Source organism: Aerococcus viridans, assembly GCF_002083135.2.
Classification (GTDB): Bacteria; Bacillota; Bacilli; order Lactobacillales; family Aerococcaceae; genus Aerococcus; species Aerococcus viridans_C.
Genome location: NZ_NBTM02000001.1, coordinates 461370 through 519040, shown reverse-complemented (window position 1 = coordinate 519040; position 57671 = coordinate 461370). Strand labels below are relative to the sequence as shown.

The 57671-nt window shown below is 40.5% G+C and carries 56 protein-coding genes, 1 pseudogene and 2 riboswitches (2 of these 59 cut by a window edge); of the genes and pseudogenes, 42 read left to right on the top strand and 15 right to left on the bottom strand.

The window, feature by feature from the left end:
• Positions 1-823 carry the final stretch of an AAA family ATPase gene (locus A6J77_RS02620; RefSeq protein ID WP_083068018.1) on the top strand. It extends 1712 nt beyond the left edge of the window, so only the last 823 of its 2535 coding nucleotides appear in the window; its start codon lies beyond the left edge, outside the window; the stop codon is at positions 821-823.
• Between the two features lie 499 nt (positions 824-1322).
• Here the strand turns inward: A6J77_RS02620 and A6J77_RS02615 are convergent, their stop codons facing one another.
• Positions 1323-1637, bottom strand: a complete 315-nt coding sequence (locus tag A6J77_RS02615; RefSeq protein ID WP_225968887.1) for a DUF4298 domain-containing protein — start codon at positions 1635-1637, stop codon at positions 1323-1325.
• Positions 1638-2058: 421 nt separating this feature from the next.
• On the opposite strand from A6J77_RS02615, the gene A6J77_RS02605 reads away from it, so the two are divergent.
• From A6J77_RS02605 to A6J77_RS02560, 10 genes are all read left to right on the top strand, one after another.
• Positions 2059-2493 carry a cupin domain-containing protein gene (locus A6J77_RS02605; protein WP_083068014.1) on the top strand — a complete coding sequence of 145 codons (435 nt, stop codon included), beginning with the start codon at positions 2059-2061 and terminating at the stop codon, positions 2491-2493.
• Between the two features lie 238 nt (positions 2494-2731).
• Positions 2732-3115, top strand: a complete 384-nt coding sequence (locus A6J77_RS02600; RefSeq protein ID WP_083068012.1) for a tautomerase family protein — start codon at positions 2732-2734, stop codon at positions 3113-3115.
• A 99-nt stretch (positions 3116-3214) separates the two neighbouring features.
• A complete protein-coding gene (locus A6J77_RS02595) occupies positions 3215-3736 on the top strand; it encodes a methylated-DNA--[protein]-cysteine S-methyltransferase (protein WP_083068011.1) in 522 nt (173 codons plus the stop codon).
• 92 nt (positions 3737-3828) lie between these two features.
• Entirely contained in the window at positions 3829-4464 is a 636-nt protein-coding gene (locus A6J77_RS02590) for an endonuclease III domain-containing protein (protein ID WP_083068009.1), read from the top strand.
• Positions 4465-4558: 94 nt separating this feature from the next.
• Positions 4559-4680, top strand: a riboswitch (FMN riboswitch).
• 121 nt (positions 4681-4801) lie between these two features.
• A complete protein-coding gene (gene ribD, locus A6J77_RS02585; RefSeq protein WP_083068008.1) occupies positions 4802-5896 on the top strand; it encodes a bifunctional diaminohydroxyphosphoribosylaminopyrimidine deaminase/5-amino-6-(5-phosphoribosylamino)uracil reductase RibD in 1095 nt (364 codons plus the stop codon).
• Complete coding sequence (locus A6J77_RS02580; protein ID WP_083068006.1) at positions 5897-6499, top strand: riboflavin synthase; 603 nt, start codon at positions 5897-5899, stop codon at positions 6497-6499.
• A complete protein-coding gene (locus A6J77_RS02575; RefSeq protein ID WP_083068004.1) occupies positions 6500-7696 on the top strand; it encodes a bifunctional 3,4-dihydroxy-2-butanone-4-phosphate synthase/GTP cyclohydrolase II in 1197 nt (398 codons plus the stop codon).
• A 19-nt stretch (positions 7697-7715) separates the two neighbouring features.
• The gene (gene ribE, locus A6J77_RS02570) at positions 7716-8189 is read left to right on the top strand and encodes a 6,7-dimethyl-8-ribityllumazine synthase (protein ID WP_083068003.1); all 474 of its coding nucleotides are present in this window, start codon (positions 7716-7718) and stop codon (positions 8187-8189) included.
• Positions 8190-8334: 145 nt separating this feature from the next.
• Complete coding sequence (locus A6J77_RS02565) at positions 8335-9714, top strand: M24 family metallopeptidase (protein WP_083067998.1); 1380 nt, start codon at positions 8335-8337, stop codon at positions 9712-9714.
• 138 nt (positions 9715-9852) lie between these two features.
• Positions 9853-10695, top strand: coding sequence for a glycosyltransferase family 8 protein (locus A6J77_RS02560; RefSeq protein WP_083067996.1), 843 nt, complete (start codon positions 9853-9855; stop codon positions 10693-10695).
• A gap of 157 nt (positions 10696-10852) precedes the next feature.
• On the opposite strand, the gene A6J77_RS02555 is transcribed toward A6J77_RS02560, so the two are convergent.
• Together A6J77_RS02555 and A6J77_RS02550 are read right to left on the bottom strand one after the other, a co-directional pair.
• Positions 10853-14806, bottom strand: a complete 3954-nt coding sequence (locus tag A6J77_RS02555) for an FtsX-like permease family protein (RefSeq protein ID WP_083067994.1) — start codon at positions 14804-14806, stop codon at positions 10853-10855.
• Between the two features lie 13 nt (positions 14807-14819).
• Complete coding sequence (locus A6J77_RS02550; protein ID WP_083067993.1) at positions 14820-15521, bottom strand: ABC transporter ATP-binding protein; 702 nt, start codon at positions 15519-15521, stop codon at positions 14820-14822.
• Between the two features lie 179 nt (positions 15522-15700).
• On the opposite strand from A6J77_RS02550, the gene A6J77_RS02545 reads away from it, so the two are divergent.
• Positions 15701-16285: a TetR/AcrR family transcriptional regulator gene (locus tag A6J77_RS02545; protein ID WP_083067991.1), complete on the top strand. Its 585-nt coding sequence runs from the start codon at positions 15701-15703 to the stop codon at positions 16283-16285.
• Positions 16286-16405: 120 nt separating this feature from the next.
• Here the strand turns inward: A6J77_RS02545 and A6J77_RS02540 are convergent, their stop codons facing one another.
• The 4 genes from A6J77_RS02540 to A6J77_RS02525 all read right to left on the bottom strand — a co-directional run bounded on the left by A6J77_RS02540 (position 16406) and on the right by A6J77_RS02525 (position 19843).
• The gene (locus tag A6J77_RS02540; protein WP_083067989.1) at positions 16406-16927 is read right to left on the bottom strand and encodes an alpha/beta hydrolase; all 522 of its coding nucleotides are present in this window, start codon (positions 16925-16927) and stop codon (positions 16406-16408) included.
• Positions 16928-17130: 203 nt separating this feature from the next.
• Complete coding sequence (locus tag A6J77_RS02535; RefSeq protein WP_083067988.1) at positions 17131-18486, bottom strand: DNA/RNA non-specific endonuclease; 1356 nt, start codon at positions 18484-18486, stop codon at positions 17131-17133.
• Between the two features lie 497 nt (positions 18487-18983).
• Positions 18984-19271 carry a YkvA family protein gene (locus A6J77_RS02530; protein ID WP_225968889.1) on the bottom strand — a complete coding sequence of 96 codons (288 nt, stop codon included), beginning with the start codon at positions 19269-19271 and terminating at the stop codon, positions 18984-18986.
• 74 nt (positions 19272-19345) lie between these two features.
• Positions 19346-19843 (bottom strand): GNAT family N-acetyltransferase, encoded by a 498-nt coding sequence (locus A6J77_RS02525; protein WP_083067986.1) that lies wholly within the window; start codon positions 19841-19843, stop codon positions 19346-19348.
• A 233-nt stretch (positions 19844-20076) separates the two neighbouring features.
• Positions 20077-20167, top strand: a riboswitch (TPP riboswitch).
• A 181-nt stretch (positions 20168-20348) separates the two neighbouring features.
• Here A6J77_RS02525 and A6J77_RS02520 point away from each other — a divergent pair.
• From A6J77_RS02520 to thiD, 3 genes are read left to right on the top strand one after another with little or no spacing between them, the layout of a single operon-like run.
• Positions 20349-21188: a hydroxyethylthiazole kinase gene (locus tag A6J77_RS02520; protein ID WP_083067985.1), complete on the top strand. Its 840-nt coding sequence runs from the start codon at positions 20349-20351 to the stop codon at positions 21186-21188.
• Positions 21188-21814, top strand: coding sequence for a thiamine phosphate synthase (gene thiE / locus A6J77_RS02515; RefSeq protein ID WP_083067983.1), 627 nt, complete (start codon positions 21188-21190; stop codon positions 21812-21814). Before A6J77_RS02520 ends, thiE begins: the two co-directional genes overlap by 1 nt.
• A complete protein-coding gene (gene thiD / locus A6J77_RS02510; protein ID WP_083067981.1) occupies positions 21815-22639 on the top strand; it encodes a bifunctional hydroxymethylpyrimidine kinase/phosphomethylpyrimidine kinase in 825 nt (274 codons plus the stop codon).
• Between the two features lie 93 nt (positions 22640-22732).
• Here thiD and relB read toward each other — a convergent pair whose 3' ends face one another.
• Complete coding sequence (relB, locus tag A6J77_RS02505; protein ID WP_083067979.1) at positions 22733-22954, bottom strand: type II toxin-antitoxin system RelB family antitoxin; 222 nt, start codon at positions 22952-22954, stop codon at positions 22733-22735.
• Between the two features lie 426 nt (positions 22955-23380).
• On the opposite strand from relB, the gene A6J77_RS02500 reads away from it, so the two are divergent.
• The 15 genes from A6J77_RS02500 to A6J77_RS02430 all read left to right on the top strand — a co-directional run bounded on the left by A6J77_RS02500 (position 23381) and on the right by A6J77_RS02430 (position 39695).
• Positions 23381-24517 carry a glycerate kinase gene (locus tag A6J77_RS02500; protein ID WP_083067977.1) on the top strand — a complete coding sequence of 379 codons (1137 nt, stop codon included), beginning with the start codon at positions 23381-23383 and terminating at the stop codon, positions 24515-24517.
• 193 nt (positions 24518-24710) lie between these two features.
• Complete coding sequence (locus A6J77_RS02495; RefSeq protein WP_193756630.1) at positions 24711-25766, top strand: SLC13 family permease; 1056 nt, start codon at positions 24711-24713, stop codon at positions 25764-25766.
• Between the two features lie 338 nt (positions 25767-26104).
• Positions 26105-27283, top strand: coding sequence for an ABC transporter substrate-binding protein (locus tag A6J77_RS02490; RefSeq protein ID WP_083067975.1), 1179 nt, complete (start codon positions 26105-26107; stop codon positions 27281-27283).
• Between the two features lie 269 nt (positions 27284-27552).
• Positions 27553-28710 carry an N-acetylglucosamine-6-phosphate deacetylase gene (nagA, locus tag A6J77_RS02485; RefSeq protein ID WP_083067973.1) on the top strand — a complete coding sequence of 386 codons (1158 nt, stop codon included), beginning with the start codon at positions 27553-27555 and terminating at the stop codon, positions 28708-28710.
• A 1079-nt stretch (positions 28711-29789) separates the two neighbouring features.
• Complete coding sequence (locus A6J77_RS02480; RefSeq protein WP_083067969.1) at positions 29790-30596, top strand: ATP phosphoribosyltransferase regulatory subunit; 807 nt, start codon at positions 29790-29792, stop codon at positions 30594-30596.
• The gene (gene hisG, locus A6J77_RS02475; protein ID WP_083067967.1) at positions 30593-31201 is read left to right on the top strand and encodes an ATP phosphoribosyltransferase; all 609 of its coding nucleotides are present in this window, start codon (positions 30593-30595) and stop codon (positions 31199-31201) included. Before A6J77_RS02480 ends, hisG begins: the two co-directional genes overlap by 4 nt.
• The gene (gene hisD, locus A6J77_RS02470) at positions 31202-32452 is read left to right on the top strand and encodes a histidinol dehydrogenase (protein ID WP_083067965.1); all 1251 of its coding nucleotides are present in this window, start codon (positions 31202-31204) and stop codon (positions 32450-32452) included.
• Positions 32453-32455: 3 nt separating this feature from the next.
• On the top strand, positions 32456-33496 hold the full coding sequence (locus A6J77_RS02465; protein WP_083067964.1) for a pyridoxal phosphate-dependent aminotransferase: 1041 nt from the start codon (positions 32456-32458) through the stop codon (positions 33494-33496).
• Positions 33486-34064, top strand: coding sequence for an imidazoleglycerol-phosphate dehydratase HisB (gene hisB, locus A6J77_RS02460; protein ID WP_083067962.1), 579 nt, complete (start codon positions 33486-33488; stop codon positions 34062-34064). Before A6J77_RS02465 ends, hisB begins: the two co-directional genes overlap by 11 nt.
• A 65-nt stretch (positions 34065-34129) precedes the next feature.
• Positions 34130-34828 carry a HisA/HisF-related TIM barrel protein gene (locus A6J77_RS02455; protein ID WP_083067961.1) on the top strand — a complete coding sequence of 233 codons (699 nt, stop codon included), beginning with the start codon at positions 34130-34132 and terminating at the stop codon, positions 34826-34828.
• Between the two features lie 3 nt (positions 34829-34831).
• The gene (hisF, locus tag A6J77_RS02450; protein ID WP_083067959.1) at positions 34832-35578 is read left to right on the top strand and encodes an imidazole glycerol phosphate synthase subunit HisF; all 747 of its coding nucleotides are present in this window, start codon (positions 34832-34834) and stop codon (positions 35576-35578) included.
• Positions 35579-35581: 3 nt separating this feature from the next.
• Positions 35582-36220 carry a bifunctional phosphoribosyl-AMP cyclohydrolase/phosphoribosyl-ATP diphosphatase HisIE gene (gene hisIE / locus A6J77_RS02445; RefSeq protein ID WP_083067954.1) on the top strand — a complete coding sequence of 213 codons (639 nt, stop codon included), beginning with the start codon at positions 35582-35584 and terminating at the stop codon, positions 36218-36220.
• Positions 36221-36710: 490 nt separating this feature from the next.
• A complete protein-coding gene (locus tag A6J77_RS02440) occupies positions 36711-37436 on the top strand; it encodes an isocitrate lyase/phosphoenolpyruvate mutase family protein (RefSeq protein WP_083067952.1) in 726 nt (241 codons plus the stop codon).
• 12 nt (positions 37437-37448) lie between these two features.
• Complete coding sequence (locus tag A6J77_RS02435) at positions 37449-38351, top strand: isocitrate lyase/PEP mutase family protein (protein ID WP_059349171.1); 903 nt, start codon at positions 37449-37451, stop codon at positions 38349-38351.
• A 39-nt stretch (positions 38352-38390) separates the two neighbouring features.
• Complete coding sequence (locus tag A6J77_RS02430; RefSeq protein WP_083067951.1) at positions 38391-39695, top strand: SLC13 family permease; 1305 nt, start codon at positions 38391-38393, stop codon at positions 39693-39695.
• A gap of 54 nt (positions 39696-39749) precedes the next feature.
• On the opposite strand, the gene A6J77_RS02425 is transcribed toward A6J77_RS02430, so the two are convergent.
• Positions 39750-40472 (bottom strand): GntR family transcriptional regulator, encoded by a 723-nt coding sequence (locus A6J77_RS02425; protein ID WP_083067949.1) that lies wholly within the window; start codon positions 40470-40472, stop codon positions 39750-39752.
• A gap of 592 nt (positions 40473-41064) precedes the next feature.
• Here A6J77_RS02425 and A6J77_RS02420 point away from each other — a divergent pair.
• Positions 41065-41529 (top strand): glutathione peroxidase, encoded by a 465-nt coding sequence (locus A6J77_RS02420; protein ID WP_083067947.1) that lies wholly within the window; start codon positions 41065-41067, stop codon positions 41527-41529.
• Between the two features lie 338 nt (positions 41530-41867).
• Here A6J77_RS02420 and A6J77_RS02415 read toward each other — a convergent pair.
• Positions 41868-42488 (bottom strand): annotated as a pseudogene (locus A6J77_RS02415) (metal-binding protein ZinT); the annotation flags it as partial.
• Between the two features lie 150 nt (positions 42489-42638).
• On the opposite strand from A6J77_RS02415, the gene A6J77_RS02410 reads away from it, so the two are divergent.
• Positions 42639-43874, top strand: a complete 1236-nt coding sequence (locus A6J77_RS02410) for an RNA-guided endonuclease TnpB family protein (protein ID WP_083067946.1) — start codon at positions 42639-42641, stop codon at positions 43872-43874.
• Positions 43875-43991: 117 nt separating this feature from the next.
• On the opposite strand, the gene A6J77_RS02405 is transcribed toward A6J77_RS02410, so the two are convergent.
• Positions 43992-44306, bottom strand: coding sequence for a metal ABC transporter solute-binding protein, Zn/Mn family (locus A6J77_RS02405; RefSeq protein WP_048726040.1), 315 nt, complete (start codon positions 44304-44306; stop codon positions 43992-43994).
• 275 nt (positions 44307-44581) lie between these two features.
• Here A6J77_RS02405 and A6J77_RS02400 point away from each other — a divergent pair, with 275 nt between their 5' ends.
• Both A6J77_RS02400 and A6J77_RS02395 read left to right on the top strand, forming a co-directional pair.
• The gene (locus tag A6J77_RS02400) at positions 44582-45373 is read left to right on the top strand and encodes a carbon-nitrogen family hydrolase (protein ID WP_193756629.1); all 792 of its coding nucleotides are present in this window, start codon (positions 44582-44584) and stop codon (positions 45371-45373) included.
• 107 nt (positions 45374-45480) lie between these two features.
• Positions 45481-45963: a PepSY domain-containing protein gene (locus A6J77_RS02395; RefSeq protein ID WP_083067943.1), complete on the top strand. Its 483-nt coding sequence runs from the start codon at positions 45481-45483 to the stop codon at positions 45961-45963.
• 243 nt (positions 45964-46206) lie between these two features.
• Here A6J77_RS02395 and A6J77_RS02390 read toward each other — a convergent pair whose 3' ends face one another.
• On the bottom strand, positions 46207-47349 hold the full coding sequence (locus A6J77_RS02390) for an RNA-guided endonuclease TnpB family protein (protein ID WP_083067941.1): 1143 nt from the start codon (positions 47347-47349) through the stop codon (positions 46207-46209).
• A 101-nt stretch (positions 47350-47450) separates the two neighbouring features.
• Here A6J77_RS02390 and tnpA point away from each other — a divergent pair, with 101 nt between their 5' ends.
• The 6 genes from tnpA (at position 47451) to A6J77_RS02360 (ending at position 51629) form a co-directional block, all read left to right on the top strand.
• Positions 47451-47873 (top strand): IS200/IS605 family transposase, encoded by a 423-nt coding sequence (gene tnpA, locus A6J77_RS02385; RefSeq protein WP_060779321.1) that lies wholly within the window; start codon positions 47451-47453, stop codon positions 47871-47873.
• A 111-nt stretch (positions 47874-47984) separates the two neighbouring features.
• The gene (locus A6J77_RS02380; RefSeq protein ID WP_048728438.1) at positions 47985-48368 is read left to right on the top strand and encodes an OsmC family protein; all 384 of its coding nucleotides are present in this window, start codon (positions 47985-47987) and stop codon (positions 48366-48368) included.
• A gap of 24 nt (positions 48369-48392) precedes the next feature.
• Complete coding sequence (locus A6J77_RS02375) at positions 48393-49202, top strand: aldo/keto reductase (RefSeq protein ID WP_048728435.1); 810 nt, start codon at positions 48393-48395, stop codon at positions 49200-49202.
• A gap of 248 nt (positions 49203-49450) precedes the next feature.
• Positions 49451-50161 (top strand): MBL fold metallo-hydrolase, encoded by a 711-nt coding sequence (locus tag A6J77_RS02370; RefSeq protein ID WP_083067939.1) that lies wholly within the window; start codon positions 49451-49453, stop codon positions 50159-50161.
• 54 nt (positions 50162-50215) lie between these two features.
• A complete protein-coding gene (locus A6J77_RS02365; protein ID WP_083067938.1) occupies positions 50216-50863 on the top strand; it encodes a YczE/YyaS/YitT family protein in 648 nt (215 codons plus the stop codon).
• 58 nt (positions 50864-50921) lie between these two features.
• The gene (locus A6J77_RS02360) at positions 50922-51629 is read left to right on the top strand and encodes a DNA alkylation repair protein (protein WP_083067932.1); all 708 of its coding nucleotides are present in this window, start codon (positions 50922-50924) and stop codon (positions 51627-51629) included.
• A 79-nt stretch (positions 51630-51708) separates the two neighbouring features.
• Here A6J77_RS02360 and A6J77_RS02355 read toward each other — a convergent pair whose 3' ends face one another.
• Positions 51709-52362, bottom strand: coding sequence for an SDR family oxidoreductase (locus A6J77_RS02355; protein ID WP_083067931.1), 654 nt, complete (start codon positions 52360-52362; stop codon positions 51709-51711).
• A gap of 112 nt (positions 52363-52474) precedes the next feature.
• Positions 52475-52864, bottom strand: a complete 390-nt coding sequence (locus A6J77_RS02350) for a QueT transporter family protein (RefSeq protein ID WP_227645180.1) — start codon at positions 52862-52864, stop codon at positions 52475-52477.
• Positions 52865-53270: 406 nt separating this feature from the next.
• Between A6J77_RS02350 and A6J77_RS02345 the strand changes: the two genes are divergently transcribed.
• The gene (locus A6J77_RS02345) at positions 53271-55271 is read left to right on the top strand and encodes a heavy metal translocating P-type ATPase (protein ID WP_083067929.1); all 2001 of its coding nucleotides are present in this window, start codon (positions 53271-53273) and stop codon (positions 55269-55271) included.
• A 159-nt stretch (positions 55272-55430) separates the two neighbouring features.
• Here A6J77_RS02345 and A6J77_RS02340 read toward each other — a convergent pair whose 3' ends face one another.
• The gene (locus tag A6J77_RS02340; protein ID WP_083067928.1) at positions 55431-56474 is read right to left on the bottom strand and encodes an ornithine cyclodeaminase family protein; all 1044 of its coding nucleotides are present in this window, start codon (positions 56472-56474) and stop codon (positions 55431-55433) included.
• Positions 56475-56688: 214 nt separating this feature from the next.
• Between A6J77_RS02340 and A6J77_RS02335 the strand changes: the two genes are divergently transcribed.
• Positions 56689-57671, top strand: the 5' portion of a protein-coding gene (locus A6J77_RS02335) for an FAD-dependent oxidoreductase (protein ID WP_083067926.1). Its footprint extends 400 nt past the window's final position; 983 of the gene's 1383 nt are visible here — the first part of the coding sequence; it begins with the start codon at positions 56689-56691; its stop codon lies off the right edge, out of view.

Below are 57671 nucleotides of genomic sequence, written 5' to 3'. Positions count from 1 at the left end.
GGAATGCAAAAATTTACAGACGAATTTTTCTGCGCAAATTGTACAACGAGGACGAAAAGGAACTACGCTGAGCAAATTGACTGTTCAAGGTAAAAGACCCATTGAAATATTGAGCGAAGGTGAGCAAAGATCAATTGCTCTTGCCAACTTTTTGGCTGAAACGAAATTGAACCCCAATAATAATTGCCTAGTTTTTGATGATCCAGTTAGTTCTTTGGATCACAAAAGGCGAGAAGCGATTTCAAGGCGACTTGTCGAAGAAGCTAAATGCAAACAAATCGTTATATTTACACACGATATTACTTTTCTATTAAGTATTCAGCAATATTGTGATAAGGAAAACATTTCTTATCAAACTACAACGCTCAGAAAGCTCCAGAATGAAGCAGGATTTGTACAGAATAATGTGCCGTGGATTGGAATGACTGTGAAGAACAGGATTTCGTATCTTAGAAATGAGTTGCAAAGTGTAGAAAAAACGTATAAGTTATTGCAATCTGGAGATGTCAATAAACAAGACGAGTACGAAAAAAGTGCAAAATTATGGTGTGAGCAGCTTAGAGAAACTTGGGAACGGATGATTGAGGAGATTCTATTTAATAATTCTGTACAAAGATTTAGCCCTGCAATTCAAACACAAAGGTTAAAAAGTGCTTTATTTACAAAAGATTTATATCAAGAAGTTGAAAATGGAATGAGTAATTGCTCCAATTGGGTTCATGATAGGGCTGCGGGATTAGGGGAAGCTATCCCTACTCCGGAGGAGCTGATAGCTTATCTGGAGGCGTGTGATTCTTTTCAAAAATCAAATAAACCTAAATAATAGGTGTTGCGTTAAATGCTCAATTTCGGCTCGCGATTTTTTATGGAAAATTGACACCAGTGCTTTCAAATTATCTGAAAGCAAGTAAAATCTTTGTTGATTATACAGACGAAATCAGTTGACATTAAAGCTTTTCCAAGCAAATTAAAAAAACAGGGAGTCGAACCAGGTCTTAAAAAGGCGCGTAAAGCACCTCAATTCTCAAAACGTTAATTTCGGCGCTATTACGAATTTATTCGTGTATGGATACAATATGTTACGGAGATTTCCAAAGAAGTCGAGTACCAATCCATATTCAAATCAAAAAGCCATTTCTCACTTATGTGGGAAATGGCTTTTTTTTGTTATAAATAAGTCTAATACTATTAAAATAGCTTATACTAAAATTTTCTTCTTAATAGAGGCACCCAATGAAGCTAAATAGAAAAAAAGATAGCTATTTACCACTTAAAATTCGATTTAATTAGCAGTAAATAACTAAATTTTTGTTATTGACGGATTAGGAATTTGAGCTATCTTCCAATAAGCTTTCACCAACACTTTTTAGTTTATTGGCTAAATCCATAATATCTATAACAAGGTCATAGCTGTAGTCTTCTCCAAGTACAGCTGTTGTACTAGCATCTTCAAATAAGCCTTGTTCTTCCATCTTTAAATGTTTAAACCAAGTCTCACTGCCATAGTAGTTAAGGAATAGTTTGATATTTGGTAGGTATCTTTCAAAATTTTCCAAGGAATCAGACATGGCCTCAATTTCTTTAGAAATATTCAAAAAATTTTCTTCCATCTCATAAAAATTATCAGTGTTCTTCACGTTACCCCCACCTTTCTTAAATGATATAAATTTGATGATTATCTTATTGCGCTAATGATAGTGGTAATTGTTGGTACGATTGAAATAATCGTATAAACTTGGACAAAATAAGCAATAGGTTCCTCCCATGAAGGAGGTGCAATTAAAGCAATAAAGAAGAGTATAATAATAAAAATAAGATTCGTTAAAATCCTAGATAATGCTTGGCGCCAGCTTATTTTCTGTTTAAAATTAAATGCATGTTGCCAAAATTGGATAAGTGATTTCATGATAAAACGCCTTTCTAAGGTTGAATGAATAACTAAAAAAAGCATAAACTAAAAATAAACAGCAAGCAACCAAATTATTTTTGCTCATTAATTCACAATATATTTGCATTTAAATATATAAGGAGTAAAATTATAGATAAGGAGGGATTATGATGACTGATAATAAATTTCTAACTGGTAATGTAGATAACGACAAAAAGCCGTATATTATAGATGTTGAAAAAGAAACATTAGAGAATACAAATTTTCGTACGACGATTTGGACAGGTGACAAGTTGCAGTTGACTGTTATGGAAATTCCTGTAGGCGGTGATATTGGTTTAGAAGTACATCATGAAAGTGATCAATTTATCCGTATCGAGCAAGGTGAGGGTCTTTGCCAGATGGGCCCTGCTAAGGATGATTTATCCTTTGAACAAAAAATTGGAGAAGATGAAGCAGTCTTTGTGCCACTAGGTTTATGGCATAATATCACCAATCGGGGGAGTGTACCGTTAAAACTGTATACCATTTATGCTAGCCCTGATCACGTACCTGGTACTGTTCATGGCACTCAAGAAGATGCTGAAAGCGATCCAAATGAATAAAACAAACATGAAATGCATAAAAAGTGCAAACAATAGTTAAACCAAGAAAACCGATGACCTTAAAAGCGTTATCGGTTTTTTTAAGCTAGAAATCAACAAGTCTCTATAAAAAGATATTCCTTTACATATATCAAACAATGTATAGTACGGTACTTCTAAAAATTGTTGTAGGGTGAAACTAGCATTTTAATTCACTTTATATATAATGAGGATATCAAAGATATAAGGAGTGTGCTACATGCCATTAGTTAGAATCGATCTATTAGAAGGTAAGTCAGCAGAATTTAAATCACAACTAGGTGAGTTAGTTTACGAATCTATGCTTGAAACAATTGGCATCCCAGAAGAAGATAAGTTTGTGGTTGTGAATGATTTAAAAGCTGAAGAACTGATATTTTCTACCAATTACCTAGGTGTTGACCGTACAGATGGTATCGTGATCATTCAAATCACGATGAATGAAGGGCGTACAACTGAGGTGAAAAAAGCTTTATACAAGACAGTTGCTGATAAATTAAATAGCCAATTAGATATTCGCAAAGAAGATGTCTTTATCAACTTAGTAGAAGTAAATAAAGAGAACTGGTCCTTTGGTAATGGTATTGCACAGTACGCAGAATAAATAGCATTACTACAAGTACATAAAAGCCATACCCTAGCTATCCCCATCTTTTATTGAGATAGCTAGGGTATCTGTCATCTTAGCCCAGGAGGGATTACCATGTATTACAAATCATCTTACACCTCACCACTTGGTCAAATGACTATCGTGAATGATGAACATGCGATTAAAGGATTGTGGTTTAGTGATCAAAGATACTTTGGTGGTAAATACGACTTACAGACTATGATAGAAGGAGAAACGCCAGTGACAAAGCAAGTAAAAAATTGGTTAGATGCTTATTTTGCTGGTGAGAACCCAACTCTTGACCCTAACATTTTGGATCCAGAAGTAACGCCTTACCGTAAGCAAATCCTGAACGCACTGATTAATGTTCCTTACGGCCAAACGACTAGCTATAAGGAATTAGCTGATAAAGTTGCTTTAACCACTCCTGGGAAAAAGGGTTCAGCTCGTGCAGCTGGCGGTGCTGTTGGCCACAATCCCATCTCGATTCTAATTCCATGTCACCGAGTTGTAGCCACTAATGGTGCATTGACTGGTTATGCAGGTGGTATCGACCGCAAAATTGCCTTGCTGGCTTTGGAAGGATTTGACCAATCCAAGCTAGACAACCACTAAGTATAGGTGTGAGGCTAATAGGAATCCATTAATTTTTACATGAAGGTGCAAAGAAAATACCACATAACGGCAAAATAATTTAGGGTGAGATGATGAATAAATTAGCTATTAGAAAGTTATACGATACCTTATTAAATGAAATGGGCCCACAAGGTTGGTGGCCTGCTGAAACTAAGGTAGAAATTATCTTGGGGGCTATCCTTGTTCAAAATACCAATTGGCGTAACGTTGAAAAGTCCCTAAATAACTTGAACGCAGCTACTGGTTTTTTGCCAGAAGAAATTTTAAAGCTCACGTTAGAAGAATTAGAAACGTTGATTCGACCAAGTGGATTCTACCGCAACAAGGCACGAGCAATTCAAGCCAGTTTCCAATGGTTTGATAACCACAAATGGGATTATCAAGCCATGCAGCATGAATACGGAAAACAGTTACGAAGTGAAATCTTGAAATTACGCGGGGTAGGGTTTGAAACAGCTGATGTATTTCGCGTTTTTATATTTGATCAACCAGCGTTTATCGCTGATGCCTACGCTAGGCGATTATTTAGTTGGTTGACAGGAAATTCATACAAAACCTACCAAAGCCTTTACCAAGAGATTAACTTACCGGATGACTTCACTTATGAAGAAGCCCAAGAATTCCATGGCTTAATTGATGAGTTTGGCAAACTATACTTGGGTAAAAATGGCCAAGTAAAGGAAAATTTCCTATCCAATCACCAGTAATAAATACCCTATAGTATATATTTTTTATTTAAAAAATACATTTGGGTTTACATTTTCTTTTTAATACCGTATGATATCACCATAAACATTCAAATAAAATCTTCAGGGCAGGGTGTGATTCCCGACCGGCGGTAAAGTCCGCGACCTCCTTTAATTAGGGGCTGACTCGGTGTAATTCCGAGACCGACAGTAAAGTCTGGATGGAAGAAGAGTAGAATCAAAATAAACGAATACTATAAGTCTATAGTTTATTTGTGTGCCCTAGGAATCTTATTTCTAGGGCTTTTTTTTCGTCACTCTGACTGGATTATTTGTTGTTTAGAGAAAGGATGAGTGAATGAAAGACTATATGCAAGAAGCACTTGACCTAGCCAATTTAGGACAGGGTTGGACAAGGTCTAATCCTATGGTTGGTGCAGTTATCGTAAAGAATAGCCAAATTATCGGTCGAGGCTATCATCAGCAGTATGGTGGTTTGCATGCGGAAAGAGAAGCCTTAAAGGATGCCAACGAACAAGGGCATGATGTAAAAGGGGCAACTATGTACGTCACGCTGGAACCCTGCTGTCATTTTGGTAAAACGCCGCCTTGTACGCAAGCTATTATCGAAGCGGGTATTGAAAAAGTGGTGGTTGCTGCAACCGATCCAAATCCATTGGTTGCTGGAAAAGGGATCCAGGAGTTAAGAAGCCACCATATTGAAGTGGAAACGGGTCTTTTGGCTGAAGAAAGTGAAGACCTTAACCGTAAATTCAATTACTTTATGCCCCATCAAAAACCTTATGTCACCATGAAGTATGCCATGACTCTTGACGGTCGAACAGCTGCTTACACTGGGGATTCCCAGTGGATAACGAACAACATTGCACGAGAGCATGTGCACTACCAACGCCACAGTAACCAAGCCATTATGGTTGGCATAGGGACTGCGCTTGCTGATAATCCATCGTTAACTGTTCGAATTGACGATTTTGAGGGGATTAATCCTATCCGTATTGTTTGTGATAGTAGCTTGAAGCTCCCCTTAAACAGCCAATTAGTCAAAACTGCGAAGGAAACGCCCACAATTATTGCGACAATTAATCAGAATCCACAAGATCACCAAGCCTATCAAGCAGCTGGCTGTCAGCTATTGGTTGTGAATGCGAAGAATGACAAGGTAGATTTAGTGGATTTAATCACACAACTAGGTCAACAAGGTATTCAAAGTATTTATGTTGAAGGTGGATCAAGACTAAATGCTTCGCTACTTGAAGCTGGGTTAATCCAAGAAATCCACACTTATATTGGACCCAAAGTCATTGGTGGTTTTGACCAGTATAGTCCTATCAGTGGTTTCGGTTTTCCACATATGGACCAAGCGCTCACAAGTTATATCCAAGCAATCACGCCATTAGGTCAGGACCTTTTGATAGAAAGTAGGGTGGATTAAATGTTTACAGGAATTATTGAAGATATTGGCCGTATTGAAAGTATCGAGGCCATCAACAATGATGCAGGATTTCTTTTAACCATTGCCTCGGAAAAAATAGTATCCGATGTCAATCTAGGGGACTCTATTAGTGTCAACGGTATTTGTCTTACCGTGACGAATTTCACTGATACGAATTTCCAAGTTGAAGTGATGCCAGAAACGATTGCGAAAACGTCTTTAGAAGGAATTGCTAACAATAGCCGCGTAAATCTGGAACGGGCGATGAAGGCAAATGCAAGATTCGGTGGTCATATTGTAAGTGGTCATATTGATGGTATTGGTAAAATCACCGCAATAGAGGCGGATGGTATCGCTAATTGGTACACGATTCAAACAAGTAAACCATTAATGCGCTATATCATCATGAAGGGGTCTATAGCTATTGATGGCACAAGTTTAACGGTTGCTGGCGTTGAAGGAGATACATTTAAAGTGTCAATCATTCCTCATACGAGTGAACAAACAATCTTTTCAACCTATCAAGTAGGCACTATCGTGAATTTAGAAAATGATATTGTTGGTAAGTATATTGAGCAATTTACAGTGAAGGAGCAGGTATAGATGGATTTTTCAACAATCGAAGACGCATTAGCAGCTTTACAAGCAGGCCAAATCATTATGGTTTTGGATGATGAGAATCGAGAAAATGAAGGAGACTTAATTTGTGCAGCTGAGTTTGCAACAACTGAAAACATCAACTTTATGGCCACTCACGCTAAAGGGTTGATTTGTCAGCCAATGAGTCAGGAAGTAGCTAGTCGGTTGAATTTGTCGCCAATGGTGGATGATAATACAGACCCACATACAACCGCATTTACGGTATCTATTGACCATAAAGAGACAAGCACAGGTGTATCTGCAGTTGAACGCGGGTTAACCATGCGTGAAGCAGCAAATCCGGCTAGTCAACCCAGTGATTTTAACCGTCCGGGCCACGTTTTCCCATTGGTGGCGAAAGAAAATGGTGTCTTGGAGCGAAACGGTCATACAGAAGCAACGGTTGATTTGATGAAATTAGCTGGACTGAACCCAGTGGGTGTTTGTGTAGAAATTATGCGCAAAGACGGTACAATGATGCGCCAAGCCGAATTGCTTGAGCAAGCAGAGAAATGGCAGATGCCAGTCATCACCATTAAAGACCTGCAAGACTACCGTAGAGCCACCGAAACCCATACCCACCACGAATCGACAGCCAAGATGCCGACCAAATTCGGCGAATTTACCATCCATACTTTCGTTAATGACATCGATAATCAAGAACATGTAGCCCTAGTGAAAGGCGATATTTCCGGCAAAAAGAATGTCCTCACCAGACTCCACTCGGAATGTTTAACAGGGGATGTGCTAGGATCTAACCGGTGTGACTGCGGAGAACAATTACATGAAGCCCTGCGGAAAATCAACGAAGCTGGCCAAGGTGTTTTATTATATTTAAGACAAGAGGGCCGCGGGATTGGCTTAATCAATAAAATCAAAGCCTACCAATTACAAGAAGAAGGACTGGATACAGTCGAAGCCAACCATGCTTTAGGTTTTCCGGACGATTTAAGAGAATACCATACGGCTGCACAAATGCTGGCTGAACTTGAGGTAGCCTCCATTGACTTGATGACCAATAATCCAGATAAAATCGCACAATTAGAAGCATCTGGTATCCAAGTAGCCAACCGTGTGAGTATTGAAATGGCTGCCAATCCGGATGATGAAAACTACTTAATCACTAAAAAAGTAAAAATGGGTCATTTATTAGACTTATAAAATATGGAGGAAAAATAGCATGAATATTATTCAAGGAAAATTGTACAACGGAGAAGATATTAAAATTGGGATTGTCATTGCTCGATTCAATGATTTTCTGACTAAAAGCTTACTAAGTGGTTGTGAAGATGGCCTTACGCGTTCAGGTGTGTTGACAGAAAATATCGACGTAGCTTGGGTGCCAGGTGCCTATGAAATCCCGCTTACGGCTGCAACGATGGCTGAAACAGGTAAATACGATGCGATCATTACACTGGGTGCTGTGATTAGAGGGGCTACAAGTCATTTTGATGTGGTTATTAACCAAGCTTCAAGTGGGGTAACTCAAGTAGGTTTAACCCACAAATTACCTGTTATATTTGGCGTCTTAACCGTTGAAAACATCGAACAAGCCATTGAACGCTCTGGTACTAAAGCTGGTAACCTTGGTTTTACTTATGCAACGAATGCTATTGAAATGATTAATTTATTCAAGGAAATTAAACAACAATAGGTCATCAATCCATATGAAAGTATCTCTAACAGTACAAGACTAGCTTTAATTTTAAATCATGGTAAGATGGATGTTGGAACAATAAAGCGCATTCAATTATCATATCTTTCTGATGATTTGCGCAAAAAGCTTAAGGAGACTTCATATGACGATTCAATCTAAACAAACATTGGCGCCAATCAAGGATAATTCTGGACAACCAATCATTTTAAGTGACGCTACCTTCGCGCAACGTAAGGACAAGGTCCTTCAGTTAATGCGTAAATATGACTTCTCATCATTGATGATTTATGCAGATAAAGAACACGGTAGTAACTTTGAATATTTAACTGGTTTTATTCCACGGTTTGAAGAAGCTATCCAAGTAATCAACCAAGACGGAACGTCGACACTGATTTTAGGTAATGAGAACTACAATAAAACCAGTATGGCACGTACACAAAGTGAAGGCGTTCTTTGTCCATTCTTCTCTTTGCCTAACCAACCTATGGATTTCACGAAAACTTTCGCTGACTATCTTAAAGACGTTAAAGTAGATGCTTCTAAACAAATTGGTTTAGTAGACTGGAAGCTTTTATCTAATGATATGACCAACTTCCACAACCATCATTCAGTACCAGCATTTATTGTGGATGGTATACAAGAAGTTTTCGGTTCTGACAAGGTAGTGAATGCAACCCAACTATACATGCATCCAAAAGAAGGTGCTCGAGTAACAAACAACGCAGAGGAAATCGCTCGTTATGAATATGGAGCTTCCCTTGCATCTGATGCTGTTCTTGAAGCAATGAACCAGCTAGCCGTTGGCCAAAGTGAGTTAGAAGCAGGTAATCGCTTAAATCGCGATGGTCAATATCCTTCTGTTGTGACCATTGCAGCCTTTGGTGATCGATTTAAGGGCGCTAATATTTATCCAACTGATAACACGTTAAATGATGGCGATAAAGTTGCATTAACTGTAGCCTATAAAGGTGGCTTGTCTAGTCGTTCTGGCTATGCAGTGAAAGATGAAAGTCAGCTCGCTGAACGTGATCCAGGATACTTAGAAGAAGTCGTTTACCCCTATTTCCAAGCTTATAAATGGTGGTTAGATAATTTAACTATCGGGAAAAAGGGTGGCGATTTCTACCAAGCATTCAGTGATTTTTATCCGCAAGCTACTTTTGGCTGGAACTTGTGCCCAGGGCATTTAGTAGCTGACGAAGAATGGCTAAGCTCACCATTTTATAAAGACTCTGATGCAACGATTCAAAGTGGCTACATCTTCCAACTAGACTTTATACCTTCACAAGCAAACCACAATGGTGTTTCAGCTGAATCAACGATTGCAGTTGCAGACGCAGCACTACGTGAAGAAATTAAGATTAAACAACCAGAACTTTGGTCAAGAATTTCTAAGCGGAAGGATTATCTAAAGGAAGCATTAGGTTTAGCGTTACCAGAACATTTACTACCTTTAGCGAGTACCTTTGCCTACTATAGACCATTCTTATTAGACAAAAAAACTGCTATCTACTTTGGATAAAAAAAATTCCCCTCAAGATTGGTTAACCGGACTTGAGGGGTTTTTGTCTATTTCTAAGTGAATAATGACGGACTATCCTAACGGAATTGCCATAAAGATGTTAATATATGTATAATATTAGAAAGAAATTGGAGGATTATGCCCTTGGACGAGCAGATTGAATTATTATTTACCATAGATGAAGGCTATTTGAATCCCTTAAAAGTGGCTTTAACATCGATTCGCCAGAATAATCCAGGCCAAGCCATCCGCATCTGGTTGATTCATGAATCAATTGCAACCCATACTATTCAAGAATTGCAGAAGTTAACGGATTATTTACAGTTTGGTTTTGAAGCGATTAAAATTGATGGTAGCCGATGGAATAGCGCTAAAACTGAAGATAGGTACCCAAAAGAGATGTACTTCCGCCTACTTGCGGGTGAAATATTACCTAAAGAAATGAAACATGTGATTTATTTAGATCCAGATATTTTAGTGGTTAATCCTTTATTAGAGCTGTGGCAAACAGATTTAGACGGTCATATGCTAGCAGCCGCTACACATGTTGGGTTGACGGACGTTTCTACCCGAGTAAACCAAATGCGACTTGACGTTGACCATGCATACTATAATTCTGGTGTGATGGTGATTGATTTAGATATGGCTAGAGAAATTGTCAAATGGTCAGATATTGCGCAAATGATTGAAAAATATAATCTATTACTATTCTTACCTGACCAAGATATTCTAAACCATTTGTATGGCAAATATACGAAGGAAATTCCCGAAGAAATTTGGAATTATGATACGCGTAAATATATGCGCTATTTTACCAAAAGTCTTACCCAACACGATATTCACTGGGTGATGTCGCATACTGTAATCCTTCATTTCTGTGGTGGACCAAAACCATGGGACGATAAACATGACAACCGGTTTACCAGTCTTTATCTTAACTATCAAAACCAATTGAAGCGTATCGAAGATTTGATAAAGTAGATTGAAATAAGTTTTTTCATTACTTATGGTGGTTAAATTCTTATTTACTATTGTCAAATCAGTCATAGACACTTTGAAATCTAATAAAAAATCCCTAGAAGTAAACATATACATGCATACTTCTAGGGATTCTTTTTTTATAGGATAAATAATCCAATTAATCGACTGATTTTAATGCTTCTAGCATATCGACGTGTTGTAGACGTTTATAAATGATATAGGCTAGAACAGCTGTAATTGATCCGATAATAACAGCTGGAACAATAAAGCTTGTCGCTGCTAGTGCAGGGTTAAACATTACATCAGCAGGTGGAACGATTCGAATAATATATTGGTGGAGCAGTTCACCAATACCGAAACCTACTAGTATACCGAGGGCCGTTAAAACGATCGTTTCACGGTAAATATATAAGGTAACTTCATTATCAAAGAAACCAAGTACTTTGATAGTGGATAATTCACGCATCCGTTCAGACACATTAATATTCGTTAGGTTATATAGGATAACGATACCTAGTAAACCAGCAACAACAATTAGAACAGTCATGATTTTATCCAATGAATGAACAATTGTATCGATTTGATTCATTAGGGTAGTGTTTTGTACTACACCGGCAACACCGTCTAATTCAATGAATTTTGCAGCTTGATTTTCTGTGTTCTTAATTGAATCATCTTTTAAGTTGACTAGATAAGCATTAGATTGGTAATCCTCACCGTAAATTGATTCATAAACTTGTGGACTAGCGAAGACAAAGTGACCAATATACATTTCTGTAATTCCTGATACTTTCATTTCACGGTCTTTACCGTTCGTATCTTGAAGTGTAATTGTATCACCCACTTCAGCGTCTACTAGGGTAGCTAGTCGTTCAGAAATTACTACACCATCATCAGGTAAGTTTAGCGTTTCATCAGAACCACGTTCAGTTAATTGAATATAGTCTGAAAATTCATCTAAGTTTTCTGGGGAAATTAAAGTGATATCTTGTGTATCGTTTTGTTTTCCACCGACAGTTGTTAACTCTTGATATGCTACTTCACCGAATTGATCAATGTCTTGAGAAGATAAAGTATCCTTAATCTCATCATTTTGTTGATCAGAGACATAGTCATTTTCTGCTACAATCATATCGTAATGGATTAATTCACCAAATTGACGTTGGTTAATTTCACCGATAGATGATTGTACGCTAAGCCCTGAGAATAATAAGGCAGTAGCGCCGGCAACACCAAAGATTGTCATTAGCATCCGTTGTTTATAACGGAAAATGTTTCTTGCTGTTACTTTGTGGGTGAAGGACATCCGGTTCCAAATTGGTGTAATTCGTTCTAATAAAATCTTAGATCCAGCACTAGGTGCTTTTGGTAAAAGCAGTTGCGCAGGTTGTTCTTGTAATTCTCTCTTCGCTACTAAGTAGGCTGGTAAAACAGCCGCTAATAACGCTAAAAGAATGGCAACCAAGGAAATTGCCCAATGGAAGTGTAATTCAATGGGTGGCAAGGTATAGCTTGCACTATAAGCATTGTAAACAATATAAGGGAGTAGGGTGTGTCCTAAGATAATCCCTAAAATAGTACCAGATAAGCTGGCGGTTAAACCGTAGAAAGTAAATTTCTTAATAACGTCTTGGTCATCATAACCTAGGGCTTTCAAGGTACCTGATTTAGTCCGTTCTTCGTCTACAAAGCGTGTCATGGTAGTAAAGGTAACGAGTGCAGCAACGAAGTATAAGAAGATTGGGAAGATATTTGCTAGGGAATCTACAATATTTGAAATGGTACTGTAGATTTTATACCCCTCGCTACCTGGAATCTCCCGACGACTATTTACGGAATAAGTTGGTAAGGATAAATTATCCACCCTTTCTTGTGCTTCGGCTAGTTCATCTTCTTTTTCTGCTATTTCATCTTCAGCATCCGCTTTAGTTTTAGCGAATTCAGCGGCTTTATCTTCGTATTCTGCCTGACCCTCAGCAAGACTTTCTTTGGCATCTGCAATTTGGGCTTCAGCATCCGCAGATTCAGTTGCTAATTGGTCTTCTGCTTGGGCTAATTCCGCTTCTTTATCAGCTAATTCCGCTTTTGCTGCGGCTAACTTATCTACATTCGCTTGGTATTCCGCTGATTTCTTATCTAATGTCTCTACACCAGCAGTCCATTGTGCTAGACCCTCATAGTAAGTATTTAAACCGTCATTATAAGATTGGATACCGGCATTGTATTTGGATAAGCCATCTTGGTATGCCGCTTCTTTTTCTTGTAAGAGGGCTTCATTCTCGCTTAAGCTAGCAGTTGCTGCTTCAATTTGAGCTTTACCATCATCAATTTTGGCTTGATTGCTAGATAATGCTGCGTTACCATCACTTAATTGTTTGTTAGCAGTATCTAATTGTGCTTTAGCACTATTTAATTGTTCTTGGCCAGCATTTAGTTGACTTTTAGCACTTTCTAATGCTGATTTCTGTTGATCTAACTCAGCTTGACTAGCCTCTATTTTTGCCATTCCAGGAGTGTATGTTGAATTCATGAAGGATTCATATTCACTTTGGCTAGCATCTAATTTTTCTTGTAGGTCAGCAATTTGTGCTTGTAGCTCAGCAGTATCAGCTTCATTTAAATCGCCTGCATCTAATTTATTTTGTAGACTAGTGATTTGTTCGGTTAAAGCTTGAATACCTTTTTCATAATTTGCTTTACCATTAGTTAATTCCTGACTGGTTTGATCAAGTTGATTTTGTGCGCCTTCTACTTGACTCGCTTTTTCTTTGTAGTCAGCTTGTTTTTCCTCAAAAGCATTTAAGTTTTTCGTGTATTCACTGTACTTGTTATCGTACTCAGCTTGTTTGTTATTGAGCGTTTCTTTGCCTTTGGCGATTTCTGCCTCGGCGCTATTTATTTGGGCTTTCTTTTCAGCTAATTGACTATAGCCATTAGCAATCGCCGTTTGACCTTGATCTAATTGGCTTCTTGCGGCAGTTAACTGATTTTGACTATCATTTAACTGTTTCTTTGATTGGTTTAATTTAGCTTTACCATCTTGTAGTTGGTTCCACTTTTCGTCCAATGTAGCTTGCCCATTAGCTAACTGCGCTTTAGCAGCATCTAATTGTGCTTGACTATCATCAATTGTAGCATGGGCATTCGCAATTTGATTGGCACCATCATTAATTTGTGCAGTGGCGTCAGCTACTTTAGTGTCTAATTGATTTTGTGCATCTTCAATTTCAGCTTGACCATCAATTAATTGTTGTTTGGCATCATCTAGTTGTGCTTGTCCATCTGCCAATTTCTTCTTGGCATCATCAATTTGTTTTTGGCCATCATCAATTTCCGATTGATAATCATTTTTAATTGTTTCAAGACGATTTTCTGGTTGGTTTGCTAAGGCATCATCTAAATCATCTTTGTGAACTTGAAGTCTTTCAGTGTAAGTATCTGAATAAGGATCGATATTGATTAAATCATCGAATCTTAATCGAGCCAGCATGTAGACATCTGAATCAAACGCAGATTCAGGTACAATCGCGTAACCTTTTAAGGCACCGGTTCCGGCTGTAGAAGCACCTTGGTTTAGATTGGATAAAATCTCACCAGAATAAACAAAACCGACAATTTCATAGGTGTCTTCTTTTAGTACGGTATCACCAGAGGCATCTGCCTGTTCTGACAGGTCAATTTTATCGCCTACTTGATATTGATCATCAAAGCTAGCATCTATCGCTATTTCATTACTTGCTTTAGGTAATTGACCTTCCACTAATTCATAATCAGAGATATCTTCTCCCATTGAGAATACACGAATAGCTGTATGGCTATCATCAATAGTGACATCCTTTAAATAGCCATATTCAATATCTGCCAAGCCCGAGGTTTTATCCAAGATTTTAACATCATCATCATCAATACCCATTGAACCAATCACAGTGATATCAGAAACGTTTAACTCGTCAAAATAATGCTCACCAGTTGCTCGCATATCTGGTCCGGTCACTTTTAAACCAATTAAGGCAAAAGAACCTATCAACATTAACCCCATGATAGAGAAAAATCTACCTTTAGATTTAGTGATTGATTTTCGAATATCCTTCCATAACATTTTCTTTTTCATGTTTATTTGTCACCTACCATTCGATATCTGAGATATTTTCAGGTGCATCATTTACTTCAATAGATTCCACTGTAGCGTTACGCATGTGAATAACTCTATCAGCAATAGGTGCAATGGCTGCATTATGTGTCACGATAACTACAGTGGCACCATTCTTGCGACTCATATCTTGTAAGATTTGTAGGACTTGTTTACCCGTTTCAAAGTCTAAAGCACCTGTTGGCTCATCACATAGTAAGATTTTTGGTTTTTTAGCAACCGCTCTAGCGATCGAAACGCGTTGTTGCTCACCACCGGATAATTGTGCAGGGAAGTTATTGATTCTCTCAGCTAAACCTACACCCTCTAATACCTCGATAGGATCACTCGCATCTTTAACTATTTCAGAAGCCAACTCTACATTCTCCTTAGAAGTCAAGTTAGGCACTAAATTATAAAATTGAAATACGAAACCTACATCTTCTCGGCGGTATTTTGTTAATTGCTTTTTGTTATAAGTAGAGATGTCATTGCCATCAATGATGACTTGACCTTCGTCATTTGTGTCCATTCCACCAAGAATATTTAGCATGGTAGATTTTCCGGCACCGGATGATCCTAGAATAATGGCTAATTCACCTTTTTCAATTGAAAAATTTACATCATTATTCGCAGTGATGACATTCTCACCCATTTTATAATGTTTAGAACTATTAATAACCTCTATGTAACTCATTTTCATTTCCTTCCTTATAAATATAAAATGATTGCCCAAGCAAATGAACAACGTGTTGATTTATTTACTTAGAGAGTATATAATGATTGTGCAAGAGATTCAATAAACAAAATACAAAAAAGTGTTGATTTTATAATAAAATTTATCAATTAATTTATTCAAAGAAAGTAGGACAATAAATGAGCCGGAAGATGGAAACAAAAGAAAAAATTAAAGCAGCCTTTATTGATTTAGTACATGAAAAGGGATTTGAAGCGATGACTGTGAGTGATATCGCCAGAAAATGTGACATCAATCGTGGGACCTTTTATCTGCATTATGTAGATAAGTATGACTTAATGAACAAGCTAGAAGAAGAAGTGATGTTTGATTTAGAGGCGATTATTTTAAAGGATTCAGGTCACAAAGAAGCCAAGGAATCTTTAGAATTGATTCCATACGATGAAATTTTAGAAGCCTTAGTCTATGTTAAAGGTGAATTTGACTTTGTAAAAACTATTGCCAGCCCAGGTGGGGATCCCAATTTCATGCAAACCTTAAAGTCTATTATTGGACAACTGATTGATATAAAGGTGAAGCAGTCTAATCGCGTAAAGTTTGAGAAACTTGACGTGCCTGAAGACTATGCGATTGAAATCTTACTATCATCAATTGTGGGGATTATGACTTTGTGGATCAAAAAAGATGGAAAAGAGTCACCGGAAGAAATTGCGCACATGATTACCAAAGCAAAACTATTGTCGCCATATGAATTGTTGTTATAGATAAATACGTGGAAAAAAGAGCGGCCATTCATTGGTTAAAATGGTTGCTGGAAAATAAGTATCAAAAATAAAGTCAGTGAAACATAATAAATGTTTTCACTGACTTTATAGTCGTCGTAATTAATGGATATGTTTACTAAAGTAATCAAGTTGGTCAAGGTTACATTTTCTAGCAATAGATGATTTTTGGTCGATGTGAAATACATGATTTAGTGGTGTACCATCAGGGTTTTGATAGATTTTAAAGTAGACTTCACTCCCTTTAGAAATTAAAAATTGACCAAATTGGATACTACTTTCTCTTAGGAAATCATGGCTTGAAGTCATGACAAAAGCAGGGGGAAAGTTGGTGGAGATGTATTGTTCAACGGGTAATTGAGCTTTTAGTTGATCAGTCATTTTTCCATCGAGGTAATAAGGAAAATCATCAGGGGAACCGATATTATTGCCGATGTAATAGACACCACAATTTAAACCAACAGCGTTAAATTGGATGTTAGGTACTTGAAAGTCAAATAAATTTTGATAATTAGGATTTGAAGCAATTGTAGGGTACTGTTGAGTAAGTTGACCACCTGCAGAATCGCCCAATAAAAATAAATTGTCTAAATTAATGTAGTATTCTTCGTTATTTGCAGTCATCTATTGTAGCACTTGTTTGATATCTTCAAGTGGAGCGGGGTAAGTATGGTATGCTGCGAGACGGTAATTGAAATTAATTACCATAAAGCCATCGATTCAGACGGCGAAGACTTAGCTTAATCATTACAATAATAAAAGACGAAATGCACTCTTTTTGAAGCGCAATTCGTCTTTTTTCGCGTATATACAACTTGTAGGGCGGATTACTCACCAACCATACCATCGCCGTCACGGTCATCCATATATGGATACAACCAATGGTCTGAATAAATAGGCATTGAAAAGCCTGCTGCTTTGGCTTCTTTAATGGTTACCTGTCCGTTGCCGTTGGCATCAACCGAACTGACATCACCACCAGATGCGGGTGCTGTAGTAGCGGGTGCACTTTCAGCTGTAGGGGCAGTTTCAGAAACGGTTGAAGATTGGTTTAAGTTTGGTAACGATTCATCTTGTGTTGGGCCTTCAGGACCTACTGATGAGCCGTCTGCATAATTGATTTCAACGTCTGGTTGGATGTTTGGTACATAGATATTGAATTGGATAGTTGCACCGTTATCTTCAATAGAGAAACCTTCCATGTATACACCGGATGCCAGTAGGTTATCCCCTTCAAATGATGGTGTAACGCGGTAGCGGACATGGTTTTCTGTTTCTTCAATATAGTTAGCCACAAAGTTCTCAAATGGCAACATCCCTTCAGTATTAAACCATCTAGTCCCAGTCATCAAATTGCGGGCATTGGCATCTTCACCAGTTAGTTGGTGGCCGATCAAATGAGACCGGTTATACAACCAACCACCAGAAACATTGGCATACTTGGCTTGTTGCCAGCCAGTGGGTTTGATATCTGAAATATCACCACGTTCTGTAGTAGGCATCAGTTCGACGCCGAGGACAGCGTTTGCGGCGGTTACCCGACCTAAACTATCCAGTTCACCGTATGATTCGTAGGCTTCAGTCGATGTAATATCCGCATCTGTAAAGTAAGGGATATTATTGTTAATTTCTATATAAGTTTGCCCAGCAGGTACTGTCCGTACTTTTGTGAATTCAGCGTTTGCTTGGTTGGCAATTTCACTTTCAGCTTTAGCTTCGGCGGCTGCTTTTTCTTTAGACTCTGCTTCAGCACGTTTCATAGAAGAGGCTTGGCGCGCACTTGATTCAGCGGCTAATTTTTTGTCATAAAATTCCTTGGAGGATTTTCGTGACGCATCTTTAGCGGAGTTAGCAGCCGCTTCTTCGGCTGCTGATTCAGAAGCCTCATCGGAATCCTTATCAGAAGCTTGATCTGAGGATACGACTTGTGCTTGTGATTGTAGGTCGGTTTGATTGGCTTCAGTATCACCTGTATCTATTGAAAAGATGACAATCGTAGCGATTAATGCAGCTGCAAAGGCAATCAAGCTGTTTTTGAACCATTGATTATTTGGTTTAAACTTGTAGAAAAACAAGGCCAGAATAGGTGCAACAACTAAAATGAATGGTGATAACCCGATAAATATTATCAATAAACCAAAATAGGCCAACAAACGTAACCAGTTAATATTCTTTTTCTTCATTATTCATATTTCTCCCAAATGTATCTAAAATTTCCCATATTGCCCAACATTATATCGGCCGTCATGAGAAACTGCAATAACTATCGTACTTTTATTTATAAAATGTAAAATAGACAAAGTTAATTCTCGTTAAAGGGTCACTAAATCGATGTCTGTAGTCTTTTTACAATAATCATCAGGCAAATTTCTGGTATGATACTTGTAATAGAAAGTCGATTGAGGTGGAATCATGTTAGCGAAAGAAGAATTACCGGTATGCCCAGTGGCGACAACGGTTCTAGCAACCGTCGGAACGCAATGACATACGGATGTCTATGCGTAAGAAGAGCCCAATATTGAGACTAGAATTAGTTATAAAATGTTATAGATCTAACACAACCACCAGCGACTTAGTTAATGCTAGCTTGTTGGTGGTTTTAATTTTGTCATAGCCAATAAAAATAAGCCATGATACCCGGGGTAGTGGGTTCACGGCTTTTAGGGGTAGGTATTTTAATCTAGTTGATCACTTTATTTGGATCAAAGTCGGTGTGTGTATTGGCTGTTTGCGTAGCTTGTTTTTCATTGTAATGATCTAATAAGGACATGGCAATCGTCGTCAAGACACCAATTACCGCTGCGTCATCCACAAATCCCAAGGGACCGAAGATATCTGGTAAGACATCAGCTGGGAAGACGGTATAAGCGAGTGCTAATCCAGTAATCGCCTTGATGTAGGTAGGTGTTTCCTTATTAAATAAGGCTTTAGCGAACTTGCCCAAGGTCATTTTTGATGTTTGTTTCATTGCGTACATCATCCTTTCTCATGTCTATATATTAATGGGAAAAAGGGGTAGATGTATCCGTCCTAAGACCTAATTTAGGGATTTGTCTTCGTTAAATCTAGATACATGATATGCATATCCACATAACGACCTTCTTTCACTTGGAAACCGCCTGGAATAGTTCCCACAATTTCAAAGCCAAATTTCTCGTAAGTATGGATAGCAGCCTTGTTTTCGGCCACAACCGCGTTAAATTGAATCCCTCTAAAACCGCGCGCTTTAGCCGTTTCAATGGATTTTGCTACCAAGTCATTGATCAAACCTCGACCCCGGAAGGCTTTATTCACTGCGTAAGTCCCGTTCGCTACGTGACTTGCCCGACCTTCGTTATTTGCTTTAATCAGGTAGTAGCCAGCAATCTGATCATCCACCAACAAGACGTCAACTTGATCATAAGAAGCCAGTTTCTTCTCAAATGCGGCACTTGAATAGAGGTCTAAACCAGGGAAGGCGACACCGTCCACCAAAATATCATTCCATATTTCTCTAAGGACTTCCGTGTCGACTTGGCTGTAATGTTCAAAATTTTTCATACTTTTAGACCTCCTATAAAGTTGTGTCGAATTCCCTTATTATATCCATACCAATCACATGCTTACAATAGTGCGTAAACAATAATATTCTTTAGACAGACAATATGCCATCTAAGGTGATGATAGGTCAAGCATAAGGCCTAAGGCTTAATTTTTTAAACTATCTTTCAATAATGCCTCGAATTGAGAGGGTTGACATTCCTTTAAAAGATTGTTTGAATAGAGTTAATTCATAGAGACATTTGGGGTGCTGTGACAGCTGAGAATATACCCATGGAACCTGATACAGTTAATACTGGCGAAGGAAAATGCAGTAAATATTGTCAAAAATATGATTCGTTTGGCTTTTTGCCTTGCTATCATTCATTTGGACGACTATTTCCCCCTTTTGTCGAATACTGACAGGAAAGGGGGCTTTTTTTTTCAAAAAGATATCTAGATAATTGAACACCGATGATATTTCACCATAATGATTTAAAAGATGCGATATTGAAAGGATTAAAAGATGACAATCGATTTATATACATTAAAAGCTTTACCAACTTACGACAACCCCTTCCCATTAGCTAAAAGTCCGCTAATCCAGTGCTTAACCAATACCGTGACGGTGGAATCAGTGGCCAACGCTTTATTATATGTGGGGGCGGCCCCAGTCATGGCAGACCAGGCAGCTGAGATGGAGATTTTCTTTAATCAAAACGATGGGGCCTTGATCAATATTGGGAGTTTGTCGCCTGAGAAAATCCGCAACATTTTATTGGCTGCTAGAACAGCTGACGAAACAGACACGCCTTTCGTGCTGGATTTAGTAGGGGCTTCGGCCAGTCCCTTGCGTAATGACCTAGCACAAGAAATCAGCGCATCCACACCAGAGGTCATCAAGGGTAACTTGTCTGAAATGCGGACATTCTGTGGTCTAGGGTCGACTGGACGAGGTGTTGATGCTGGGGCCGATGACCAAAGTGAGGCGGGCTTAGTGGAACTGGGCCAAGCCATGCAAGAATGGGTGTCAGACAATACTGGCACAACTCTATTAGCAACAGGACCAGTAGACGTGGTCGCTGATGCATCAGGCATTTACTACTTGAAGAATGGGGTAGACAATCTTGGTCGCTTTACTGGGACTGGAGACATTATCGGCGCCTTGATTACAGCCTTATTAGGAGCTGGTCAACCAGCCCTAGAGGCTGTGATTTTAGCGGTATCTTACTTCAATTTATGTGGTGAAAAAGCGGACACAACAACACATGGTCTAGCCGATTTTAGACAAGCAACATTGAATAACCTATCCCTATTGTTAGAAGACGATGGATGGGTAACAGGTATCAAGGGAGGTCAACTATAATGGATTACAGTTTATATCTAGTCACAGCAGGTTTTGATTACCAAGAAGACGCCTTTTTACAAGTGGTTGAAGACGCAGTCAAGGCGGGGGTTACTTTGGTTCAATTCCGGGACAAAACGGCAACCAGCCGCGATGCTTACGCCTTAGCCCAAAAATTGAAAGCCATCACCGACCGATATGATGTGCCATTGATTATCAACGACCGGGTGGACTTAGCGCTAGCGGTGGACGCAGCGGGTGTCCATATTGGCGACGACGAATTGCCGGTTGACGTGGTTCGGAAACTCATCGGACCAGACAAGATTTTAGGGGTCTCAACCAAAACCCTAGCGCGGGCAGAAGAAGCCTACCAACAAGGGGCGGATTATTTGGGTGTTGGGGCCATCTTCCCAACAACCACCAAGGATTCTAGCCTAGTGACAGTAGAAACTCTACAGACGATCACCAGCCAAGTAGCCATCCCCGTTGTCGCAATTGGCGGCATTCAACTGGATAATATTAAAACATTAGCCGGTAGTGGGATTGCGGGGATTTCAGTGGTTTCTGAAATTATGTTGGCAGATTCGGTGACACAACGCGTAAGAGATTTAAAAGCTAAAGTAGCGGATATTTTGGAGGTGGACTAAATGGTAAATTCAACACCACAAGTAGTGACAATCGCAGGATCAGACTCAGGCGGGGGTGCAGGGATTCAAGCTGACTTGAAAACTTTCCAAGCTCGCAAAGCCTTTGGTATGTCGATTGTTGTCGCCTTGACTGCCCAAAACACCCTAGGCGTCCAATCGGCCTTACCAGTACCCCAGGACTTTATCGATGCACAATTTGCCTCATTGAAAGCGGACTTCAAAATCGGCGCTGTCAAAACAGGCATGTTATTTAACGGGGCTTATGTAGAGAATGTGGTTAAAAATCTGAAAGAGGTAGACTTTGGACCTTTAATCGTTGACCCAGTCATGGTGGCTAAGGGTGGGCATCAATTGTTGGACCAAGACGCCGTCGACGCCATTCGAAATAAATTACTCCCTCTTGCGACCTTAGTCACACCAAATATTCCAGAAGCAGAAATCATCGCTGACATGACCATCGAATCAGAAGCGGATATGTTGGGGGCGGGACTGAAGATACAAGGATACGGGGCTAAAAACGTGATTGTCAAAGGGGGCCATTCAAAAGCAGAACGGGCCAGAGACTTAGTTCTCTTTGAAAACGGGGAACAATTATGGCTGTCTAGTCCACGGGTCAATACAGAAAACACCCATGGGACTGGGGATACCTTGTCAGCCGCAATCGCAGCCGAATTGGCTAAAGGAACTGGCTTGAAGGACGCTATCATTATCGGCAAGCAGTTTATACAGGGAGCCATCGCAGACGGAATCGACGTCGGCCATGGACACGGACCAACCAACCACTGGGCAGAATTGTCAGATGATATCGTCGTTGAAAGTGAATAAAACATAGCAAAAAGGACCTAGACTAGGGAAAAAGTGCAAGCGCATAATCCTAAATCTTGGTTCTTATTTTATATGTTTAAAATTTATTACAGCCTAAAAGCCCAACTCTTCCAGCGTCTCTTGGTGAGATATGCTTTCATCTTTTGGTTGATGTTGTGCCATTGCTTTCTCGTACAAGGTTATATCTATTTGCTTTTCTAGGTCTGTCAGAAGACTTGTTCTCACTAATTCTGAAACACTCAAGTTATTCAATTTGGCCATATATTGAATAAATAAGTATTCTTCATCCGTAACGCCAAAGGAAGATGTATGCATATTATAGCCTCCTGTGATGACTATTATTTCTGACGTCTTTTAACCACAAAATCATAGATGGTTAGGATTACGAGATAGATAAGTGTTGCGAGACTACCGATATTCATCATTTGACTACTTTGTGATACCATGCCATAAAGTAGAAATAAGGATAAGCAAAAACCAATAAAAAATCTTGTTTTAGACATGCCTAGCAAAAGTATCACCTCTTCAATACACGAAACCCTGAATATTTTAGAATTTATCTAGCGCTTCCATCAAGGCATCCTTTAACGAATGCCTACAAAAATTTTTACCACTAATATTAGCCTTAAAATATCACACAAGATTATCTCTTTCAAGTTAACGAAGAACTTCAATCCAGGTTTTGTAATCGCTTTTTTGGTAGAATAAAACAAAGACATTCAAGACGGGAGTGACAAGTATATGCGTAAAATTTTAGTGGCACCGGATTCCTTCAAGGGGTCCTTGACAGCTTTGGAGGCTTGCGAGGCAATGGCGATAGGCATTCGCCGAGCTCTGCCGGATGCGGAAATTGTGGAGATTCCCATGGCGGATGGTGGTGAAGGTACTGTCCAATCCTTAGTTGACGCAACGGATGGGAAAGTCATTGAAGCGGAAGTGGTTGGTCCCTTAGGTGATCCAGTAACGGCTAAATATGGGCTTCTAGGTAATGGCAAAACGGCCGTCATTGAAATGGCTGAGGCATCTGGCTTAGGCTACGTCACCGAGAAAACAAAGGATCCAATGGTGACGACAACATACGGAACTGGTCAATTGATTTTGGCTTGTCTTGACCAAGGTATTCAAGAAATTATTATTGGCCTTGGTGGTTCTGCAACCAATGATGGGGGTGCTGGAATGGCCCAAGCACTAGGCTACCAACTGATAGATAAAGCCGGCAATGAAATTGGCTACGGTGGTGGCGCCTTGGCTGACTTAGCAACCATTAAAGTTGACCAAGTAGACAAACGTTTAAAAGCTACCCACTTTATCATCGCTTCTGACGTCAACAATCCCCTGGTTGGTCCAGAAGGGGCTTCAGCTGTTTTTGGCCCACAAAAGGGGGCGGATGAAGAAATGGTCGCTAGTTTAGACCAGAATTTACAAGCATTTGCGGACATTATCCAAGAAGACTTAGGTAAATCAATCGCGGATACACCAGGTGCTGGAGCAGCGGGTGGTCTTGGCGGTGGATTCCTAGCCTTTACTGACGCAGAGATGAACAAGGGGATTGAAATGATTTTGGCCTATACCAAACTAAAGGAAGCGGCAGTAGGCTGTGACTTATGTTTGACGGGTGAAGGGGGCATTGACTTCCAAACGAAATTCGGAAAAACCCCATATGGTGTTGCCCAGGCCTTCAAGTCGGTCAATCCCGATAAAAAGGTCATCGCCTTAGCAGGCCATGTTGGCAAGCGTATTGATGAGCTCTACACTGAAGGCATTGAGGCAGTCTTTGGCATTGCGCCAGGTGCTGCTAGCTTGGATGATCTGATTGCCAATGCGAAAGATAATTTAGCGTCTACTACTGAGAATATCATTCGCGCTATTTATTCATAGTCAAAAGCCCTCTCGGATTTGCTAATCAAGGCAATTTTACGTAGTTAATCTCACTTTCTTTTGTTAGAATAATGTAGCAATTAATGGAGTCACCGCCGATTTCTTGGCTGGTGGCTTTTTTATGGGAATACAAATTTGAGGGAGTTTACTTATGCATAAAATGAACATTTAGGTACGGCAGAACCTGCTCTTTGTGATTGCCGCAAGCTTGGCCACAATCGCTGTGATTTTCGGCCAATTTGACCCGACCTATATAAAATATGACGTCTTAGTCAGTTTATTCGGCTTGATGATTGTCCTAGCCTTTTTCCAGACGTCAGGATTATTACGGTGGGCGTCGATAAAATTAATCGACTGGTCCGGAAATAGCCGTGTCATCGTCCAATCCATGGTCCTGGCCTCATTCTTCGGGTCATTCCTATTGTCCAACGACATCGCCGTCCTGACCCTACTACCGATTTACTTGAACATCCTACGCCACCTACCAGCATTCAAGGGCCGTGTACTCGGGGCAACCCTGATTGTCGTAGCCGCAAACCTAGGCGGGGTCTTCTTCCCCTTCTCCAACCCACAAAACCTCATCATCTATTCAACATATGCAGTCGATTTCGTCAGCTTCATGTGGTGGACCCTACCCCTGGTGGTTGCCGGCTTTATCCTAGTTATGGCCGCAACGCTCTTCGTAGAGAAAAGGGCAGCCCACACACAAGTTGAGGGCAATGCAGTAGATAGGTCGATTGTTATTCAAGCAAGTATTGGCATGGGGCTCATGGTCATTGCCATCTTTGGCTTATTTAATATTTTTTGGACGGTGACCTTCATTGTAGCCTATGTCCTCCTGACTAACTGGCGGTATTTACTGCAAGTGGATTATTTACTGCTACTGACTTTCGCTTCATTTTTTGTGTTAGTCGGAAACATTACTGACTTAACACTTGTCCAAACTTGGTTGGCAGCTAATATTTCAAGCAAGGCCACGGCTTACCTAACTGGGCTCTTGGCTTCACAAGTCTTTTCAAATGTGCCAACCACTATTCTGGTTTCACCCTTTACAGACCAGGCTCATAGCTTGTTGATGGGGGTCAACATTGGGGGCTTAGGGACCATGGTGGCTTCATTAGCCAACTTAATCGGTTTTACCATTATTCGAAACGCTATGACCATGGATTCTAGGGCTTATTTAAAGATTTTCACCATTATAAATGTGATTTTTATTCTGATTTTAGCCCTTCTTTTCTTCCCATGGTAGCTTTTTCTCACTTTTTTATCATTATTCTTTAATTAGACCTTGCATTATTGACCTTTTTAGTATAAATTAAAATTATATTAGAAAACGAAAGAGGCATCTCATTATGTTAAGCACAACGCAAAATAATAAGCATATTGTCATTATTATTATTGATTCTAGGACTTAGGGAATTCGGCAGCAGCCAATTTCATATGTCCTATTTGTGTTGAAACACTAGATGGGACCTAAGCTTCCCATTTAGGGAGGCTTTTTTTATTGGTATAAGCGAATTTTTAGTCTACTTGATAAAGGTTTGCATTGTTGGTATATAATGGTTGGGTTTGTTTTAGGAGGAAAATATGAATTTGAAGAAATTTGGTTTAACATTATTATCTGCAGCCACTCTAGCTGCCTGTGGTTCGGTTACACAAACAGCTAACAGCTCTTCTTCTGCAGGGTCAGAAGATTCTGATACGATTAACATCGGCGGGGACTTTGGTTTAACGGGATCAGCATCTGCTTACGGTTCTTACATCAATGATGGCGCAACGTTAGCCTTCAATGAAATCAACGAAGCCGGTGGTATCGATGGTAAGCAAATCAACTATATCGCAACAGATAACAAATCTAACGTTCAAGAGTCTGCCAATGAAGCCACTCGTCTGTTAGCAGATGAAAACTTGTCCGTATTATTAGCGTCAGATATCGCAGCCTCAACAGAAGCAGCGATTCAACCAGCAGAAAACGCGCAAGTCCCAATGATCATCCCTTCAGCAACAGTTGATGATTTAACATTGGATTCACAAGGAAATGTATTTGACTATGTCTTCCAAATTGCCTTCCAAATCTCTAACCAAACGGAAGCACTTGGCCGTTTTGCGGACGAGAAAGGTTGGGGCACGGCTGCCGTTTTACAAGATAACTCATCTGATTATGGTCAAAACTTAGCCTCTCAATTTGAGGAAGACTACTCAGGTGACGTTGTCATCAAAGAGTCATTCTTATCAGGAGACACTGACTTCAGCTCAATCTTAAACAACGTAAAAGCACAAGGTCCAGACGTATTATTCATCGCTGGTTACTACCCTGAAGGTGGGGCCATCGTGAAACAAGCCCGTGAAATGGGCATCGACGCTGCTATCTTAGGACCAAACGGATTAGGTAATGATGAATTCATCAACCTAGCTGGTGCAGAAAACGTAACCGACTTCTACTACGCAACCATCTTCGTAACAGGAGAATATGGTTCAGACGCAGCCAACGAATTCGCAGAGAAATACCGTGCGGAATTTGACACAGAGCCAGACTTGTTCTCAGCAGGTGGTTACGACGCAGCCCGCTTAGCAGCTGACGCCATCGACCGTGCCGGTTCAACAGACCCACAAGCCATCCGCGACGCCCTAGAAGAAACCCAAGACTTTGAAGGGGTAACAGGAAACATCTCATTCGATGAAGACCACAACCCAGTAATGGACTCATTCGTAGTAGGCTACACAGAAGGCGAAATCTCATCAGTAGAAGCCGTAACAGCTGAATAAGAACTACTTTTTTGAAATAAGGATAACAAGGCCAAGTTGGGTCAATATTAGTAGAAGAGTCGCGATGTTCATGTCGTGACTCTTTTTTTGAGTACAGCTAATATTTCAAGTTAATTCTACACATTGCTTCTGAGACATTTTCACGATATGCGAAAATTGATTGTTTGTCATTGGATGATTCAATCAAGTAGCGTATAATATATTATGGATCAACAAATCAAATTGAAAATATATAAAATGAATGTATATAGAAAGAAAGTGTGGGACATATGGTAGAAGAAAATAAATATTATATCTATGCGGACCGGATTATCTTAGCGGATGAAGTTGTAGAAAAGGCTTATTTAGAAGTCAAAGATGGCCAATTTGGTTATGCAACTTTAGAGAAACCCTTAAAAGGTGAGGTTAAAGACTACACGGGTTATACAGTGGCCGCTGGTTTAGTGGATACCCACATCCATGGTTTCCAGGGGGCAGATGTGATGGACGATGATTTTGAAGCGGTTCAGACTATGTCTAAAGGCTTGCCATCAACAGGTGTGACAGCCTTTTTGCCAACGACCTTAACGTCTTCTGCTGACTTGTTGACTTCTGTTGCTGGGAAAATCGGTGACCACTACGAGGAAGCTGAGGGGGCGAAAATTTTAGGTATCTTCTTCGAGGGACCATGGTTCACGGAAGAACACAAGGGGGCGCAAAACCCAGCCTACATGGGTGATCCTGACTTGGGTCAATTTGAAATCTGGCAGTCAGCGGCCAAAGGTTTGATCAATAAAATTGCCCTAGCGCCAGAGCGGAAGACGGCTAAAGCTTTCACAGAAACTATCACGAAAGAAGGGGTACGAGTAGCCCTAGCCCACTCATCTGCGACCTATGAAGAAGCGACTGCAGTGGTTGATGCGGGTGCCAACATTTTCATCCATACTTATAACGGCATGTCTGGTTTACACCACCGCAATCCAGGAATGGTTGGGGCAGCGATGGCAACGGATGATACCTATGCGGAAGTAATTTGTGATGGGAAACATGTCCATCCAGGTGCAACCAAAGCCTTGGTGAAAGCCAAAGGATGGGACAAAACAGTCTTGATTACAGATGCCATGTCAGCGGCAGGTATGCCCGATGGCCAATACCAATTAGGCGAATTCCCGGTTATTGTAAAAGATGGTGAAGCGCGACTTGAGTCAGGTAATTTAGCTGGGTCAGTCTTGACCTTGATTCAAGCGGTTAAGAACGTGGTTGAGTGGGGCGTTGTTGACAGTGAGCATGCCTTGCGCATGGCGTCGCAAGTGCCAGCAGCCTCTGTTGGTTTAGAAGACCAAGTTGGTGTGATTGCACCAGGCCGTGCAGCGGACTTCATTGTGGTTGACGCTGATATGAACCTAAAAGAAACTTACCTAAACGGTGTTTCAGTATTTCAAGCGTAAGCAATAGATATAAAAATGAATTTGTGCAGTGGCGCTACAATCTCATTCTTTACTAACTAAAGTGTTGATATCGGGCTAGGAAAGTCAGGATTGGTCGTTGTTTCCCAAAATGCTCTAAACACTTGTAGTGTTTATTTAGTGTTTACTTGGCTTTTGGTCCGACACGACAATTCTGAGCAACTTTCTGCGCACCTCCAATTTTAAGCACCAAGCTAGTTGACATGAATCAGCTTGTTTGGTGTTTTTTTGTTGCTATACAAATCAATTCGCTACTTAAGAGAGCAGTCGTGTATAAAAATTCAACTAACGCAGATTATTCTCATACGTTCTATTGCAGTACTTTTTTGACAAAGCATCGACGACATCTGTCCACGTGAAAAGAAAACATACTTAAGGAAATGGTTGAAAAGCATTGTTAATTTTTACTGGAATAACGCTTACACTTAACCAAAATCAGCAAATTAAAAAGAATTATTCAATGCATATTATAAAAAAGTCACTTCATTTTTATTAGAGGCTACGGCTAAATTTTAAAGCCAAGGCTGAAGCTTACCTAGCATGCTTTCGCGGTGAGCACAGGATGGTCTGACGTATGTCACTCTGTTTGGCGTTTACGCCTTACAGAATGTATAGTCAGCCAAGCCGGAAGAAAAAATTTCTGAAGGCAATCCCACCGCATCTAAGGCGATGATAGGATAAAGCGTAAGCCCAAGGCTCTCAAAATTATTTACATATAAATTAGAATACTATTAGAATTCACTTGACTTTTTAATTTGAACATTTTATTATGAGTATAATCAAGTGAGAGACAGTAAAGATTAAGAGATAGGATCAACATTTACAGAAAGTCTGTGGTTGCTGCGAGCAGATAATGTCCCCTATGAAGACACGCCTTTGCTTAAATGACACTTAGTCCGGTGGCACCGTTATAGCTAGACTAGCGGATAGAGACTAGTCAATGAGGTTATAAGTGCGAACTTATAACGAATTAAGGTGGGAACACGTTTCGGCGTCCTTGATCCAGTGATGGATTAAGGGCGTTTTTTTTATAACATTTTACATTTTAAAGGAGGGGCAACATGGCAATATCTTACCTATTACAACGAATTTCATTAGCAAGAGATTATCTTGAAACAGTATCGAATGCTGGTTTCCAATTAATTGATTTGAATATGGTGGAACCATTCGATGGGGACGGCAAAGCCGAATATCCAAGTAACATTGTATTTGAAAAGGAAGGGCAATTATATGCCATTCGTAGTGACTGGACTCGGTCCATTTTAAATTACATGAAGACTTACGACCTGAAACAAGATAACTTCGCTTACTATGGTCCGATGGTGAGAGACCACCAATCAACTTACCAAGCAGGGGTTGAATTAGTGGAGCCAAGTGCTAGTCAAATGGCCAATACCATTGAACTACATTTAGATTTCGTTGAACAGATGAGCCAAGCGTCTTTCAATATGATTGTTGTAAACAACGAAGAAATTTTAGATAAATACATTGAAAAGTTTGCTTTTGGTCCTGAAATCAAGGGTTATGTAATTGAAAAGAACTTGTCGGCTCTAGGTAATACCATTGGTAAAGACCACTATTTCTACCAATTGATGGCTAAACCAGTTTCAGAGCAGTTTGACCTAGTGAAGAAGGACTTTGGTGATACAAACGAGATGGCCGTGATTCATTTGTTGAAAGAGACACTTGAAAAACGCAACACCAAAATGGTGCTTGATTTATCATTCCGGTCACCGCAAAAATATTACAATGGCTTTTATTTCCAAGCCTTTTTACAAGGGAATTCTAAACCTATCTTCTCAGGTGGACAGTACGCTAACGGCTGGTTTGGTATCGGATTGAATTTATCTAAAGGGGGATTTCTATGATTACTGTAGCTTTAGCTAAGGGTCGTGTTTACAAGGCTTTCAATGAATTTTTAGCAGATAAAGATTTAAATGACTATGCGGAGGCCTTGACGGATAGTGGTCGTGATCTCTTCCGTGAGGTTGGCGGGGTTAAATTTATTTTCGCAAAAGGAAAAGATGTCCCTACGTATGTGGAGCAGGGGGTTGCGGACCTCGGTGTTGTAGGGTCTGACACGATTGCTGAAAAGTTATTTAATGTCTTGAATGTGTCTGAATTGCCATTTGGTCAATGTCGACTAGCGATTGCCGGGCCTACTAACTTGGATGAATCAGATATCAAAGTGGTGGCAACATCATTTCCAAATATTACCCGCAAATACTTTAACCAACAAAAGCAAGATGTATCCTTAATTTTCTTAAACGGTTCGGTTGAATTGGCACCGATTCTAGGCTTAGCTGATGCGATTGTGGATATTGTCCAAACAGGGACAACCTTAAAGGAAAATGACCTTAAGGAGTACAAAACCATTTTGCCGGTACAAGCACGACTGATTGCCAACAAGCAGTCATTCTATACGAAAGAGAAAGAAATCTACAAGTTTATGCAAGAAATAGAGGTGGTATAAGTGGATGTAGCAGCATTTCAAGCGGCATTTAGCGCAAAAAATCAAGAGACAGCGGACCTAAACCGGTTGGTGGCTGTGCAAGAGATGATTCAAGCGGTTCGGTCAAATGGGGACCAGGCAGTCATTGACTATACCAACAAATTTGATGGGCAAGCTTACGCGGAGGCGGCAGATTTCAAGGTATCAGCTGAACGGTTGAAGGCCTCATGGGACAACTTAGATTCATCCTTACAAAGGGCGCTACAAACGGCTAAAGGCCGGATTGAGACTTATGAGCGCGGTGGTTTACATCCGGACCGACCAGGGGAAGAAATTTCCTATGTTTACAACGCTTTAGATAGTGCAGGATTTTATATTCCTGGTGGGAAGGCCTTGTACCCGTCAACAGTTTTGATGACGGTTGTGCCAGCCCTTGTTGCGGGGGTCGAAAACTTGGTAGTGACAACGCCTGTTTTCACAGAAGAATCAGTGACTTTCGCAGCCTTATACTTATGTGGGATCCGAGACAATGTGTATGCGATTGGCGGGGCACAAGCCGTTGCTGCTATGGCTTACGGGACGGAAACGATTCCTAGAGTAGACAAGATTTGTGGTCCGGGGAATGCCTATGTAGCCACTGCCAAACGGTTAGTTAATGGGGATGTATCGATTGATGCTATTGCTGGGCCGAGTGAAATCCTCTTATATGTGGACGAAACCATTCCGGTTGATGCCATTGTTTACGATATTTTCGCCCAGGCGGAACATGACCAAGACGCTCGGACTTTCCTCTTATGTGAGTCAGAAGATTTTCTTGGCAAAATAGCCGACCGCATGCAAGTTTTGTTGTCGAGCCAAAAAAGAGCGGACATTATTGAAGCTTCAGTTAAAAACAATCACTATGCAATCTGTGATACGAGAGAGCAATTGATCGCCGTATTGAATGACATTGCACCAGAGCACGTGTCCATTCAACATACAGCTCAAGATGAGATTGTTGAACAAATCAAACACGCGGGTGCTGTTTTCAAAGGCTACTACGCTATGGAAGCTATTGGTGACTATGTGGCAGGGCCATCGCATGTCTTACCAACTGGGCGGACTGCCCGGTTCTCGCATGGTTTAACCGCCAATGATTTCCGGACTTCACATGCTATTATTAATACATCAAAAGCCAGCTATGAAGCTATTGGGCCAGCTGGTCAAGCGATTGCTGAGGCTGAAGGTCTGGATTGCCATGCTCAGTCAATTGCTATTCGAAAGGAAGGGTAAGCTATGAAAACCGAGGATTATTTAAAAACGATTGAAGTGAATCAAGAGGGTGACACGGTAATTATGAACCGCAACACCTCTCCAATTCGTCCCTTGTCAGATCAAGATATTGTGGATGCGGTCTTGGCCACCCCTTTTAACCAGTATCCTGAAGACGAAGAAGCTAATTTCATCGCGGCGTATGCAAATTACGCCGGTCTTAATCCAAAGAATGTGGCTGTTGCTAACGGGTCAGATGAGTGGATTCAGAAATTGATTATCCAGTTTGGCCACGGAGGTGTCTTGGCGGTTGATCCTGATTTCTTTATGTACCAGGATTATACCAACCAGTTGGGCTTCCCCTTTTTCCAGGTAGAGAGTGAAAAGGACTTTACTTTTGATTTAGTCACAATTATCGGAGCTTTAGATGAATTTAAGCCATCTTTATTCTTCTTGTCTAACCCGCAAAATCCTACGGGCCAGCAGTTTTCTGAGGGATTTTTACAAAGATTGGCGGATGAAACGGCAGGTCGGGATATCACTTTTGTGATCGATGAAGCTTATATTGAATTCGGCCAGGACTATCAACGGCCAGATAATGACAACGTCTTATTTATCCGGACCCTATCTAAGATTTATGGGGTAGCAGGTTTACGGATTGGTATCGCCTTTGGGCAGGGACCTCGTTTCGACAAATTGAAGGAGATTAACCACCCTTATCCTATGAATAGTGTGTCACTAAACCTTGCCAGCAAGCTGTTTGAGGATACTAAGCGACTGGATGAGTGGGTGGATTACCAACGCGATATAAAGCAGGAATTGCAGGAAGCTTTTGACCAGGTTGCTGATCTAGTCACTGTGATTCCGTCCGTAACGAATTTTGTGTTTATCTTTGGCGATTTGGTCCCAGATTTAGACCAGTATTTAGCGGACAATGGTTTCGTTGGCCGTAAGTATGCAGATGGGAAAATGGCAAATGCGGCGCGATATTCGGTGATCGATTCAGCTGACTATCCGAAATTGAAGGCGACAATCAAAGCATGGAGGGAACAAATTGAAGGTTAAAGAGCGGAATACCTTAGAAACGCAAATCAAGCTGGGCTTGGCTAAGGCGGATGGGTCTGGACAAACATCCATCAATACTGGCGTGGGTTTCCTTGACCACATGTTAACCCTATTTACATTCCATTCGGGCCTTGATTTATACGTTGAAGCCAAGGGAGACACTTGGGTTGATGACCACCATGTCACTGAAGATATCGGGATTTTACTTGGTGAAGCTATTCGTGACCTTTACCAAGCCCAACCTTCATACGAACGGTACGGATCATATTTCTTGCCCATGGACGAAACCTTAGCCCGTGTCGTATTAGACTTATCAGGCCGACCAGTCTTAGTTTATGACGCCAACTTTTCAGCTGAAAAAGTGGGGACCTTTGATACCGAACTTGTCAAAGAATTCTTCTACGCCGTAGCCATGAATGCCCGCATGACCCTACATATTGACCTATTGAAAAACGGCAACACCCACCACGAAATCGAAGGCATTTTTAAAGCATTCGCCCGCGCCCTAAAAATCGCTTTGAAAGAAACAGACGGCGGCGTCCCATCCTCAAAAGGATTGATTCAATAAGTCAGGGTGTTTCGATCAAGAATAAGTAAAATAAAAACATTTTTACAACAAGGAGGCAATTATCCATGGAAATTATCCCCGCTATTGACCTGATTGATGGCAAAAGCGTTCGCTTACAACAAGGTAACTATGACAAACAAGTCGTCATGCCGATGTCAGCAGCCGAAGCGGTGACCTACTATAGCCAATTCCCACAAGTGACGAGAATTCACGTGGTGGACTTGATTGGCGCTACTAAACAAGCGGCTGTTGAAGGTGACACTGTTGAAGTTTTAAAATCCCTAACTGATATTCCTTTAGAAATCGGTGGCGGTATCCGCGACTTAGAAACTATTGATTTATACGATAAATTAGGCATTGACTACTTCATTCTAGGTACAAGAGCCATCATGGATGTGCCTTGGTTAAAAGAAGCTGTCGCTAAGTATCCTGGGCGTATCTATGTTGGTCTAGATTGTAAAGATGAAGCGATTTATATCAATGGTTGGAAAGAGGCATCCGGCCGCTACATCCAAGAATACCTTGATGAAATTGCCGATTTAGATATCGCCGGCATTATCTACACTGATATTTATAAAGATGGCATGGAAGCCGGCCCTAATGTAGAGAAGACGGGCCAAATCCAACGTATCACCAAACACCATGTCGTTGCTTCTGGCGGTGTGAGGAGCCGGCATGATTTAGATGCCCTCCAAGCACAAGGCGTAAACCAAGCAATTGTCGGGAAAGCTGCACAGAATCCAAGTTTCTGGGAAGGACTGTAAAAAATGAAAAAAATTATTTCATGTTTAGATACGCGCGACGGTAAATTAGTCAAAGGTGTTCACTTTGTAGATGTAAAAGAGTTAGGGGATCCCGTTGATTTTGCCAAAAAATATTCAGACGCAGGTGCTGATGAATTAGTCATCCTAGATATTACGAAAACGACTGACGGTCACCAATTACGTACGCAAATGATTGCGGATGTAGCCAACGCTATTGATATTCCATTGACTGTTGGTGGGGGAATTGCTTCTGTTCAAGATATTCAAGACGCTCTTGATGCAGGTGCCAGCAAAGTCGGTATTAACTCAGCGGCTGTAAAAAATCCTGACTTCATTAATGAAGCGGTAGGCAAATTCGGTTCTGATGCGGTAACGATTGCCGTAGATATGGCTTATGATGAAGCGAAAGGTGACTACTTTGTGTACACTAACGCAGGTCAAACGCAAATCGACATTAACGCCCTTGAATGGTGTAAAGAGTGTGAAGAACGCGGTGCTGGCGCCTTACTAATCACTTCAATTGATACTGACGGTGCCTACACAGGTTTTGATATGCCATTCTTGAAATTGGCTTCTGAGGCCGTTTCAATTCCAATTATCGCTTCAGGTGGTGCGAGTGGTATTCAAGATTTCATTGACTTGTTCCAACAAACAAACCTAGAGGCAGGACTTGCGGCATCTATTTTCCACAAGGGAGAAGTAGCGATCGAAGATTTAAAAGCAACACTTATTGCAGAAGGGATTGACTAGTAAATGACAGCAATTGATTTTGGCAAAAACGGTGGGCTTGTCCCAGCTATCTTGCAAGATTACCGGACAAAGCAAGTCTTAATGTTGGGGTACATGAACGAAGAAGCTTATGAGTTAACGGTAAGTGAAGGTGTAGTTTGGTTTTATTCACGTTCTAAAGGACGTCTTTGGAAAAAGGGCGAAACTTCTGGCAACTTGCAAGAAGTGGTAAAAATTGAGTTGGACTGTGACCAAGATACACTATTGGTACAGGTACGCCCAACTGGACCAACTTGCCATACGGGTAGCCAGTCATGTTTTGGGGATGATTTCTTCAACTTGAATATCCTTGAAAAAACGGTGGCCGACAAAGTAGGCAATCCTAAAGAAGGGTCGTATACGACTTACTTGATGGAACAAGGTTTGGATAAGATTCTTAAAAAATGCGGGGAGGAAATGACGGAAGTCGTGATTGCCGCGAAAAATGCCCAAGACGGTCAGGGAAATGATGAATTGGTATCTGAAACCAGTGACTTACTTTACCACTTGTTCGTTTTATTGGTTGAAAGAGGCCTGTCATTAACAGATATTGAAGCAGCCTTAAATACCCGTCACGGCCAATATCATACCTATTCTGTCCGTAAAGAAATTGAATATTATTAAGATAGAATGAATTATATTAGAATTATATTAAAATTATTGTTGACACTTATCATAAATTTTAATATACTGATGTCAGTAAATAAAACAAGTTGATGCGTTGAGAAGTAGAAGTAAGTTAGACGCTTGTGCACAGAAAGTACCGATTGTTGAGAAGGTATGACAAGCCCTAATTGAAAAGTAGACTTTGAGCTGTAGATGCGATCCACCTAAAGGGTGGTTGAGTGTTTACCGGGTGCTGCCGTTAAAATGCCAGTTGATCGGATGAATGTCCCGTCAACGTGAGTCTAATAGTCTAACCAACTATTAGAAAAATTAAAGGTGGTACCGTGCAGAAAGCGCCCTTTGACTTAACCAGTCAAAGGGCGCTTTTTTTATTTACTAAAAACTTAAAATATATGTAAAAAACTAGGAGCAATAAAGATAAGACGAATCAAATTGTCACTAGTAAGCCATATAACAGACTTGTAGTAGTGATTAGGAGGATTTTTCAATGACATTATTAGCAGATTTAAAACAAGCTCCCGCAGCGATCATTCCCGCTTGTGGCGACGGCCATACTTTTCAAATGTTAGCCAACAGCAAGGCACCAGCCATTTTCCTATCTGGTCAATTAACCACTGACCATTTAATTGCGGAGGGTGACCAAGGGTTGTTGTCGATCACTGAATATAAAAATTATGCATTCAGTTTGGGATTGAAGAAGGCGCAACCCTTGTTGTTAGATCTACAATCGGGATTTGGGAATCCTCTAAACACCTACTATGCAGCAAAAGAATTGGAACGTTCGGGTGCGGACATCATGATTTTATCAGATCAAAAATACCCGGCCCACAACACTGATCAACCAGCCACAACCACTGCGGAGGACTTCATTGGGAAAATTCGCGCAGGACTTGACGGCATTGAAAACTCAGACATTGAAATTTGGGCGCGGCTAGAAGGTTTGCATGAATACGGTCTAGAAGGATTTAAGGGCCGAGCACGATATGCCTATAACGCGGGTGCCAAAGCCATTATCTTAGACCACTATACAGACGCTGATCTAGAAACCCTAGCCAAGGCTGATTTACCATTGCCATTATTAGCTACATTAAAAGCAGGGCAAACAGCTAAAGCAATTGACGCCGATAACTTCTACGGTTATCTAGATTTAGGCCATTTAGATTTCGCCGCTCACAAAGCACTTGAAACCGCCATGGCAGACTTATTGAAGTAAAGGAAGGTAGCTATGTTAAAAAACGAAAGAATGCGTAAGCAATTTAAAAATCATATTTATTCAGGTAAGGCGTTACAGCTACCTGTAGCACCGGATGCCTTAGCAGCAAAGATCGCTGAAAAACTAGGTTTTGATGCGGTCTTCTCAGCCGGATATGCAACCTCTGCTTCAGCCTTTGCCATGCCAGACCGCGGGGTAACAGATTTTGGTAAGTCCCTAGAGCGCACTCGGGACATCATCAATGCCGTTGATATTCCGGTATTCGCCGATTCAGACACTGGATACGGTGACTTGGAAAATGTACGCCGGACGGTTGAAAATTACGAAGCTATTGGTGCAGCTGGCATCTTCATTGAAGACCAGGTTTGGCCCAAACGTTGCGGGCACATGTCTGGGAAGATGGTTGAACCAACTGAAACCCTAGAAGAAAAAATCAAGGTGGCAGTAGCAGCTCGTAAAAACGATGATTTCTTAATCATGTCAAGAACAGATGCAAGAACCGTTTATGACCTAGAAGAAGCTATTGAACGTAGCCGTCGCTATAAGGCTGCTGGGGCTGATTTAATCTTTATCGAATCACCACGAAGCTTTGAAGAATTTGAAGAAATTCACGAAGCCTTCCCAGACACCTTTATGATGGCCAACATGATTGAAGGTGGGTTAACACCATTAACTAAGACCGCTGAACTAGAAAAATTAGGTTTCAATATTATCGTATATCCAACGGCTTTAACTTACGCCCAAGCCTATACAGAAAAGAACCTACTACAAACCTTGTTAGATGAAGGCACAACCGAAAACTACCAGGACAAGATGATTACATTTGACGAATTCAACGACTTTATAGGTTTAGACGAAGTCAACCAAAGAGATAGTGCATACGCACCAGAGAATATGTTGAAATACATGAATTAATTTAAGAATTAAAAAGACGAAACGAAATGAGGGAAACGAATGACTTATATGTTGTTAATCATAGGCGCAATTATACTAGCTATCTTCTTAGGGGAAAAGTTTGATGTCAATGCAGGAATAGTTGGGGTCGTCTTTGCTTACATACTAGGTTCTTTCATGATTGGACTTAGTACTGATGAGATTTTTGTCTTGTGGCCAGTTGAATTATTTATGATGATCTTCGGGGTTTCCTTCTTCTTTAACTTTGCCAATGAGAATGGGACCTTAGAAATTATCGGCCACCACTTGATCTATGCCTTTAGAAACCACCTATTTTGGTTACCCTTTGGCTTCTTCTTCGCCGCAGCCCTAATTTCAGGATTGGGCGGGTCCATTTGGGGATCAGTACCTATCGTTGGTTTCCTAGCTTTAAATATCGCTAAGGAGAACAATTTAGACACCCGAATCATAGCCATTGCCGTAATCGAAGGGGCACTTGCTGGTGGTATATTTCCATTCGGACCCCTTGGCGCTATCGTTCAAGGTTTGATGGCTTCCACAGGCTTCGCCGATATGGCCCAAGAAATTTCATGGCAATTATTTATCGTATCCGCCATTTATCCAATTTTATTGCTATTATTCTTAATGTTTAGAGACCGGGCAAATGATGCCTACAAGCAGGTAGAGTTGAAAGCACCAGAAGCCTTAAATCTTAAACAAAAGCAGACTTTAACCCTAATGACCATTTTCATTGGTATTATGTTAATCTTTCCTATCATCGATAACTTTACTGGAGGGTCAATCCCATTCATCGCCTCTATTAGTGATTCACTAAACCTAGGTTTAATGGGGATTGTATTCGGGGTTATTGCCTACATGTTTGAATTAGCAGACGGACAAAAAGTACTCAACCGGACACCGTGGTCAGTAATCTGGATGACTTGTGGGATTTCATTATTAATTGGGGTAGGGGTTCAAGTAGGAATTACTGAATCGCTAGCAGCCTTAATTTCTTATGTACCATGGCCAATTATTCCAGTAACCATCGTCTTACTATGTGGTTGTATGTCCATTTTCTCCTCAACTATTGGGGTTATTGCACCATTATTCTTTACAACATTGCCTGCCCTATACGCAACAACAGGTTGGAGTCCAGCCATCATGGCCGTTTGTATTATTATCGGTGGATTTGCAGCAACCGTTACACCATTCTCGGATGGCGGTAGTTTACTACTCGCTTCATCTGGTTACTTAGGAAAAGACCAAAAAGACTTGTACAATACCTTACTATTTAGGGTAACACCTTTTACCGTTGGGTCAGCAGCCATCACGGCCTTAACCTTATCAATTATCCATAGCATTTAAGCACAAATAAAAGGACACGAGCGAATCGCGTCCTTTGTCTTTGGTCAATTTCAATTAATAACGGTATTGAGTGCTCGCACCTTGAATAAAGAATTGTGTTTCTTCAAAGTGGTAAGTGATTTTTGAATAATCGAATGGTTTCCCGTTATTCAAATGGAAGATCGACTCTGTTTTTAAACAAGGATCGCCTTCACTTAAATTTAAATGGTTAGCATGCTCAGCCTTCAATTTTCCAACACGCAAGAAGTGGTCACCATAGCCAATTGGAATTTCCAGATCTTCTGTAATATAGTCAAAGATGGAATTCGAAGCAATTTCTTCACTTAAGTAAGGGATAATATCCTTGTCAAAATAAGACTCCTCCACACAGAAGGGGCGACCTTCGATATAGCGGATACGGGTAACGTGGTAGACCTTTGTTTTTGTTGGGTCATCAATTTTTAAATTTTCTACCGCTTCGTCAGTTGGTGCAATTAAAGCAAGGGACAAAACTTTAGAATCGATTTTAAATTGGCTCAAGGTAGAATTAAACCCACCCAGGTTTAATAGGTTGATATAACCCTTACGTTGATTACCGCGGACATAAACGCCAGAACCACGTACTTGGTAGATTAACCCTTGTTTCTCTAAGTCATTTAAGGCAGATAATACTGTGTTTTTACTCACTTGGTAGTAGTCCACCATTTCTTGGATACTCGGTAACTTATCATCTGCATTTAATTCATTTTCATTAATGTAGCGGACCAACGCACCAGCTACCTCTTCGTATTTAGCCATATATAAAGAACCTCTCTCTTAGGTATTTGACACATTATATCATGAAAGCTCTTACATTATCAAATGGTTAGGGTATAAAAATAGATACCACCATATAATCTAAGTTTCTCAATTTTACTTTATCATTTATATAATAAAAAGATAACAGGTAGCCATTGACTTAAACTTTGTGTTAGTACTTGTTACTTTGCATATATAAGCCTTCGGGTTACACTTTTCCTATCATTGCCTCAAAAGCAGTGGGAAACTCATCAGCCAAGGTCTAATGGCTTGGCTGACTATTTAATCTGTAAGGGCCGAAGTCCAAAGAATGAATAGTCAGACCATCCTTTTTCACTGCTAAGGTATGCTAGGAAAACTCCAGACTCTGGCTTAATAACGTAAGTTAACGATAGAAGCTAATAAATTTTAGTAACGTGGTTACTAGTACAAGAAAATATTATTGATACAAGACTCAAGAACTAGCGAAAGTACATTGATGATAAATAATCAATATATAAACGTGATTGTTCGCTTTCACAGGTAAAAAGGCGTATCATTTAGCCTAAGATACAGAAGACTTTGAAGCGTTTCTACTATAAAAAGGAGAAATATGATGACTATCTATGATTACACTGTAAAAGATGCTAATGGGCAAGATAAAAACCTAGCGGATTATGAAGGGGACTTGTTATTGATTGTAAATACAGCAACTAAATGTGGACTAGCGTCTCAATTAGAAGGTCTTGAAGACTTGCACCAAAAATATCAACGTGAGGGCTTTAAGGTACTTGGATTCCCTTCAAATTCATTCATGCAAGAACCTAAGGATGGTAAAGGGGCTGCAGAAGCATGCGCACTAAAATTTGGCACCTCATTTCCTATGTTCGATAAGGTATCCGTAAACGGACCTAAAACAATACCATTATTTTCGTATCTGAAAAAAGCATCTGGTAACGGTCTAGTAAAATGGAATTACACTAAATTTTTAGTAGACCGCCAAGGCAACTTTATTAAACGGTATGCCCCAACAACAGAACCCGCAGATATTGAAGCAGATATCCAAGATAACTTATAGAGAATAAGCGTCTACAAATCAAAAAGGAAGACCTGTCAAAAGCAAATCTTCCTTTTTGTGTATGTATGGGTAAAACAAGACAATATAGTTGAACTACCACCTCCATTAAAATCAGCTCTAGTTGTGTTAGGTAGGGAATATCTAGCCATTAGCCGCTTATAAGGGCAAAATGTGAATGAGTTGGGCTTGATGATGCAATCATTTTGCCTAACTTTGAAGCTTTTGAGCATCGAGGCCTTTTGCGGTCCAGTGGTTTTTAATTGGCTAGTACTCCTGGGAGTTTAGAAAAACACCAGATATTTTGTTTATATGTAAAATATGAATCATTATATTCTAGGTTAGTGAGCCATCATTTCTTGTGCGATTTCTGATCCAGACATATCAGTTGGGTAGTATGTTGGCCAGTGGTCTACTTCTTCAAGAAGGGCTTCTTGTGATTCGCCACCCCAGTAAATATGGTAGTGTCCTGTTTCAACGGGTGCAATATTATGGTCTGAGAATTGCACGTATTTGTAGTCGCCGGCTTCTGGGTCGTCTGTTTCAAATAAGAAACGAACACCACGATTTCCTTTTTCATAGGTTAAGATTTCATAACCAACATAGTTATACTCGAATGTCTTGCTTTCACCGGCCACAATATATTCAATTGTATTGTCAGTAATGTTGATATTATCGACGTCAGTTTGGTAACCAGTTGTGTAGTATTCTTTATACTCTTCAGCGGTCATGCCGTCGTTTAATTTAGACTTGTAGTCAAAGACTTGGTCTAAGGTACCGTCTTCAAGGAATGGGTAAACAGATTGCCATTCGCCTGCATAGTCAGATAGGGTACGGTCTGCAACGTCAGCATCCTCAAAGTAGCCATTGTAGACCGTTTGTTTAGTTTCTTCTTCAGCAGTTTCTGTGTCTGCGGCTGGTAGGTCTGTTGTTTTTTGCAATGAAGTTAGGTTTTCCTTCATTTACAAGCTGTCAGCTAAGGAAACCTAGGTATTGATACCTAGGAGGAATTAGCGAAATAGACAGCTCTTTTTGTTGATTTTACTAGGTTATCGTTTATGTTTCCTCTAAATAGATAGTATAATGTATTTTAAGAGAAAAGAGGTGATAAGATGCAGTTAACGAAAACGATTAAAGTGCAATTATACCCAAGTGCTAGTGATATTGAAAAGTTCGAAGAAACTCAACAACAGTTTTTAAACGCTTGTAATTTTGTTTCGACATATATCTTTGACCATGACTTTGAATTAGGTCAAACGACTTTGCACAACGCCTTGTATCATCAGATACGTCAGGATTTTGGGCTGCAATCGCAAATGGCCCAGTCCGTGATGCGTACGGTAATCGCGAGATATAAGACCGTGAAAACACAGTTTAAACAAAAACCTAAGCGTTATAAAGATATCCATACAGGTAAATATCATACGCTATATAAAGACCTTTACCATTTAACGAAACCCCTAGGGTTTAAGCAACCAGTCGCTGTGTTCGTACGCAATCGTAACTACACTTATCATCAAGACGATACCTATTCACTGACGACCAATCAAGGGCGAATTAAAGTGTCTTGTGATAAGCAACATATCGCTTATCTTCAACAATTTAGCCAGAATGCTTACAAGTTCGGTCAAGCTGAATTACTCTGTCGTAAGGGTAAGTGGTTCTTACACGTGTCCGCAAGTAAAGAGATAGACAGCCCAGATGAAACTAATATTCAACGTATTGTAGGCATTGACCGTGGTTTAAGACAGATACTAACTATTGCGGATGATACAGCTCATACTACCTTCTATTCGGGTAAAAGCTTGATGAAGAAAAGACGGCGTTTTAAGAAATTGCGCCAGTCCTTACAAGCGAAGAACACCAAATCAAGTCGTAGACGCCTTAAAACAATTGAAAGACGAGAGAACCGCTGGATGAATGATGTGAACCATCAATTATCAAAGACACTCGTTGACCGATACGGGGCCAATACCTTGTTTGTGTTGGAAGATCTTACAAACGTTACTTTTAACACGACTCACCATCGTAAGCAAGATGCACGGTATGAACACCATTCTTGGCGATTCTTCGATTTTGAAGAAAAGTTAATGTATAAAGCTTTAGAAAGTGGTTCGCAAGTTTTAAAAGTATCCGCACAATTTACGTCCCAACGTTGTCCGAAATGCGAATCAATTGATAGAGCTAATAGACAACAAGATAAGCACTTGTTTACTTGTCAGAATTGTGGGTATCAATCAAATGATGACCGTGTGGCAGCTATCAATATTCAAGAATTGGGTCACCGATATCTGTCGAGTGAGAAAAACCCACGGTTTGAAAAAATTGTGCCAATACAAAATTATTAAACATAAAACAATATTCAGTAAGTGTCTACAGACCGCTTACTAATGGGATGCCAGTCAACCATCCCTTAGTGTCTTTAAACGGTTGGAGATATTACATCGTTTGTACAACCACCATGTTTAGGACAAACTCTCTGTTTTAACAGAGAGTAGTTGATTGTGGTAAATTAGGACATCTGATTCGTTTAGGGCCGCAATTTGTTTTGCAGAAGGTTCATAATCATGGGCTTCTGTGCCCGCTGGTACCATTAAACTCACGTCAGCATGGTCGCCAACAATTTCTTTTGTGAAGGCATAAACAGGGTATATCGTTGTTGCAATTTCTAATTTGCCCCCGTCATTTCCCGCAACTGCCTCAGTATTTGCTTGTCCACATGCCGCCAAAAGGGCAGCTCCCGTTAAGGTCATTAAAGCGAATGTCAAACTCTTATTCATCAATGCATCCTCTTTTCCAAAATAATATTCAATCACATGTATTTGGGTACCCAATATATTTTTTGCCTTTGCCAGGGGCAAAGTAAGTAAATCGTAATGGTTACGATTTGATACCGGTAATTTATCATATGGCGGATCAAGTAGTCAACTAAAATTTACATGAAATGTCCGTCATATAGACCACGAAGGCTCTTTTTCCAAGAAATTAAGCCCTTTAAATTACTTTTGGAAGGGACTCATATATAATGGGTAAAAGGGTTATTAGGAGGAATATGATGAAAATTGCGATTGTACAAGCAGCCTTACAACAAAGCCAGGTGGCAGAGAATTTTCAAACGATCCAAGCGTTGATGGTAGAAGCGACGGCCAATCAACCGGATGTGATTGTGCTGCCAGAATTATGGAATACATCCTTCTTACCGGAAGACGTGAAAGAGCGAGCGGACGAGGATGGCAAGGTGAGTCGTCAATTTTTAAGCCAATTCGCTAAAAACTACCAAGTCAATGTGGTTGGGGGTTCGGTGGCCAATAGGCGTGGTGACAAGCTATTTAATACGGCCTATATCTATAACCGAAAAGGGCAAGAGATTGCAGCTTATGATAAAGCCCATTTATTCTCACCGGCCAAGGAAAATGGTTATTTTGAAGCGGGTGAAGTGAGTGTGACCTTTGAATTGGACGGGGTCAAATGTGGGATTGTGACTTGTTATGACTTGCGATTCCCTGAGTGGGTGCGGGCTTTAGCCTTGGCGGATGCACAGATTGTATTTGCACCGGCTGCTTGGCCTGAAGTTCGGAATTTACATTGGGATACTTTGGGTCGGGCACGGGCAATCGAAAACCAGTTGTTTGTCATATCGGCTAATTCAAGAGGACCGGTTAATGGGGACGAAGAGGCTTTATATGGCGGTCATTCAGCCATCATTGATCCTTGGGGCGAGTATGTTGTTTCTCCTGATTTACAAGTAGGCGTAAAATACGGTGAGATAGACCTTTCTGTTATTGAAGGTATTCGGTCATCGATTAACGTCTTTAATGACCGAAGACCAGACATCTATAATATATAAGTGATAAAAATATTTGAAGCTGTTTTTCTATATGTTATAATGTATAAAAGATTGGCGATCACGCTAACTATAGTAGTCGACACTATGCTTAACGAAAGGGAGATTCCATGAAATTAAAAACAGGTGCGCTAACATTATTCGCTTCAGTATTCTTGCTTGCGGCATGCGGTAACAGTGGTCAAGAAGATACGACTACAAGCGAAACAGCTGAAACAACCAGCCAAGAAGCTTCTTCAACTGAAACAAGCTCTGAAACGGTACCTAGTTCAGAAGATACGTCAGGTGACGACGCGGATGACAATGCAGATGGTAGCAATGAGAGTGCAGGCTCAAGTGAAGCCAACCAAGCTGCTTCAGGAGAATTCATTTCTGAAGATGAAGCGTGGCAAATTGCTTTAGACGACGCTGGTCTAACTGAAGATGCCTTAACAGAACGTGAAATTGAATTAGATGATGTGGATGACGATGATGATGATTACGATGACGTTGCCCATTATGAAATTGAATTTACTATAGATGGTGACCGGGAATTTGCGTATGATATCGACGCAACAACAGGTAATATCTTAAATGTTGAAAAAGATAACTAATTAGCATACATCATTTAGAAAAGGTGGTACTTGAGTAGGCCACCTTTTTCGTTTGGGAAAGTTTATTTTGGATAAAGATAATAGACGCTTAAATGCTTGATTTCTTTCGGACGGAGCGAGTCCTGTTTGCTAGTATTTTTCTGATTTCTTTTCTATAATGAACTACAACGCCATTAAAATGGCGTGTTTCTAGGAACGCTCATGACTTGTTCCACTTATTTCAAAGCAAAACAGCGGTCTAAGCTATTTAACTAAGGCCTGTTCCAGGCCAATATTTAATATATTTTTAGCTGCGTTGATATCTCTATCGTGATGCATATTACACTTCATACAAGTCCAATGACGTATATTTAACGCTTTTTTACCGCTATCATACCCGCAATTAGAACATTTTTGGGACGTCTTGTACGGATTAATAGCCACAAATGTCTTATCGTACATTTCGCACTTTGTCTCTAGGATTGTTCTAAACATCCGCCAGGATTGGCCAGCGATTGAACGGGCTAATTGATGATTTTTCATCATATTAGTCGTCTTTAAACCCTCTAGAACGATAACGTCATAACTTTTAACCATATCGGTTGTGATTTTATGCATGTAATCCTTGCGGATATTTTTGATACGTTGATGAATACGGGCCACTTGGCGTTTGGCTTGCTGGTAGTTTTTCGCATCCACTAAAGCTACACCGTTCTTTTTGGCTTGTAAACGTCTACGGGCCATTCGCTTTTCCCAATAATGTAATTGCTTCTTACAAGACAAATGTAGTCGCTGACTTTGATATTTTTGACCATCAGACGTAATAGCTAAATCACTTACACCTAAATCGACACCGACTACATTTCCTGTTTTGGGCATTGCTTGATTATCGCTTGTGACCAAAATGGAGATATAGTAGTCGCCACTAGGTGTATATTTTACGGTGACAGATTTTATGCGTTCATTCTCAATATGAAGCACACTTGACTTACATTTTATCCAACCTAATTTAGGTAATTTGATATACCGCTGATTATCATTAAAACGAATGTTGTTGCCACGTATGGTACTTAAATACGACTGTCTGGTGTTCTTCTTTGATTTGAATTTTGGATATCTTGAATAACCTTTAAAAAAACGAACAAAAGTTTCGGATAAGCGTTTAACACTACATTGAACAGCTACGCTATCAACTTCACGCAACCAGGGATATTCCTTCTTCATTTGTGGAATAAGAGAGGATAACGCATTATAAGATAGCATTTGAAGGTCAGGATTGTTTTCGTACCGCGCATTCAACATGGCCAACATTTCGTTCCAGATGAATCGGGTATGACCAAAGGTCATATGAATTAACTGACGCTGTTTTTCGTTAGGATAGATTTTACACTCAATTCCTTGATACATGTTTTCACCCCCCTTGCATTTATAGATATATTATACCATACGTATGACACTTGTTTATAGCGATAACAATTGCTATAATGTAGTTAAAGAGGTGTTTACATATGATAGTGAAAACAAGGACAAATGTCTATGATTTTAATTTCCATTTGGTTTGGGTAACAAAGTATCGTAAAGAAATATTTACAACCATTGAAAAACAAAACGCCATGCAAGATATATTGACGCATATTTGTGATGAACACGATATTGTCATCCAATCGCTGCAAGTTATGCCTGACCATATCCATATGTTGATTTCGTTCAACCCTAAACATGCCGCAAGTAGTATCGTCAAAACACTTAAAGGGAAATCTGCACGTCTATGGTTCAAAGCTTATCCAGAAACAAAAGCAATGTTATGGGGTGGCCATTTATGGACACCTAGTTATTTCATGGCAACAGTAGGTAGTATGTCTAAAGAAACTGTTAAAGAATATATAGAAAATCAATTAACGGAATACAATGACGGTCGCCCTAGAACTTGATTCATCCATGTAATGAATTACACGGTTTTCTCAAGGGGCGACTTTAAATAAAAGTATTAAGAAGTTAGGGGACTGATGAACCAGTCCCTTAGCTGAGTGAGGAGTGAATAGATGACCTTACATTTAAATATGGCTGAGTTAGGTCCTGAGGCGGTCAACGTCAATGGGGATAATTGGCCTTTGAATAAGGAAACTGGTTTTTCACCTTTGAATACTTTTGTCTTGGCGGTTGCGGGCTGTTCAGCGGGTGTATATCGGAATATTTTGAATAATTCAAAAATCGACCATACTTTCCATGACGTGGCCATTGATTTTGACCGTTCTGAGGAAAGTGCCAAACCAGTTACTGCAATCACGATTACTATGTATGTGAGTGTGGCTGAGGAAAATCAGGGACGTGCTGAGCGGGCAACCAAGATGATACACAAGTATTGTCCGGTGGTGCAAAGTATTGACCCAAATATTCAAGTGAATGAGATAGTTGTTTTTCAATAGAGAGCATATAAGGAGCGTGTAATGATGGAATTTGTAACGTTAAATAATGGCGTAGAGATGCCAATTTTAGGTACTGGTACCAACACTTTTGGTAAGGTTGACGGGGACTATTTTGGTGAAGTGACTGATGATACGACTGAATTGCAATCAGCGATTGCAACAGGGTACCGTGCCATTGATACGGCGGTTGCATACCGTAACGAGTCGACTGTTGGTAAAGCGATTAAAGAATCTGGTTTACCACGTGAGGACTTCTTTATCACATCTAAGATCCCTGGTGATTTAGACCACGCGGGTTCAGCTGAAAAAGTTGAAGCGACTTTAAATGCCTCACTAGAAGCATTACAAACAGACTACATTGACTTATACTTGATTCACCACCCTTGGGACAATGAAAATGAAATGCTACAAACTTGGTATGCTTTAGAAAATGCCTATAACGAAGGTAAAATCAAAGCTATTGGTGTATCTAACTTCGACCAAGACCAATTAGATATCATCATCGATAACGCGCGTATTCAACCAATGGTCAACCAAATTAAATCAAATGTTGAAGTTTGGAACGATGACATTATTGAATATTCTGCTGAAAACGATGTGGTTGTCACAGCTTGGGCGCCAATGAAGGGAACTGACGAAGCCTCTCGTGCTATCTTGGGTGAGATTGGTGCACAATACGGCAAAACTTGGGGCCAAGTTTTATTACGCTACCAAATCGAACGTGGTGTGGTCGTGATTCCTAAGTCACATAACGCAGACCACCAAGCAGACAACTTGAATGTATTCGACTTTAACTTGAGCGACGCAGACAAAGAGAAAATCGCTAGCTTATAATAGCTGGTGCGACAAAAGCCATTATGACTCGACGCCTCTAACGCATTAGGAAGAGTTTGATTTTTGTGGAACAGCCGTCGGAAGGCAGTGACATACGGATGTATGTGTCTAAGAAGAGTCCGACATTAGTAAACGGGGTTATGACGTAAATGTTGTAGCCTTTTTTATATGGGTAAAATTTCTAAGGGGTATTGGAAGATTGTAAATTTTGTTATAATGAATTGATTGAAAAGGAGACGAGCTAAAGGATGAGACAATTAAAGCAATTAACAGAACGTGTGTATTATATGCCGGCGGATGGGGATTTGGACCGCCCGGTTCTGGGTTATATCAAAGGAGACAAGTTTTCCTTGCGAATTGATGCTGGAAATTCTGCCAGCCATGTAGCGAATTTTGACCAGGAAGTTGAACGTTTAGGGTTACCTAAAGAAGCCATGACTTTAATTACCCATTGGCATTGGGACCATACTTATGGGATTCATGCGGTGGATACGCCGGTCTTAGCGAATAAGAAAACCAATGCGCAATTAGGGGTGATGGCTGAGTGGAAGTGGACTGAGGAAGCGATGCAAGAACGCCTTGAAATAGGCGAAGAGTGTGCTTTTTGTGACCAATATCTACGTGTTGAGTATGACAATCCAGTAAGCCAAATTAAAGTAAAACAAGCTGATTTTCAATTTGAGGGTGAGCTGAATATTGATTTAGGTAACCTTGAAGTGAAAGTTTTCCCAGTGGTGAATCCACACTCTGAAGATGGGATGGTTATCTATATTCCGTCTGAAAAAGTTGCCTTCATTGGTGATACCATTACTGAAGACTTCTACAACAATTCTTATTTAGACCCTGAGAAAATGGCTTTCTTACGTCAAACTTTGAGTCAACTGGACGCTGATTTCTACTTGCATGGCCACATTGACCCAATTTCGTTTGAGGAATTAGACGCGTTTATGCAAGTTTAGTAGCGGCAAAAAGGATATTATTATAAAGGACATTATTAAAAAGGAGATTATTATATGAAAGATTATTTGAATAAAGATTTACTGATCCGAGCCATTGTGGCCTTTATTGGTTGTGTGGCAATTGCATTTGGCATCTCATTATCTGGGACGATCGATATGGGGATGGATCCATATAGTGCAATGAATATGGGGATTTCGGCCTTAACTGGCATTCGCTTTGGTACGGTAGTTGTTATTTTTAATGTATTTATATTTTTAGCCGTAGTCTTCGTTGACCGTAGTCAATTTGGCTTGGGGACGATTATCAACTGGTTCTTTGTCGGTTATATCGTGGAATTTTTTGATTTCTTTTTTAATCAGGCAGGTTTAGGTGACGGTGATATGAATTTATTGATCCGTGTTGTATTGACTGTCATTGCAGGTACGATATTCCTATTCGGTGCATCTTTATACATTTCGGCCGGAATTGGTACAGCACCCCTAGATGCGATTGCACCAACTGTTGAGGAGAAAAGTAAATTTTCTTATGCGCAAGTCCGTTTTGCCCACGAAATTATCTGTTTACTGATGGCCTTATTATTAGGCGGTCCGGTTGGCTTAATGACTGTTTATTTAGGTTTCTTTGCGGGACCGATGATTTCAACCTTTAGAGCTAAACTGGCTGAACCCATTGTCAATAAATTAACTGGCAGTAAAATTTAGACGGCTATAAAAGGCGAAGACTAAATGATGTTAGCGACTTGAAAGATAGGGTGAGGGTATGGAATACGCTGAAGTGATGACGGAACTGGAAACTTTGGGGAAAGAGCGGACCAAGAAAATGTACCTGTCAAATGGGGCGGTTGAGCCGTTATTTGGGGTGACGACTGGGTCTATGAAACCCATGCGGAAGGCGATTAAAATCAATCAAGACCTTGCTGAAGAATTGTATGCATCAGGAAACTATGATGCCATGTACTTTGCAGGTGTGATTGCGAATGCTAATGCCATGACGGAAGCGGATTATGACCGGTGGATGGACCAAGCTTACTGCTTTATGTTGGCTGATTGGGTGGTTGCTGTGACCTTATCTGAAGCAAATATCGCCCAAGAAGTGGCGGACAAGTGGATTGCTTCTGGCGAGGAGTTGAGGATGTCAGCTGGCTGGTCGACTTATTGCTGGTTGTTAGGTCGGTTGAAAGACGACAATTTTGATAAAGATAAGTTGTCAGCTATGTTGGAACAAGTTAAAGAAGCCATTCATGACCAACCTGAACGGACCAAGCATTCAATGAACAACTTTGTTTATACGGTTGGCTTATTCTATATTCCTTTATCTGAAAAAGCCCTAACAGTAGCGGAAGAAATTGGTGAATTAGTCATTGAGCGGGAGCACAAGAAACCCCAAACTTTGAATGCTTATGCGTCGATTCAAAAGGAAATTGAAAGAGACCGGATAGGTTTTAAACGTAAATACGTCAGATGTTAATTTAGATAAGAAAAAAGGTGCCTGCGACTTGTTCGCGGGCACCTTTTACTTATTTACTGATTTATTTACTTATGCATGTTTATAGATTTTGAACGGCTGTTGTGACATCTGTATCGCCATCTACCACTTCAAATTCTTTACCGATGGTATTGTCGTTTTCCAGAACCGCTAGTAAGGTTTGGGCTACGTTTTGACGAGCAACGTCAATGGTTTCAGTTTGGGGCTCAGTAGTGATTTTGCCAGAACCTGATTGATCACGTAAGATACCTGGGTGAATGATGGTCCAATCTAAATTGGTACGTGATTTCAACCATTCATCTGCGTAAGTTTTCGCAGTGGTATAAACGCGTAAGGCACCTTTCTCAATTTCCTCGCGACCAGTTCTAAAGGTAGATACAATCACGAAACGCTTGATTCCAACTGCCTCAGCTGCCTGCATAGATTTAATAGCGCCATCAAGGTCAACCATCATAACAATGTCGTCACCTGATCCACCAGCACCGGCAGAGAAAATCACTGAATCAATATTATTGTCGGTCAGAATTTTTTCAATGTCTGCTTGTGTGTGTTTAGTTAAATCTAAGTAAACTGATTCAATCCCGCGTTCTTCAAAGAAGGGGGCTTGGTCTAAGTTACGAATAGCTGCAACTTCTTCTACTGTTTCTGAATCTTTTACAAAATCTGCGAAGTGACGGGATACGCCACCATTGGCACCAATAACAAGTACTCTCATGTTTGAAAAGCTCCTTTCAAATGACTCTTTCATTTCTCTATCAAATTTTTACATTCATTTGTCTACTACATAGTATAAAGGTCAAAAAAGGGCAATTCAAAGAATCCGCTTGTTAGCGGTCGAAATCGATTCGTTTGCTTAATGGGTACATAATGAACATACCAAGGGTCATGGCCGCAAATTCGGACAGGGCTAGTGAGAAATATATCGGTAAGAAGGCGGCGTCGGCACCGACTAATACGATTGTTGTAGTGGTTGTGAACATGGATAGGGCGAAAATGACTGCCAAAGTAATATAGCGAACCCATTGGTCAGACAATAAGTCAAATTGGGCTTGCTTGGCCATTTTGACAAGATAATCACCTAACCAGCGGCCAATATATAGAAAGATAAAGGTTGAAACAGAGCCGACGATCATGTCGATTGGGCCGTAAGTCAGGAAGTTAGCGGTGAAAACACCGATAGAAACTGCCCAGATATAGCGTTTATTGTGAAGGGCCAGGTAGTTCTAGCTTCAGTAAATATTGAGTAACATGATAGCTGTATAAGGATATCAGACCTTCAAATATGGTACTTGTTATAAGAGTTGGTAGCAAAATGAACAATATGCTAAAACTGGTTTACAAAATTTTCGCTTTAAAATAAATCCCTAATAAACGATGGAAGTGATGGCCAAAAATGTTGAAGTTATGCACCCAAAAATGATGGTAAAGCTGGGGGAGGAATTAGCGGTAATAATTCCCAAAATAATTTAGCCCAAAGACATTTTCCTTTGTTAATAACCTATCTTTTTTAATGAATATGATTGTTTTTTCATATTGGTGCTGTATAATAAGGGTGAGGAATATGAATAGATATTCATATACACTTATATATTGTAAGTGAGCTATTAAAAAGGAGTGGACATGATGACTGAAAAAGAGACCCATCACCATAAAGATACAAGACATCATTCTAATCAACATACACATGAACACGCAAACACTAACGACCATAATCATAAACATGACCACTGTGGACACAACCATAGTGAACATGATACCAAGCTGGCTACCCGCCTGTATATCCTTGGTTTCATCGCCTTCATTTTAGGGCTTATCATTGGGCATTGGCTACCATTTATCGGGAATACCTTAATGGTAGCGTCAGTAATTTTATCCGGCTACCACGTGTTAGGTGAGGGCTTTGGTGATACTATTCGAGACACCATGTCCGCTGGTAAATTCAAACCCAATATCCACTTATTGATGGGGCTGGCGGCAGTTGGCGCTTTATTAATCGGCTCTTTCTATGAAGCAGCCCTATTAATTTTAATTTTCGCGGGTGCCCACTTCCTAGAAGATTATGCGGAAGGTCGGTCGCGACGTGAAATTACCAACCTGATGAATTTGAACCCAACTGAAGCCTTACTATTACAGGCTGATGGTTCAACCCAAAACGTGGCAGTTGACCAACTGCAAATCGGTGACCAAGTCCAAGTCTTAAATGGGGGTCAAATCCCTACTGATGGCCGAATTGTCAAAGGGGCTACTGTCATCAACGAAGCCTCTATCAATGGCGAATCAATGCCTAAAGAAAAAACAGTAGGTGACGAGGTATTTGGGGCGACCATTAACGGGGACCACGCTATTGTGGTTGAAGTCACGAAGAATCCGGATGAAACCGTCTTTGCGAAAATCCTGCAAATGGTGGAAGCGTCCCAAGCCAATTTGACACCAGCTGCCACTAAAATTAAGAAAATCGAACCAATCTATGTCACAACCGTCCTGGCCATTTTTCCATTCATAGTCCTTCTAGGTCCTTGGATCTTCGGCTGGGAATGGGCAGAGGCTTGGTACCGTGGACTGATATTCTTAATTTCCGCCTCACCATGTGCCTTGGCCGCTTCAGCAGTGCCCGCAACCCTATCGGCCATTTCAAACTTGGCACGCCATGGCGTCCTATTCAAAGGTGGCGCTTACCTAGCCAATCTGATTGATTTAAAAGCCATTGCCTTCGATAAAACCGGCACCTTGACCAAGGGTGAACCCGAAGTGACCGACTACTTTTTTGTTGACGGAATCCAAGACGAAGCAATCTTGCCAGTAGTTGTCGCGATGGAAAGTCAATCCAACCATCCCTTGGCTCGTGCCATTTTACAAGAATTTAAAGCCCACACAAAACCCTTAACCGACCCGATTGAAGTGACGAATGACCTTGGAAAAGGGCTGAGCGGGACCTACGCTGGCCACACTTATCAAATCGGTAAGCCATCAATATTTGAGGTCGTTCCAGACAAAATCAAGGGGCACACAGACGAATTGTCGGCGGACGGGAAAACGGTGGTTTATATCGCAAAAGACGATGCAGTTATCGGCTACATAGCTATGATGGATACGCCAAACCAAGCGGCTAAAGCAGCCATCGACTACCTCCACCAAGCGGACGTTCATACTGTCATGATCACTGGAGACAACCAGGTGACTGGGCAGGCAGTCGCTAATCAAGTGGGGATTGACCAAGTTGTGGCCAATGTTTTACCTGAAGAGAAGGCCCAAATTGTTAAAGACTTACAAGCTGAATACGGACAAGTTGGGATGACAGGGGACGGGGTCAATGACGCGCCAGCTCTAGTGCAAGCAGATATTGGTTTCGCTATGGGTGACGGAACGGATGTGGCAATTGACGTTGCTGACGTTGTTGTGATGGCTAATGACCTGGACAAATTGATTTATGCCCACCAAGTATCCAATGATTTAAACCGAATTACTTGGCAGAATATGGCCTTTTCAATGTTTGTTGTGCTCGTTTTAGTCATCTTGAATTTCATGGGCATTTCAGATATCGCTCTTGGCGTCCTTTTCCATGAAGGCTCAACAATTTTAGTTATCCTGAACGGCTTACGCTTGTTGCGTGGGAAAAAGGAATAACATTTAAAGCTATGCCAGAAAAAAGTTTTAAATTGCAATACAAGACACATGAACAAGGGCAAGTATTCAACGTCAGGTGTGAATTTGAATAAATATGATAGACAAAAAGGGGTGTGATAATTGGTCACGCCCCTTTTTGCTTGCTAGCTTAGCTAGTGGTTATTCTTTTTCCAAGTCTGGTTCCATGTAATTGATGGTATTGTCTCCGCCTAGGAGGTCGAAGTCGAATTGTTGGCCGAGGCCTTGGACCTTGGCTCTGTGGTAGACGTAGCCTGCGACTGCGACGTCGAGTGCGCCAATACCGATTGGAATAACGATGGTAGTCGTGTTTTCATTATGCTTCGGTGCCACTTGGCCTGTAGCTAACTGACCGAAATCTGCGGTAATATCTTTTTCGGATAGGCGACCTTCGTCTGTTAGGTTCTTCAAAGCGCCACGGTGAAGGGCTTGGGCACGGTGGTCAACGTAGATATTATCAGCGGTTAGGATGATATCGTCTGTGATTTCGCCGCGTGACCCCATTGGCATGATGATGGTACCTGGTTTGATCATGTCACCTGTGATAAAGGGTGCGGTAGCCCCTGTGACCGTAATCAGCACGTCATTATCTGTGGCGTCTTCAGGTTTATCCGCAATGATAACTTCCCCATCGATAAGGTGGGCGATGTCCTCTTTAAAGGCTTCTGCTGTTGAACGGCGGTGGTTCCATACGACTAGACGGTTGATTTTATACCGTTTAGTGATGGCAATCACCTGGGTTCTAGCCTGGGTACCAGCCCCAAACATACCCAGTGAGATGGATTCGCCTAGGTTAAAGTAAGATAGGGCGACAGCGGTTTGCGCACCAGTTCTAAGGTTTGTAATATAAGCCCCGTCCATAGCGGATAAGAACCGTCCCACATGTGGGTCTAACAAGAGGATCATCCCTGTCATATAGGGGAATCCGGCTGCCCGACGACCACCATAAAAGCCACCAATCCACTTCATTCCAGCCATGTTTAACCAGTCGATATAGGCTGGCATGGCATTCATAAAGCCGTCGTAGAAGGGGTAATTACCCGTTTCACCTAAGTCTAAATTCACCTTGCTTGGGTTGATAACCTTGCCTTGACCCATTTCATGATAGGTTCTTTCGACAATGTTGACGGTCTCTGCCATATCGACCAACCCCCGGATGTCTTTAACATTCAGTAATAATGTCATCTAATCACTCCCTTATGTTATTGTTTAAGCCCATTCTATGTATGTGCATGGACCTTTTTTGTATGCATATGAGATAATAATAGCGATTTATTTGCAAAAAGTAAAATTTAATTGCCAGTGATCGTTTTAACCTAGTGCATATCGTTTTGGAAAAAATGTCAAAAATCATATACTAAAATATATAAAAGTGTCCAATCGAAAGGAAGATTTATAAATGGAAAAATTTGATAACATCATTATTGGTTTTGGTAAAGCAGGCAAAACGATTGCTGGTACCTTAGCCAAGTCAGGGGAAACTGTAGCCTTGATTGAATCTTCACCTAAAATGTACGGTGGTACCTGTATCAATGTAGCCTGCTTGCCATCTAAACATCTCATTACAGCAGCAGAACGTAAACCAGAAGACGCAGATAATAGGACTTATTATGGAAGTGCAGTCCAAGCGAAAAAAGACTTAATCAGTAAGTTGAATAATGCTAACTACCATAAAGTCGCTGACTTAGAAAATGGTCAAGTGATCGATGGTACGGCCTATTTCGTTGATGAACATACTGTTGAAATTAAGGGTGACGATGGTCAAACGATTCAATTATCAGCTGACCGCATTATTGTGAACACTGGTGCGCGGCCAAATGTACCAGGTAATATTGACGGTTTAGGCAACTTATTAGAAGCTGGTGCACCTTTCTATACTTCTGAAACCTTGATGGACCAAGAAGACTACCCAGCAAGCTTAACTATTATTGGGGACGGTTTTATTGGCTTAGAATTTGCTTCTATGTTTAACCAATTTGGTGCTAAAGTGAAAGTCTTATCTAACGGCGATGCATCCACTTTCTTAAAATCTGAAGACCGTGACGTAGCGGGCGTAGTCTTAGAAGCTTTACAAGATCAAGGGATTGAATTCGTCTTTAATGCTAATACAACTGCTGCTCAAGTTGAGGGTGACCAAGCCATTTTGACAGTTGAACTAGATGGAAAAGAAGAAAGCATCCAATCTGAAGCAGTCCTAGTATCTGTTGGCCGTCACGCCAATACGGAAAGTCTACAATTAGATAAAGCGGGCGTTGAAGTGAATGACCGCGGTGAAATCGAAGTCAATAAACACTTACAAACGACCAAAGACCACATCTTCGCGGTTGGTGACGTTAAGGGTGGACCCCAATTTACCTATGTTTCACTAGATGATAACCGGAT

Excerpts from the sequence above, each read along its gene's own strand:
- A6J77_RS02410 (WP_083067946.1), top strand. The coding sequence starts at position 42,639 with ATGCAGTTAACGAAAACGATTAAAGTGCAATTATACCCAAGTGCTAGT.
- A6J77_RS02490 (WP_083067975.1), top strand. The coding sequence starts at position 26,105 with ATGAATTTGAAGAAATTTGGTTTAACATTATTATCTGCAGCCACTCTA.
- A6J77_RS02370 (WP_083067939.1), top strand. The coding sequence starts at position 49,451 with ATGAGACAATTAAAGCAATTAACAGAACGTGTGTATTATATGCCGGCG.
- A6J77_RS02605 (WP_083068014.1), top strand. The coding sequence starts at position 2,059 with ATGACTGATAATAAATTTCTAACTGGTAATGTAGATAACGACAAAAAG.
- A6J77_RS02345 (WP_083067929.1), top strand. The coding sequence starts at position 53,271 with ATGACTGAAAAAGAGACCCATCACCATAAAGATACAAGACATCATTCT.
- A6J77_RS02560 (WP_083067996.1), top strand. The coding sequence starts at position 9,853 with ATGCCCTTGGACGAGCAGATTGAATTATTATTTACCATAGATGAAGGC.
- A6J77_RS02500 (WP_083067977.1), top strand. The coding sequence starts at position 23,381 with ATGCGTAAAATTTTAGTGGCACCGGATTCCTTCAAGGGGTCCTTGACA.
- thiD (WP_083067981.1), top strand. The coding sequence starts at position 21,815 with ATGGTAAATTCAACACCACAAGTAGTGACAATCGCAGGATCAGACTCA.
- relB (WP_083067979.1), bottom strand. The coding sequence starts at position 22,954 with ATGCATACATCTTCCTTTGGCGTTACGGATGAAGAATACTTATTTATT.
- A6J77_RS02355 (WP_083067931.1), bottom strand. The coding sequence starts at position 52,362 with ATGAGAGTACTTGTTATTGGTGCCAATGGTGGCGTATCCCGTCACTTC.
- ribE (WP_083068003.1), top strand. The coding sequence starts at position 7,716 with ATGAATATTATTCAAGGAAAATTGTACAACGGAGAAGATATTAAAATT.
- A6J77_RS02480 (WP_083067969.1), top strand. The coding sequence starts at position 29,790 with ATGGCAATATCTTACCTATTACAACGAATTTCATTAGCAAGAGATTAT.
- A6J77_RS02365 (WP_083067938.1), top strand. The coding sequence starts at position 50,216 with ATGAAAGATTATTTGAATAAAGATTTACTGATCCGAGCCATTGTGGCC.
- nagA (WP_083067973.1), top strand. The coding sequence starts at position 27,553 with ATGGTAGAAGAAAATAAATATTATATCTATGCGGACCGGATTATCTTA.
- hisG (WP_083067967.1), top strand. The coding sequence starts at position 30,593 with ATGATTACTGTAGCTTTAGCTAAGGGTCGTGTTTACAAGGCTTTCAAT.
- tnpA (WP_060779321.1), top strand. The coding sequence starts at position 47,451 with ATGATAGTGAAAACAAGGACAAATGTCTATGATTTTAATTTCCATTTG.
- A6J77_RS02390 (WP_083067941.1), bottom strand. The coding sequence starts at position 47,349 with ATGTATCAAGGAATTGAGTGTAAAATCTATCCTAACGAAAAACAGCGT.
- A6J77_RS02540 (WP_083067989.1), bottom strand. The coding sequence starts at position 16,927 with ATGACTGCAAATAACGAAGAATACTACATTAATTTAGACAATTTATTT.
- A6J77_RS02395 (WP_083067943.1), top strand. The coding sequence starts at position 45,481 with ATGAAATTAAAAACAGGTGCGCTAACATTATTCGCTTCAGTATTCTTG.
- A6J77_RS02360 (WP_083067932.1), top strand. The coding sequence starts at position 50,922 with ATGGAATACGCTGAAGTGATGACGGAACTGGAAACTTTGGGGAAAGAG.
- thiE (WP_083067983.1), top strand. The coding sequence starts at position 21,188 with ATGGATTACAGTTTATATCTAGTCACAGCAGGTTTTGATTACCAAGAA.
- A6J77_RS02440 (WP_083067952.1), top strand. The coding sequence starts at position 36,711 with ATGACATTATTAGCAGATTTAAAACAAGCTCCCGCAGCGATCATTCCC.
- A6J77_RS02575 (WP_083068004.1), top strand. The coding sequence starts at position 6,500 with ATGGATTTTTCAACAATCGAAGACGCATTAGCAGCTTTACAAGCAGGC.
- A6J77_RS02420 (WP_083067947.1), top strand. The coding sequence starts at position 41,065 with ATGATGACTATCTATGATTACACTGTAAAAGATGCTAATGGGCAAGAT.
- A6J77_RS02555 (WP_083067994.1), bottom strand. The coding sequence starts at position 14,806 with ATGAAAAAGAAAATGTTATGGAAGGATATTCGAAAATCAATCACTAAA.
- A6J77_RS02535 (WP_083067988.1), bottom strand. The coding sequence starts at position 18,486 with ATGAAGAAAAAGAATATTAACTGGTTACGTTTGTTGGCCTATTTTGGT.
- A6J77_RS02595 (WP_083068011.1), top strand. The coding sequence starts at position 3,215 with ATGTATTACAAATCATCTTACACCTCACCACTTGGTCAAATGACTATC.
- hisIE (WP_083067954.1), top strand. The coding sequence starts at position 35,582 with ATGACAGCAATTGATTTTGGCAAAAACGGTGGGCTTGTCCCAGCTATC.
- A6J77_RS02400 (WP_193756629.1), top strand. The coding sequence starts at position 44,582 with ATGAAAATTGCGATTGTACAAGCAGCCTTACAACAAAGCCAGGTGGCA.
- A6J77_RS02600 (WP_083068012.1), top strand. The coding sequence starts at position 2,732 with ATGCCATTAGTTAGAATCGATCTATTAGAAGGTAAGTCAGCAGAATTT.
- A6J77_RS02405 (WP_048726040.1), bottom strand. The coding sequence starts at position 44,306 with ATGAATAAGAGTTTGACATTCGCTTTAATGACCTTAACGGGAGCTGCC.
- A6J77_RS02425 (WP_083067949.1), bottom strand. The coding sequence starts at position 40,472 with ATGGCTAAATACGAAGAGGTAGCTGGTGCGTTGGTCCGCTACATTAAT.
- A6J77_RS02430 (WP_083067951.1), top strand. The coding sequence starts at position 38,391 with ATGACTTATATGTTGTTAATCATAGGCGCAATTATACTAGCTATCTTC.
- A6J77_RS02530 (WP_225968889.1), bottom strand. The coding sequence starts at position 19,271 with ATGAAACAAACATCAAAAATGACCTTGGGCAAGTTCGCTAAAGCCTTA.
- A6J77_RS02525 (WP_083067986.1), bottom strand. The coding sequence starts at position 19,843 with ATGAAAAATTTTGAACATTACAGCCAAGTCGACACGGAAGTCCTTAGA.
- ribD (WP_083068008.1), top strand. The coding sequence starts at position 4,802 with ATGAAAGACTATATGCAAGAAGCACTTGACCTAGCCAATTTAGGACAG.
- A6J77_RS02340 (WP_083067928.1), bottom strand. The coding sequence starts at position 56,474 with ATGACATTATTACTGAATGTTAAAGACATCCGGGGGTTGGTCGATATG.
- A6J77_RS02520 (WP_083067985.1), top strand. The coding sequence starts at position 20,349 with ATGACAATCGATTTATATACATTAAAAGCTTTACCAACTTACGACAAC.
- A6J77_RS02375 (WP_048728435.1), top strand. The coding sequence starts at position 48,393 with ATGGAATTTGTAACGTTAAATAATGGCGTAGAGATGCCAATTTTAGGT.
- A6J77_RS02550 (WP_083067993.1), bottom strand. The coding sequence starts at position 15,521 with ATGAGTTACATAGAGGTTATTAATAGTTCTAAACATTATAAAATGGGT.
- A6J77_RS02380 (WP_048728438.1), top strand. The coding sequence starts at position 47,985 with ATGACCTTACATTTAAATATGGCTGAGTTAGGTCCTGAGGCGGTCAAC.
- A6J77_RS02590 (WP_083068009.1), top strand. The coding sequence starts at position 3,829 with ATGAATAAATTAGCTATTAGAAAGTTATACGATACCTTATTAAATGAA.
- hisF (WP_083067959.1), top strand. The coding sequence starts at position 34,832 with ATGAAAAAAATTATTTCATGTTTAGATACGCGCGACGGTAAATTAGTC.
- A6J77_RS02565 (WP_083067998.1), top strand. The coding sequence starts at position 8,335 with ATGACGATTCAATCTAAACAAACATTGGCGCCAATCAAGGATAATTCT.
- A6J77_RS02465 (WP_083067964.1), top strand. The coding sequence starts at position 32,456 with ATGAAAACCGAGGATTATTTAAAAACGATTGAAGTGAATCAAGAGGGT.
- A6J77_RS02580 (WP_083068006.1), top strand. The coding sequence starts at position 5,897 with ATGTTTACAGGAATTATTGAAGATATTGGCCGTATTGAAAGTATCGAG.
- A6J77_RS02455 (WP_083067961.1), top strand. The coding sequence starts at position 34,130 with ATGGAAATTATCCCCGCTATTGACCTGATTGATGGCAAAAGCGTTCGC.
- A6J77_RS02435 (WP_059349171.1), top strand. The coding sequence starts at position 37,449 with ATGTTAAAAAACGAAAGAATGCGTAAGCAATTTAAAAATCATATTTAT.
- A6J77_RS02545 (WP_083067991.1), top strand. The coding sequence starts at position 15,701 with ATGAGCCGGAAGATGGAAACAAAAGAAAAAATTAAAGCAGCCTTTATT.